We start from the raw sequence: 46,268 nt of genomic DNA on the forward strand, positions 1-46,268 counted from the left end.
CTCGTCGTTATATTAACGACTTAATTATTTTATCATAACGTTTTTTTCTTGTCAAGAACTTTTTAAAAGTTTTTTGAAGAATTTTTTCAGTTATGTGTCACTCTTTAGCGACTTACATATTATATCAAACACATTTTCGAATGTCAATATATTTTTTAAAAAGTTTTTCGAAGCATTTGACCTTATCAATCATCTGCTTCAACGTTTTAAATCATGTATATCTCGTTTGTGACAAATATTATTTTAGACTAATTAACGGACAAATGCAACACACAAATAAACCGAATATCGCTTCTAAATGTTCGATAATCACTATTTCACACAAACGTATAGCGTATTGTACGATAAAAAAAGAAACTACAACGAAAAATCGTGTAGTTTCTTCATTAAAAAAGCACCGAAACGATTGTTTCGGCGCTTTTTATATTAGCGTTGGCGCATTAATGGGAATAATAATACGTCACGAATAGATTGTGCGTTTGTAAGCAGCATGATCATACGGTCGATACCGATACCTAAACCACCTGTTGGCGGCATACCGTATTCTAATGCTTCTAAGAAGTCTTCATCCATTTCGTGTGCTTCATCATTACCTTGTTCTTTTTCAACCATTTGCGCTTCGAAACGTTCGCGTTGGTCGATTGGATCATTAAGTTCTGTGAACGCATTTGCGTGCTCACGACGTACGATGAATAATTCAAAACGGTCTGTGAAACGAGGGTCTTCAGGGTTTTTCTTCGCTAATGGAGAAATTTCCACTGGGTGACCGTATACGAATGTAGGTTGTACTAATGTTTCTTCTACTTTTTGTTCGAAGAATTCATTGATGATGTGACCAACTTCCATTGTATCTTTAATTTCTACGTGGTGTTCTTTTGCTAAAGCTTGTGCTTCTTCTTTTGTCATTTCTTTGAAGAAGTCTACGCCTGTTGCTTCTTTAACAGCGTCAACCATGTGTAGACGTTTCCAACCTTTAGAAAGGTCGATGATGTCTTCACCGTATTGTACTTGTGTTGTACCAAGTACTTCTTGTGCGACGTGTACGAATAAATCTTCTGTAAGATCCATAATGTCTTTGTAGTCTGCATATGCTTCATATAACTCAAGAAGTGTGAACTCAGGGTTGTGACGAGTTGATACACCTTCGTTACGGAATACGCGGCCGATTTCATAAACTTTTTCCATACCGCCAACGATTAAACGTTTTAAGTATAGTTCGATTGCGATACGCATGTACATTTGTGCATCTAATGCATTGTGGTGTGTCACGAATGGACGTGCTGCTGCACCACCAGCTACAGCGTTAAGCATTGGTGTTTCTACTTCTAAGAAACCTTTTTCGTTTAAGAATGAACGGATTGCACTGATGATTTGTGTACGAGTCACAAATGTTTTCATGCTATCGTCGCTCGTAATTAAGTCTAAGTAGCGTTGGCGGTAACGTTGCTCAACATCTTGAAGACCGTGGAATTTCTCTGGTAATGGGCGTAAACCTTTAGATAGGAATGTGAATTCAGTCACTTTAATTGTTAATTCGCCTACATGCGTTTTAAATAAGTTCCCTTTCACACCTATGATATCGCCAAGATCGGCTTTTTTCACAATTTCGTAAGGTTCTTCACCGATTGCGTCTTTACGTACGTAAATTTGGATTTGTCCACCGAAGTCTTTAATGTTCGCGAAAGTAACTTTACCTTTACGACGCTTCGTCATAATACGACCTGCAAGTACTACTTCTACAGGATTTTCTTCAAATTGTTCTTGTGTTGTTTCAGCGTATTGTTCACGTAAGTCACTAGTTAAGTGCGTACGTTCAAAACGATGACCGAAAGGATCGATGCCTTGAGAACGAATTTCGTCCATTTTGTCGCGTCGAACCTGTTGTTGGTCGTTGATTTCTTCTGCCACTGTATTTCACTCCTTAGTAATGTTCAAAAAAACAGTCCATAATGGATTTATTGTACACAAAAAATTGTGCGAATTCACTATTTCTGCTTGAATTATTGGAAAGTCTGACTCTTCTATAATAGCAGAAATGCCAAAAGTCGCCACTACGGATTGGCGACTTTCATAAAATTAACCGATTGCGATTGTTTGCTGCGCTTCTAAAGCATCGGCCTCTTCAATTGCTAACTGCATAATCGCGCGGAACTCATCTGCAGTGTTTGCTGTATTCACAAGCTTACGGATTTTACCGTTACCACGAATATTTTTTAAGTACCATGATGCGTGGCCGCGCATTTCAAGTACAGCGACTCGTTCAGGTTTTAAGGCAACTAAACGTTCAAAATGCAATAAGCATACTTCCATCTTTTTGCGAATTGATGGCTCGCCGACTAATTTACCTGTTTTTAAATATTCTACCGTACGGTAAATCATCCATGGGTTGCCGAGTGCAGCACGTCCAATCATGACACCGTCTGCTCCAGTATGTTCTAAAATACGTTGTGCATCTTCTGGTGTTTCTACATCACCGTTTGCAATAAATGGAATGTTAATGTTTTCTTTAACATCTTTTAAAATGTCCCAGTTGGCGTGACCGTCATATTGTTGTAGGCGTGTACGACCGTGCATCGCAATGGCTGACGCACCGGCACGTTCTGCAGCTTGTGCATTTTCAACCGCAAATACGTGATCTTCGTCCCAACCGATACGCATTTTACAAGATACTGGCTTGCTTACTGCATCTGTAACCGCTGAAACCATTTCATAAATTTTGTTCGGGTCAAGCAGCCATTTTGCACCTGCTTCACATTTAATAATTTTATTAACCGGACAACCCATATTAATGTCGATAATGTCCGCTGTCGTGTATTGATCGACGTATTTCGCCGCTTCGACGAGCGTTTCTTTATCACCACCGAAAATTTGTAATGACAGTGGATTTTCACGTTCATCAATATAAAGCATGCTCATCGTTTTTTTGTTACGTTGTACGATCCCTTTATCTGAAATCATTTCCGCATAAACGAGACCCGCTCCGAATTCTTTTACCGTTAAACGGAAAGCCGAGTTACAAACACCTGCCATTGGGGCAAGTACGACACGGTTATCCATTTCAATATCACCAATTTTGAATGGTGTTGTATTTAAAGCCAAGGTATTTCCTCCTTATAGTACGTTCAATCTATAGCTCAACATTGCTAACCCCTCGTTAACAATCCCTCATTGAATGACACATCTACACTGACCATTGCTTATACACACGTACACCGTCTGAACCGACTGCCGCTAAATGTTGGGCGACTGTTTGATTCGTCGAAGGTAATACGACATCTTTTGCAATTTCGGCTAAAGGTACGAGTACGAACGCGCGCTCATGCATGCGTGGGTGCGGTACGATTAGCGTCTCTGTTTCAATATTGTCGTGACTATAAAGTAAAATGTCAAGGTCAATCGTTCTCGGACCCCAACGAACGATGCGCACGCGCTTCAGTTCTTGCTCAATTTGTTGGCATACATCAAGTAGCGGTTGTGGTTGTAACGTCGTGTCAATTTTAACGACGATGTTTAAAAATACGTCTTGGTCTTCATAGCCAACAGGGTCGGTATCATATATAGAAGAAACTGCTATCACATTGATCGCTTCATGAGCATCTAATAAGGCAACTGCTTGGCGTAACGCTTCTTCTTTGTCGCCCATATTCGAACCGAGTGAAATGAATGCTTCCATTAAAATTCACCTCGTGTAATTTCTACTGCGACTTCACGATAATGTCCTCGAATCGGTGGATCTGGTTTAATAACTTCAACACGAATACCTTTCACTGCTGTCGGATACGCCGCACGTACGTCACGCGCAATCGTTTCTGCAACTGCTTCGATTAATTTAAACGGTTTCCCTTCTACGATGTTTTTACAAATATCAAATACTTCCGCATAGCTTACCGTATCAGTTAAATCGTCTGTTTCTCCTGCATGTTGTAAGTCAACCGCAATTGCTAACGTTACGCGGAAACGTTGGCCAAGCACGGTTTCTTGTTCTAATACGCCATGGTAGCCGTAAAACTCCATGTCTTTAATATGAATATAATCCAAAGTAAATCCTCCTATTTCAATGCGTCCATCATTTTCATCATACGGGCAATCGGCTTCACGTCATGAACGCGCACCATATGGCAACCGTTTGATACGCCGTAACAACACGTCGCACCGGTACCTTCCATGCGCTCTTCTTTCGGTAAATCGAGTACTTCGCCAATCACACGTTTACGAGAAGTCGCGAGTAATACCGGGTAGCCCATATCTGATAGCTTCGATAGTTCACGCATCATTTGTAAATCTTGTGCGCGCGTTTTCGCAAAACCGATGCCTGGATCTAGCCAAATATGTGTATGTGGCACACCTGCTTCACGTGCAATTTGAATGCTTTGTTCTAAATCCGCTTTTGCAGATGCCCAAAAATCATCGCCGTAGTTTTCGTCAAAGCGGTTGTGCATTAAAATGATTGGCACGTTTAAATCTGCCGCAACTTGCGCAATCGCACGGTCTTTTTTTGCACCCCAAATATCGTTAATAATATGCACGCCTGCTTCAACAGCGGCTTTTGCGACATCTGCTTTGAACGTATCAACCGATAATAACACGTCTACTTCTGCGCGAATCGCACGAATGACCGGTAAAATACGATTCATTTCTTCTTCAGCCGTAATCGGTGTATGACCAGGACGCGTTGATTCGCCCCCAATATCAATGATTTTTGCGCCGTCTGCTACCATTTGTTTCGCATGTTCGACAGCTTTTTCTACCGTATTAAATTGACCTCCATCTGAAAATGAATCTGGTGTCACGTTTAAAATGCCCATGACGAACGTTTCATTCGCAAAATCGAGTATATGACCATCAATTGTTAATGGTTGTGGATAATGTGATAATTTCATCGTGCAAGCTCCTTTTGAATCGATGCGACGTACTGTGCGTGCACCTGTTGATAAATTGGGCCTTCATTGCCTAAAAATGTTGTGTCATCGAGTTGGCGAATCGGAATGATTTCTTGAATCGACGTCGTGACGAAACATTCGTCCGCTCGTTCGACCGCTTCTTTCGTAAATTCACCTTCTACGACATCGACGAGTGTACAAATATGTTGGCGCGTAATGCCTGCTAAAATGCCTGTTGATAACGATGGTGTATAAATCGTGCCATCTTTCGCCCAAAAAATGTTCGACGTAATGCCTTCTGCAACGAACCCTTTATCGTTGACGAAAAACCCTTCGATTTCTTTAAGCGACGGCACTTCAAAACGCGCCACAATATTGTTCGCATAATGATGTGATTTGAAGCGCTCTGCCTGCTCCGGCGTATTGCGCACCGTTTGTAGCCACGTCGCATTTTTTTCTGTGCCACGTGGTGGTAGTTCAAGCGGTTTGCGGAATACAATGACGTTCGGTTCCGTATATTGCGTTTTGGCGAGGCCGATTCCTGCTTCTCCAGCAGAAACGTTCAGGCGAAAATAGCCGTCCGTTCCTCCTTCGCGCTCATTTAATTGCATTATAACATCTCGTAATTCAGCGGACGTATACGGTAAAACGATATGATACGCATCTAGCGCACGTTGCAATCTCGCCATATGCGCGTCCCATAAAAACGTTTTACCATTATACGTTCGAAACGTTTCAAATACACCGAGACCGTATAAAAAGCCGTGGTCAAACGGTGAAATTTTCAAATTTTCTGTTTGGACATATTGCCCGTTATAAAAACACCACATTTAACGTACCTCCACGTATTGACTGATAAAGTTGTGCAATAAATCAATGCCACGCTCCGTCATCATCGATTCTGGGTGGAATTGTACGCCTTCAACCGCAAACTCACGATGACGAATGCCCATAATTTCACCTTCTTCTGTTTCTGCTGTAATTTCCAAACAGTCAGGTAGCGTATCGCGGTCAACGATTAATGAATGATAGCGCGTCGCCACATATGGGTTTGGCATGTTGTGATGAACACCTGCGTGCTGATGGAACACTTTTGACGTTTTCCCATGCATAAGTCGTTCGGCGCGTACGACATCTCCACCGAATACTTGCGCGATTGCTTGATGACCGAGACATACGCCAAATATCGGAATGCGGCCAGCAAAATGTTCGATAATTGCTAAGCTCATGCCCGCTTCATTTGGCGTACATGGTCCTGGTGAAATGACGATCATCGATGGCGCTAGTTGTTCGATTGCTGCTAATGTTAACGCATCATTGCGCACAACGTGAATGTGTTGACCAAGTTCACCGAAATATTGCACTAAATTGTACGTAAATGAATCATAATTATCAATCATTAAAATCATATTGTACCTCCGCCATTTGTTTTGCTTGCCACATCGCTTTCGCTTTATTGAGCGACTCAACGTATTCACGTTTCGGTACGGAATCGATGACGATGCCTGCACCTGCTTGAATGTATGCCATTTGGTGTTGAATAAACGCTGTGCGAATGACGATATTCAGCACCGTATCACCGTTAAAGCCGAGCCAACCGATAGAACCAGTATATAACCCGCGACGCACTGGCTCTAATTCTTCGATAATTTCCATCGTGCGAATTTTCGGCGCACCTGTAATCGTGCCACCTGGGAAAACGGCGCGAATCATATCGGCATTCGTTTGGTCTGGACGCATCGTGCCTCGTACGTTCGACACGATATGTTGCACGTGCGAATATTTTTCGATAACCATAAATTCATCGACATGAACGGAACCATATACTGATACACGTCCTAAATCGTTGCGTTCTAAATCGACGAGCATTAAATGTTCGGCCCGTTCTTTTTCATTGTCGATCAAATCTTTCGCGAGCGCTAAATCTGCCGCATCATCTTCACCGCGTGGGCGCGTGCCGGCAATCGGGCGCGTCGATAATGCGTCACCGTACTTTTCAATTAACAATTCCGGCGAACCAGAAACGACCGCAAATTGTGGCGCGCGCATGAATGCCATATACGGCGAAGGGTTGAACGTACGTAACGCTTCATATACATCAATCGGCTGTGCAGTTAATGGTTCTTCTTGACGCACAGATAAATTGACTTGGAACACATCGCCCGCTTCAATATAGCGCTGGATTTTTTCGACCGCTTCATTAAATTGTTGTTGCGACATCGACTTTAAGCGACGATCATCGTTTGCGACGGCGCGCGCTACAGTTTTTTCGTCAAATTGACGTGTTTGCAATGCTTGTTGTGCAACATCTGACCACGTTTTTGCCATCGCTTCAATATCGACATTGCTCGTTGATAACTTCATTACTTGTGCCATCTCTGTTTGAACATCATATACTGTCCAACAATCGACCACATAAAAATAAATGTCCGGTACGTCCACATCTGCTTGAGCGATTGCAGGCAGCGTTTCGATGCGGCGTACATAATCGTATGTAATAAAACCGAGTGCCCCACCGTAAAAACGGTCGTGCGGCGCATCAATATGATAACTGTTTACGAAAGCTTCTGTTAAAGCAAGCGGTTCTCCTTGGCGTACTTCCTCGTTGCCGTCACGCCATTGAATATGAATGCCCTCTGTTGTCGATTGGACGACCGCAAGCGGGTTCCAAGCGGCAATCGATTGCTGACCGAATCGCCCACTCTCTAATAAAATCGGGTATACCTCATCGGCTGTTTGTGCACGGAAACTATAAAAAAACGCATCTTTCGTCATCGGGAAAGATGTAGATTGTTCAACGTTCATGATGTTCACTCCTCGTCGTAAAATGTGATACCTGTTTTATCATACCGACATTTAACAAAAAAAGCATTTTCCATACGACGACAAAAAAAGAGACAAACCGCTAAGCGATTTGCCTCTTCTATTTATCCGATCGCGACTATAATTAGTCGTCGAAGTGGTATAAAGGAGTAGATAGGTAACGTTCACCGTTAGAAGCAAGAATTGCCACAACGTTTTTGCCTTTACCTAATTTTTTAGCTGTTTCAACAGCAGCCCAAATTGCTGCACCTGAAGAAATACCACCTAGGATACCTTCTTCTTTTGCAACTTTACGAGATGTTTCGAAAGCATCTTCGTTTTCTACGCCGATTACAGAATCGTAAATGTCTGTATCTAAAGTAGCTGGTACGAAACCTGCACCGATACCTTGGATTTTGTGAGGGCCTGGTTTACCGCCTTCAAGTACTGGAGAATCTTTTGGTTCAACAGCGATGACTTCAACGCCTTCGAAGTTTTCTTTAAGTGCTTTACCAACACCTGAAACAGTACCACCAGTACCAACGCCTGAGATCAATGCGTCAACTTGTAGGTCAGCTTCTTTAAAAGCTTTAACGATTTCTTGACCAGTTGTGTTGTAGTGCATTACTGCGTTCACTGGGTTTTCGAATTGTTGTGGTAAGAACCAACCGTTTTCTTTAGAAAGTTCTTCTGCTTTAGCGATTGCGCCTTTCATACCTTCAGCACCTGGAGTTAGGATTAATTCCGCACCGTATGCACGTAGTAAGTTACGACGTTCTAAAGACATTGTATCAGGCATTACGATGACTGCTTTATAACCTTTAGCTGCAGCGATCATTGCAAGACCGATACCAGTGTTACCTGATGTAGGTTCGATTAATGTGCTACCTGGTTTTAAGATGCCTTCTTCTTCAGCTTTTTCAACCATTGCTAATGCTAAACGGTCTTTTACAGAAGAACCTGGGTTCATGTATTCTAGTTTCGCGTATACAGTACCGTCGTTTGGACCTGTAGCGTGATTTAATTTTACTAATGGTGTGTTGCCAACTAATTCAGTAACAGAATTTACGATTTTATAAGTCATGTTCTCTCCCACTCCTAATTCCTAGTAATTTTATATGTTTTAACTAATTATTATTCTACTCCCGAGCATTTGTAATGTCAACGAAAAAACATATAAATATTTTTAGAAAATTTAGTGTTTTTAAAATTTCGTATTTTTACATGTTTAATCCTAGCAATTAAGCAATCGGTTCAACATTAGATTGCTTAAAAAAAACAGGTTGAGGGATGCCTCAGCCTGTTTTTCATGTAAATTAGCGATTTGCTTTTTGCTCGCGGATTTCGTCAATCATGCCTGCAAGTTCAGCTTCTGAGTATTGGTATTTTTCCATACAGAAGTGACATTGTGCTTCAGCACCGTGATCTTCGTCGATCATCGCTTGAAGTTCTGCTTCACCAACACCGATTAATGCGTTAGAGAAACGTTCTTTTGAACAGTTACAAGCGAATGTAATTGGTAATGTATCTAAAAACTCAACGTTTTCTTTACCAAGTACTACTTCTAACAGTTCTTCTGGTGTGTAACCTTTTTCGATCATTTTAGAGACTGGTTCGATGTTTGATAATGCTTCTTCGATTTTCGTAATCGTTTCATCGTCAACACCTGGCATTACTTGAACGATAAAGCCCCCTGCTGCAAGAATTGAATTATCAGGGTTTACGAGTACACCTAAACCGACTGCTGATGGTGTTTGTTCTGATTTTGTGAAGTAGTATGCGAAGTCTTCGCCTAGTTCACCTGAAATCAGTTCAACTTGACCTGTGAAGTAATCACGTAATCCTGTATCTTTTACGACTGATAATGAACCTGTTGTACCGACAGCACGACGAACGTCTAATTTACCTTGTGCATTTAAGTCGAAGTGTACGTGTGGGTTGACCGCATAACCACGTACTTCACCTTTTGCGTTTGCATCAACGATAATACCTTTAATGTCGCCATCGCCTTGTACTTTAATTGTTAAAAGGTCATCACCTTTTTGCATTGCGCCCATCATTGCGCCTGCAGTCATTGTGCGGCCTAGTGCAGCTGAAGCTGTTGGCCATGTATCGTGACGTCGTTGAGCTTCACCTACTGTGTCTGTTGTACGTACGGCGAATGCACGAACGCTGCCACCAAAGCCTAAAGCTCGAACTAAATAATCTGACATCAAAATTCCTCTTTTCTATAAATAATTGCGTAAGTTCTGAAAGAATCATATCATAATTTGTTTCGGTTACAAAAGAATGTGTTTTGTTCAACAAGAAAGCGGCTAAAGTCTATGCTTTAGCCGCTTTTTGTATTAATTAATCTCGTTCTTCTTGAATACCGTCATTATTTTTTCCAGTAACATTTTCTTGTGGAAGATCCGATGTTGTTGGATCTTGTCGTTTATTTAACGACACTTTGTCCTCAGTTAAAACTTCACCTTCACCTGCATTTTCTGAAGTCGTTTCTTTTGCAGAAGCGCCTTCACTGTTTACAGTGTGGACTGATGAATAATTACGTTCTGGTAATTTACCGTATTTTTCAAGGTGTTCGATTTGCTCTGCATCTAATGTCTCTTCAACTAATAAAGTTTGAGCGATTAGTTCTAGCAGGTCGCGTCGTTCAGTTAAGATTTGTTTTGTACGTTCATATTGTTCTTTTACCATGCGTTGCATTTCTTCATCGATTTCTTTCGCGATTGCGTCAGAGAATGAAGTGCTGCTATCTCCGCCTAGGAACATGTTACCGCCGCCAGCGCCAGCTTTCGGAGTATATTGTAGTTGACCGATACGATCACTCATACCATACTCTGTAACCATTGAACGGATGATGCTTGTCACACGTTCAAAGTCATTGTGAGCGCCAGTTGATATCTCATTAAATGTGATATCTTCGGCAGCACGACCACCTAGTAAACCAGCTACTTTATCAAGTAACTCGCCTTTCGTTAAGAAGTAACGGTCTTCTTTTGGAAGCATTACTGCATAACCACCAGCTTGGCCACGAGGGACGATCGTTACTTTATGAACTTTTTCTGCTTCATCTAGCGTTAAGCCGATTACAACGTGACCAGCTTCATGATATGCTACGATGTTGCGTTCTTTTTCTGAAATCACGCGGCCTTTTTTCGCAACACCCGCGATAACGCGGTCTGTTGCTTCATCGATATCGCCCATGTCGATTTTTTCTTTATTACTACGCGCCGCAACAAGTGCTGCTTCGTTTAGTAAATTTTCTAAATCGGCACCAGAGAAACCTGGTGTACGTTGAGCGATGGCCTTTAAATCTACAGTTTCATCTAAAGGTTTTTTGCGAGCGTGTACTTTAAGTACGGCTTCACGACCTTTAACGTCTGGGCGACCGACAGTAATTTGACGGTCAAAACGTCCTGGACGAAGAAGTGCAGGGTCAAGGATGTCCGGGCGGTTTGTCGCAGCGACGATAATAATACCTTCGTTTGCGCCGAAACCATCCATTTCAACAAGTAATTGGTTTAATGTTTGCTCACGTTCATCGTGACCACCACCAACACCTGCGCCACGTTGACGACCTACAGCATCAATTTCGTCAATGAAGATGATACATGGTGCGTTTTTCTTCGCGTTTTCGAATAAATCACGAACACGGCTTGCACCGACACCGACGAACATTTCTACGAAGTCAGAACCTGAAATCGAGAAGAAAGGTACGCCAGCCTCACCCGCAACCGCGCGGGCAAGTAATGTTTTACCAGTACCCGGAGGACCTACAAGTAGGATACCTTTCGGGATACGAGCTCCGATTTTCTCGAATTTCGTATGGTCTTTTAAGAAATCAACAACTTCTACTAGCTCTTGCTTTTCTTCATCCGCACCCGCTACGTCTGTAAAACGAACTTTTTTCTTTTGATCGTCGTACAGTTTTGCTTTGCTTTTACCAAAGCTCATCATGCGATTACCACCGCCTTGAGATTGGTTCATTAAGAAGAAGAATAGAATTAAGATAATCACGAAAGGAATAACGCCAGTGAAAAATTGAACGAAACCGCTCGTTTCTGGTGCTGGTTGGAAGTCGATATTTGTGTTGTCTTTTGCAGCATTACGGATGTCATTCATTAGCTCTTGATCATCACGTGGAATGTTTGCTACAAAGCTTTCACCTTTCTCATAACCTTCTAACTTACCTTTCACGACGTACACTAGGTTGTCAGGCTGAATTTCAGCTTGCGTGATCTTATCGGTATCTAGTGCTGTTACAAACTCGTGATACGTTAACTCTTTTGTCGGTTGATTAGCATTGTTAAATGTGCCAAAAATACCAACAATCACAAGGAAAATTAATAAATAAAGTATGGTGTATCGAAATATTCGATTCATCCCTAGCCTCCTCACAAGGTAAACAGAAAAACTATAATAAATCTTATCATATGCCTTTTTCGGCGTACAATGAAAAGCACTAGAAATAACGAACTTTACGCGTATCGTTCGTCATAAGTTTTTCACATTACTTTAGGACTTAAAATGAGTAAACTGATTTTTTTAATACGCCGATGTATGGAAGATTACGGTAGCGCTCTGCATAGTCTAAACCATAACCAACTACGAAAGCATCAGGTACATCGAAGCCAACGTAATCTGCTTTTAGGTCAACTTTACGACCTGTTGGTTTGTCTAATAGTGTTACGATTTTAATTGATTTTGCTTTACGGTGTTTAAATAGTTCTACTAAGTAGCTTAATGTTAAACCGCTATCGATAATATCTTCAATGATCACGATGTCGCGACCTTCAACGCTTGTGTTTAAATCTTTTAAGATTTTTACTTCGCCTGAAGATACTGTTGCGTTACCGTAACTAGATACGTCCATGAAGTCGATTTCAACGTAAGCGTCGATACGTTTCATTAAATCTGTCATGAAAGGCATAGCACCTTTTAATACACCGATTAATAATGGGAATTTATCTTGATATTCCTCTGTTAATTGAGCACCTAGCTCACCAATTTTTTCTTGAAGTGTTTCCTCTGAAATTAGTACTTCTTCGATATCTTTTTGAAGCATTGTAAGTTCCTCCTTGATTGTCTAAAAGACTTATAAACTCGGCGCAATCATAACAGCGACATCATCTGTCGCACGTTTTGTTCTTGAAAAGTGCTGACTCATCCGCAACCCGACGACGGCGAGAATATCGTCGTCATTTACGAGTAATGGCCAAGTTGCTCGCTCTATATCCGGAACTTTCGCATCGATGAAAATACGCGATACTTTTTTCGCGCTCGTCATGCCGAGTACGTGTATGCGATCACCATCTTGACGCGTGCGTATACGAAGTTGTCCGAGTTCAGCTTGATTTGCATAGTAACATTGCGCACCTTCGACGTATGTGTCGAACGCTGTTGTCACGCATAAATACAAATGTTGTCCAAGCTTCACCCATTCGTTAAACGGTACGTTTCCTTCAAAATTCGGCTGCACATTTACCATGCGGTCGATGATCAGTTCATCGTAATGGCGACGTGCAACGAATCCTTCCGGCAACGGCACCTCCGCATTGCCCGAATTTGTCGAAGCAAGCTTGAGTACACGTTCCAAGAGCGTATAACTTTGTATAATCGTCCTATCTTTGTAAAGATATTTTAATAGTAGTTGAATGATTCTTCTTTGTAAAGCAAGTGAGTGAAGTTGCAGTCGGTTTACATCAATTCCTATTAAATGTTTTGTCGACAAACATACGACGTCGTCATATGCTGCTTGCGCCATTTGTTGTAGGAGCTGCTCATCTTGCTGGCGATGTTCTGTGAAAATACGTACCGCATTCGCGACATTCGGATTTTCATTTCGTAATAAAGGTACGACATGATGACGGAGGCGATTGCGGACATAATCGTCTTGCGCATTTGACGCATCTTCGCGATAAGCGACTTGCTGCTGGGCAGCATATTGTTCAATTTGCGCGCGCGTCGTTGATAAAAATGGTCTCGTCAACATACCTGATGCAAACGGTCTACACGTTGGCATACCGAGTGTCCCTTGCTGTAACCCTCTCGTTAATGCCATAATGACATTTTCAATTTGGTCATCTGCATGATGCGCAAGCACGAGCGCATCAAATGCTTGTGCTTGCATCACTTGTTCAAAGAAGCGATAGCGTTCACGTCTTGCAATCGCTTCTACATTGCCACGCTCTGATGCCGCCATTTGCGCGATTGGTATAGCTTTCGTATAAAGCGGTATATTATATCGTTCGCAATAGGCAGCGACAAACGCCGCATCGCCGTCGGATTCATCACCTCGCAACATATGATTGACATGTATTGCAGCAATCGATTGTACCCCGAGTAATGGCTGTTGTGTTCGAAAATAGTCGAGTAATACCATCGAATCGATGCCGCCTGAACAAGCGACGAGTACACGTGCATGTTTCGGATAAAGCTGACATTGTCGTATGTATGCATACGCTGTCTGTTCGAGTTTCACAGTTTTTCACCTCGCCCATATTTTAGCACGATTCGTGAAAAAAACGATGACGACTGACACGTCGCCATTGCACAATGACAGTGGTGACGAAACATTCCATGTCCGCATGTTATACATTTCTGGAATGTTGAAACTCACTACATTATGTGTAAAAGTCGCTCGCTACATTCGTAATACCCTAATATTTGTAAATAGATGCACATGCACAAAAAAATTTATTTTTCTTTTAAAAAAATGTTGACGCGTCGAACGTTGTCTTGTAATATTAATTCTGTTGTTGCAAATGGCGGCCTAGCTCAGCTGGCTAGAGCGTCCGGTTCATACCCGGGAGGTCGGGGGTTCGATCCCCTCGGCCGCCACCAATAACGGCCCCTTGGTCAAGCGGTTAAGACACCGCCCTTTCACGGCGGTAACACGGGTTCGAATCCCGTAGGGGTCATATTAAAGAAGTACTTACATAGATAAGTGCTTCTTTTTTTATGCATTTTTTTCGTTGAAACGACAAAAAAACCTTGAAGTGTAACTTCAAGGTTGATTGTATGTGATAAAGGACTAGCCTCGGCGTGCGCCGCGACCGCCGCGTTTTGATTCGGTTGCACGTTTAAGTGTTGCTAAACGTTCGTCGCTATCTTTTAAAAAGCGTGCCATTTTTTGTTCAAAGTTTTCTTGTGGTTGACGGTGATCATTGTTACGACCGCCTCCGCGATGATTGTTATTACGTGGGCGTTGTGGACGCTCAGGGCGTTGTGGGCGTTCTGCTTCAGGTTTTGCTTTGCGGATAGAAAGACCGATTTTACCGTCAGCTTCCACGTTCATCACTTTTACTTCAACTACGTCACCAACTTTTAAATGATCGTTGATGTCTTTAACATAGTTATCAGCAACTTCACTAATGTGCACAAGACCTGTTGATTTGTCGGGCAGTTCAACGAATGCTCCGAAATTTGTAATACCTGTTACTTTACCTTGTACTTTGCTGCCTACTTCGATTGACATAAAAAAAATGCTCCTCCTTAAAATTTAAGCGACTCGTAAGTCAGTCAATATAATCGATTTGTGCACGTTTCTTCGCGCTACTACCTACTAATTATAACTAACAAAAGTTGCGTGTCAACAACACTAATTTTCCGAGTCCGCTTTTTCTTTGTCGTTTTCACCTTGTTTAGGAAGGGAGAAAATGACCTCTCCTTTTTTTGAAAAAAATAGTTTTTCCCTTGCAAGTTGCGCAATATATTCATCATCGTTCAAACGTTTGATTTGCGTTTGAAGGTCTTGATTCTCTTCTTTTTTCGCTTCTAGCTTTTCATTCATCTCAATGCGTTCTTGTTCTTTTTCCGCAAGCTTCTGTTGCTGTTCATGATACGTAAACGCTAAGAACCCAATGATGAGGAAGAAACCTCCGAACAATACAAATAGGCGATTTCGTAAAATTTTACGTTGGCGCTTTTGAAAGTTCTGCTTTTTCTTTTGCTGCTGATTGAATTCCGGGTGCAGCTGGGTTGTGTTATTTCGAGGATTACTTCTCGCCATATGTATTCCCTCTCTTTCGCACTCATTATATCGGAATTTTATACAGTTTTTAAGTGACATCCATGATTTTTCGAAATTTAGGAAATCAATCATAGAGCATTTTAATATTTTCCCGGAATATAAAAAAATAAACCTGCCCCAAGTGAGTTGGAACAGGTTCTACAATTAATCTTCGTCGTCGATAAATTGTGGTTCTACTTTTTCAAGTTTTTCTTCACTTAAAATCGTATACATTAAATGTGCTTCATCTTTACGAACGACATCTTTTAATAATTCAACGCGTGCCGTTACGATTTTTTGACCGAAACGAATCGCGATCACATCGCCGACTTTTACTTTCACACTCGGTTTTGCGACTTTATCGTTGATCGTAATACGACCTTGCTCCGCAACCTCTTTTGCAAGCGTACGGCGTTTAATTAAACGAGAAATTTTTAAAAATTTATCTAAGCGCATATGTTCTACTCCTTTACTCTAGCCCAAATGTCTAATAACTCTTCAACGGCGAAATCGCTCCAATCGCGACCTGATGCTTTCACTTCAGCTTCCATTTTACCGAAGCGTTTTGCGTATTTCGCATTGGCATGTAGCATCGCTTCTTCTGCTGACACTTTATAGTGACGACCTAAGTTGACGAGTGCAATTAGTGCATTGCTATATTGATCAAATTTGTTGTCTGCATTGTTTAAGGCAGCATCTTTAAAGTCTGAGAACTCTTCTTCAAAGTTCCACCAGTATTGTTCTGCTTCAGGCCATTCAAAGCCTAATTTTGCAGCACGACGTTGATAGTTGTACGCTGTTTGTAGTGATGACATCGCACGGTACTCGCCGTCCATAATTGGTGCATCTGGTTTATTTTCTGCTTCGTGCTCAGCTTTTTTAATTTTTTCCCAGTTGGCGTTAATATCTTCAACGCTATTGACGACTGTATCGCCGAACACATGTGGGTGACGGCGCATCATTTTCGCCGCCGCGCCTGCAAGTAAATCTTCTAAGTTGAAGAAACCGTTGTCTTCGCCGATTTGCGCTTGCATGAATACAAGCATTAATAAATCACCGAACTCTTCGATCATATGTTCATCGTCTTGCTCGTCGATCGCTTGTAGTGCTTCATGCATCTCTTCTAACATGTAACGTTTCATGCTCTCATGCGTTTGTGCTTTATCCCATTCACAACCTTCAGGACCACGCATCGTCGCCATAATGTCACGGAACGTTGACCATTCGCGCATCGCTTGTTCACGTTTCGTTGCAGGTGGCACGTATACTGTCGTTAAGTTACTAATTTCTGCAACGTGGTCTAGTTCATACAGTGGTACGGTTACAACGACTTCATCTTTTGAACCAGCAGCCGTTACGATTGTTACTGGATATTCAGCATCGTATTTTTCCATTAACGTAAGTTTCACTTCTGATGCGCTAAATTGGTCGTACACTTGCGCGATTAATAAGTGATTGTACATGTTCACGTGATGGATTGAAAATGTTGCACCGTCCACGAGTTGGAAACCGTCGATTGGGTCGATTTTTAACGTCGCAAATACGGCATCTAAAAAGCTTTGACCGCCTTCAATTTTCAACTTCACGTTTCCTTTTCTTTCTTCTTCAATTAATAACTCTACGGTCATTTCAGCGACGAGTGGATGACCAGGGACTGCATAAATCACGTCATCATGTTCTGCGTATTGTTTTAATGTCGCGACGATTTCTTGATAGACAGGTAAAAATTCGCCGTGTTTTTCGTAAATAAGGTCGAAGCTTTCGAATTCGACACCTTCTGATTTTAATTCTTCTAGTACAGGGTGTTCTTTCGTACGAACATAAATTTTTGGTGCGTTTTTTAATGTTTTGTATACGCCCATTGGCAGTTGCTCGAAATCCCCTGCGCCTAGCCCGATTACTGTAATTTGATGCATAATAGTTCACCTGTTTCCTTATTTTTTAACTCGACTTACATAAAGCTGAAATGCTGCCACACGACGGCCAAGTGGTAACACGTACCAATCATTCACCGATAGTACTTCCTTTTTCGTCGCAACGACTAAAAATACGGCTGCACCAACGATGACGGCGCTCAACGCGGTAAACGTCGCTGAAAGTCTCGGAGGCATGCTTATAGCAGCATCTAATAATTTGATGCCAGTAATCCACAATTCAACCACAATGCCCATCGCGATTGTTGCGACGATGAGCCCACTCGTAAACGTATACGTCGTTAATGTGACCGGATACACTTTTTTCAAAAAGCGAACGAGTAACAACGCAGTCAATGCGAGTGCGAGATTACTTGCAAGTGCGGCACCTGCAATTCCAAACGTCTGGATAAAAACATCATTACATAAAAGTTTAACGATTAAACTGCCAATGAGCAATAGAGATGGATGCTTTGTATAGCCTAAACCTTGCAATACCGCCATCATCGGCATAATAATCGATAGCCATAAAATTTGTAACACGTACAAACTAAGCACCGTAGAGAGCGCTGTCGTTTTAAACATCATGACATTCATATACGGCATGACGAGCATAAGGCCGACAGAAGCGGCGACACCGATGAGCACCGACACACGATACGTCAGCCCCATGTAACGAGCCGCTTCTGCACGATCCGCACGTTTCATCGATGTCGTAATCATCGGCACGATCGCCATCGCGAGTGTCGATGCTAACACGAGTCCGACTTGCACGAGTGGTTGACCTCGGTCATACGCCCCTTTTTCCGCCATCGCTGCACCGACAGACATTTGTCGTTTTAGCGCTTCAAAAATCGTGAACGAATCGACGAGTTGAAATAAAATGAGCAATAAACTACTTAAACTAATGCCGACACTATAGACGGCTAAACGTTTCATCAAATGATGTTGTTGCGCGCGTGGAATCGCCGAGCGTCTAATCGATACGCGTACCCCTTTTCGTCTCATGAGTACGTATAACAATAACACCCCAGCGACTTCACCGATTACGGTACCGACTGTTGCGACTTCTCCTGCAACATATAACGATGCACCGATGCGCATGACGAGCCACGTACCGACTAAAATAATAGCGACGCGTACAATTTGTTCAACGACTTGTGATTTTGCGACGACATCTAATGCACTTGTCGCTTGCGCATAGCCTTTGTAAAGCGCGAGCATCGGAATCGTCAGCGTAATATAGCTTCCGGCCTTTAACAGCGGTACGAGGCCTTTATCGCCCATCATCGACGCGAAAAATCCTGCCAAACTATATAACAACGCAAACAATACGACCGCAAGCCCGATTAAATAGCGCATTATTACTTTCATCAGCTCTGCCCAAGATTCATTCGTCTCGGTCAGCACGCGGGAAATCGCAACCGCGAGCCCGCTTGCCGTCCACGTCATAAACACCGCGACGAACGGATACACTTGTTGATAAATATAAAATCCTTCATCACCGACTAAGTTTTGAAACGGAATGCGATACACCATACTGAGTACTTTGACGAACAACATGGCAATCGTTAACGTCATGACGCCTTTTGCATATTGTTTCACGTTACTTTCAGACATGCTGCTCCCCCTCTTAAAAAAATTCTAAGTCAGTATAGCATACAATCAACATCGACAGCGTGCGGTCGATATTGTAGAAAAAAGAGGTGATGATATGCGTTTAGACAAAGTACGTTCTTTTCAAAATGTTTCTAGTTATAGTCAATCTGCTTCGAACCGACAGTCATCGAATATTTTTGCGGGCACGTTACAAGCAGCCGTACAATCTCGCATCGTAACGGAAAAGAAAGACGGCTACATTCGTAAATATCGCGTATACGGTGATGGCTCGCGCGAACTGTTATCCGAAGAAATAGATATGTCTTACGATTCGGCTCATGCCAAACCGAATGAGGCACTCAATTTACTGCAGCAACTAAACTTTAAACGATAACGAAAAACGAGGACGACTCGTTCCAAGTCGCCCTCGTTTTTTTATGCTTGTTCTTTTAAGGCAGATGGAAGTCCCGCCATTAACTTTTCTAACACGTTAAACGGTAAATCACCGGATACTTTACGTTCATCTAATGTGAGCGCTAATTTATTGTTTTCGAACGTAAAGCCAACCGCGCGACCGAATTGCATCGAGTCCGAAACGATTTTCGCACCGTCAACCATATTCGAGCCGATATCTGAGAATTGGATACGAACGATTTTATTTTTTTCTTTAATCGATTCGACGCCGACTTTCATCGCCGTTGCACGCATTAACGCAATGCGCATTAAACGCTCTGTTTCTTGTGGCATATCGCCGAAACGGTCGTGCATTTCTTCGATAATTTCATCGTACATTTCTTGGCTGTCGATTGCTTTAATGCGTTTGTACATTTGAATTTTTTGATAGCCGTCTGGAATGTATTGATCAGGGATGTACGCGTCATATGGCAGCATAATTTCTGGGTCTGGCATAATCGGTGCAACTTCTTCCCCTTTAGCGATTTGACGCTCTTTCACCGCTTCTTCTAACATTTGTGAATACAAGTCGAAACCGACAGAATCGATAAAGCCATGTTGTTGTGAACCGAGTAAATTACCGGCACCACGAATCGATAAATCGCGCATCGCAATTTTAAAGCCTGAACCGAGCTCAGTAAACTCTTTAATCGCTTGCAAACGTTGTTCAGACACTTCTGTCAGCACTTTATCGCGTTGGTACATGAAATACGCATACGCGACGCGATTTGAACGTCCGACACGTCCACGTAGTTGATACAGCTGTGATAAGCCCATATGATCGGCATTGTTAACGATTAACGTATTCGCATTCGGCATATCGACACCCGTTTCAATAATCGTCGTCGTTACTAATACGTCGTACTCGCCTTCTAAGAAACCGTATACCATCGATTCCAGTTCGCTTTCGGTCATTTTACCGTGCGCATGACCGATGCGTGCTTCTGGTACGAGCATTTGAATTTTTTCCACTTCGCGCGCCATATCTTCGACGCGGTTGTGTAAGTAGAACACTTGCCCACCGCGTGACATTTCACGTTCAATTGCTTCGCGTACGAGCGCACCGTTATGCTCCATCACGTACGTTTGCACTGGGAAACGGTTCGCTGGTGGCGTTTCAATAACCGATAAATCACGCACGCCGACCATCGACATATGGAGCGTACGTGGAATTGGTGTCGCTGTTAATGTTAGTACGTCGACGTTCGCACGAAGCGTTTTAATTTTTTCTTTATGTGTTACACCGAAACGTTGTTCTTCATCGACGATTAATAAACCGAGGTCGTTGTAGATCACGTCTTTTGATAATAAACGGTGCGTGCCGACAACGATATCGACCGTACCATCTTTTAAGCCTTTTAACGTTTCTGTTTGTTGCTTACGCGTACGGAAACGACTTAACATACCGACGTTCACGCCTTCTTCTTGGAAACGTTCTTGTAACGTCTCAAAATGTTGCTGCGCTAAAATCGTCGTCGGCACTAAAAATGCGACTTGTTTACCATCTAAAATCGCTTTGTATGCCGCACGAATCGCTACTTCCGTTTTACCGTAACCGACATCCCCACATACGAGGCGGTCCATCGGGCGCTCACGTTCCATATCCGCTTTTACTTCGCGGATCGTACGCAATTGGTCCTCTGTTTCTTCGTATGGGAAGTTCATTTCAAAGTTGCGCATTTCATCGCCATCTGGAGAAAATGCGTAGCCTTTTTCCGCTTCACGTTTCGCATACAATTTAATTAAATCGTCAGCAATGTCTTGTACAGCAGACGATACTTTACGTTTCGTTTTTTGCCATTCTGTGCCACCGAGCTTATGCAATTTTGGCGATGATTTGTCTTCTGATGCGACGTATTTTTGGATTAAATCAATTTGATCAACCGGCACGAACAGTTTGTCGTTGCCGCGATAAACAATATTTAAATAATCTTTATGCTGACCGCCGACTTCAAGCGTTTCGATACCGACGTATTTACCGATCCCGTGATGCACGTGCACGACGTAATCACCCGGTTTAATTTCGGTATAGCTTTTAATACGCTCGGCATTCGTCATTTTTTGTGGGCGTGTTTTTTTCTTCGGCTTTTGTTTGAATAGTTCTTCTTCCGTTACGACCGCAATGCGTTGAAGCGGTAGTTCAAAACCGGCTGAAAGATTCCCTGCAATCGCAAAAATGCCCGTGCCTTTCGGTTCACCTAGTTGCACATGAATATTATATTCATCAAACATCGACTGAATGACTGTTAAACGTTCAGCATCTTCCGTCATAAACAACACCGTAAAGGCGCTATTTAACCAACGCTCCATCTCGTTTTGCAACATCGCCATTTGTCCATGGAAATGTTGCATCGGCTTGCATGAAAAGGCTTCAGTTGCTTTAAAACGAATGCCGCTAAACGTGCGTGAAAAGAGCGCAAAATAAAGTGTCTGCTGCTTCAAGTTTGCCATCATTTCTTTTAACGTAAACGACGGTTTAACTGCATGCACCATTTTGCCGGCTTCAATTAATGATAAAAACCATTCTTGCTCTTCATTTTCCCACGCTTCCATCACTTCTTGGACGCGACCGAGTTCATCGTAAATGACAAGGCCATCGTGCGCGAAATAATCACCTAAGCTCGCTGGGTTGTCATACAATAATGAACCGTAACGATTCGTATACTCTGGCAGTTCTCCTGCGCGTAGCAATTCGATATCAGCTGTAACATTTTCATACAATAACGTTTTAACGTCTTCTGATTGTACTTGCGCCAAGCTATCTGCAAGTGCTTTTTCAAGACGTTCGGCTAAACGTTGGCATTGTGCTTTCGTTAAGACGAATTCTGTTGCCGGTAAAATCATTAACGCATCAAGCTTATCAATCGAACGTTGGTCATCTGCTGAAAATGTACGTAGTGAATCGACTTCTGTATCGAATAGTTCAATACGTACAGGCGTTTCCATATACGGTGGATAAACGTCTAAAATACCACCACGTAGCGCAAACTCACCAGGTGACGTCACCATTTCTCCGCGCGTATAGCCCATTTCAACGAGACGTTCTAACGTATCTTCTACGTTTAAGTCTGCTCCTACTTTCACTTCAAAACGCATTGCAGCCCATGCTGATTTTGGTTGCATCATTTTGCGCATACCAGCGACTGGAATAATGTAAATGCCTTTTTCATCGTGCAACAAATGGTCGAGTGTTTCGATACGTGCTGCGCGTAATTCTGGACTCGTCACCGCCATATCGGCTGCGATAAATTCATCAGCAGGATAGTAGTGTACGTAATCGTCTCCGATCAGTTTTGATAAATCATCGTACATTTTCTGACCTTGTAATAAGTTTGGCGCAATAATATAAATCGACTTTCCGAGTGTGGCAAACATCGTTTCAATAAACGCTGGTCGCGCGCTACCCGAGAGCCCGGTAACGAGTGTGTCCGTTAAGCCTTGCTCTAGCTTTTTCATAAAATTGCTGACGTGTTGATCTTCTATTAATAGCTTCCGTAAAGCTTCCATCGGCAAATTCCTCCTGTTAAAAATACAGAAAAAGGCTTTGACCATGCTCGGCCAAAGCTTCTCCCTATTTGTTTATCATTTATTTTGATTGAATTTATTCATCACTTCAGCATACGGTTTTTGTGTGAAATATTCACATGCGTCTGCTGCTTTTTCATAGGCTGCCTGCATATCAGCCCAATCTTCTTTTGAGAAATGTGATAACACATAGTCTGGTACTTTCATGCCTTGTGGTGGACGACCGATGCCGACGCGTAGGCGATTAAAGTTTTGCGTACCTAAGTGTTGAATCAATGATTTAATACCGTTATGTCCGCCGGCGCTACCTTTTTGACGTAGGCGAAGTGACGCTTGATCGATATCCATATCATCATAAATGACAACGATATCTTCAATGTCGATGTCGTAGTAATCCATTAATGGACGTACCGCTTCTCCTGATAAGTTCATGTACGTTAAAGGTTTCATCAAAATGACTTTACCCTCTGGACGATGACTCATACCATAAACGGCGTTAAATTTCGTTTGATTTAAGTCGATGCTCCATTTATTTGCGAGTGCATCAATTGTATCGAAACCAACATTGTGGCGTGTATGTTCATATTGTTTCCCCGGATTTCCAAGGCCAATAAATAATTTCATGACGTGTAAACCTCTTCCTTTTCAGTTACTAATCAATCACTATTTTACCATATAACGTTTCAAATAAGTGAAATGTGTCTCTCGCATATCGTCCAAACAAAAAAGGTAGGTCACGCGAGGCGCGACCTACCCTATTTATCAATCAGTTCATTATGCTTCTTCGTCTGCATCAACTGTGCCATTGTCTGCTACTGGCTCAGCTGCTTCTAAGTCGGCTTCTAGTTCAGCTTCCGAAACTGGTGCTGATACAGTTACAAGCACGTCTTCATCATCGTTTAAGATCGTGTAGTCACCTTTATCGCGGACTTCGCCGACTGATAATGTATCACCGATACCAAGCGCTGTAATATCAACCTCGATTGTTTCAGGAATGCTGTTTGGTTTCGCACTTACTTTTAACTCGCGAATTGGTTGTTGCAACACGCCGCCTTCTTTAACGCCGACCGACGTACCAACAACAGTAATTGGCACCTCTACTTCTAGCTCTTGACGCATGCTTACTGCTAAAAAGTCTAAGTGAATCAGTTTTCCTTTAACAGGATCTTTTTGCACCTCTTTTAACACAGCATTCACGTTTTTGCCATCTACATCGAGCGTTAAAATCGCGTTACGACCTTCTGTGCGGATCGTTTTTTCTAATTCTTTTGCGTTGACTGCGATTGGGGTAGATTCCGTTTTAAATCCGTAGACAACTGCTGGTACGAACCCCGTATTGCGCAGTTCCGTTTTGATTGAGCGCTTATGCGCCTCTCGTGATTTTGCGGTTACTGATGTACTCATAAAATAAATTTCCCCTTTCTCTCAAGCTCTAAATTATCTTTCGTGTCACACACTATATATTCCCTCCTCGCCGCGCTATGAAACATTTCGGCATGAAAAAAGAGGCTGAGACAAAACATTTCATTTCCCTTTTTTAGCGTTCGCAACAAAAAACCGGAACCGCGCAACAGCGCGATTCCGGTTTTTTTTATGCTCATTTGAGGTGGTGTTTTTATACTTATGTCCCAGCCTCTCTTCAAACTCGTTTAATATTAATCAAATAATTTACTTACTGATTTATTTTCGTAAATACGTACGATTGCATCAGCTAATAATTTTGCAACAGAAAGTTGTTGAATTTTTGGAGATTTTTTCTCTTCTGATAATTGAATTGAATCTGTAACGACTAATTCTTTAATCACAGAGTTTTCGATACGTTCGATTGCTGGGCCAGAAAGTACTGGGTGTGTACAGCAAGCGTATACTTCTTTCGCACCTGATTCTTTAAGGGCTGCAGCACCGATTGTAATTGTACCTGCAGTATCGATGATATCATCGATTAAGATACAAGTTTTGCCTTCAACGTTACCAACGATGTTCATTACTTCTGCAACGTTTGGTTTTGGACGGCGTTTATCGATGATTGCGATTGGTGCTTTTAAGCGTTCAGCCATTTTACGTGCGCGTGTTACGCCACCGTGGTCTGGTGAAACGATTACTAAGTCATTGCCTTCGAAACCTTTTGATTTGAAGTGGTCAGATAATAATGGAACACCTACTAAGTGATCGATTAAAATGTCGAAGAAACCTTGGATTTGTGGAGCATGTAAATCTAGTAATACTACGCGAGTTGCGCCAGCTGTTTCTAGAAGGTTTGCTACAAGTTTTGCCGTAATTGGTTCGCGTGAACGTGCTTTGCGGTCTTGACGAGCATAACCGTAGTAAGGCATTACTACGTTTACTGTGCGTGCTGATGCACGTTTCACAGCGTCAATCATAATTAATAACTCCATTAAGTTTTCGTTAACTGGAGCTGAAGTAGACTGCACGATAAATACGTCACAACCACGAATACTTTCCTCAATACTGATTTGAATTTCTCCATCACTGAAGTGTTTTACAGAACTTTTACCTAGTTCAACGCCCATTTCCTCGGCGATTGCAGAAGCAAGGGGTTCGTTAGAGCTTAGTGAAAAGATTTTTAAATTTGAGTTAGCATATTGATACGGCATGATGGCCTCCTGTTTGATTATAAATTATTTTAATTTAAATATTACTTCACGTAGTTTTCTTTGTTCTCTTGACGAGAGCGGCCGATTGCAAGCGCGTTGTCAGGTACGTCTTTCGTAACCGTCGTGCCCGCTGCAATTAGCGAATTTTCACCTAAAGTGACCGGTGCCATTAAGTTTGCATTGCAACCAACGAAAGATTTGTCTTTGATGATCGTTTTAAACTTGTTGACGCCATCGTAGTTCACAGTAATTGTACCACATCCGATGTTCACGTCTGCACCGATTTCAGCATCTCCTAAATAAGTTAAGTGTGATGCTTTACTGCCTTCACCTAAAGTCGTTTTCTTCAATTCAACGAAGTTTCCAACTTTGGCGTGGTTTCCAACGTTAGACGCTGGACGAAGATGTGCGAATGGACCGACAGCAACGTCAGAGCCAATTGCACTTTCTTCTACGACCGATTGTTTCACCGTTGTGCGATCGCCAATTTGGCTATCAATCACTTGTGTGTTCGGTCCGATGATGCAATCTTCACCGATGACAACGTGTCCTTCAAGAGAAGTTCCTGGTAGTAACACTGTATCGCGGCCGATTGTAACGTCCGTGCCGATATACGTATTGTCTGGGTTAATGATTGTTACACCGTTGCGCATATGCGCTTCGTTAATGCGAGCGCGCATAATTGTTTCAGCTTGAGATAAAGCGAAACGATCATTGACGCCAAGCGTTTCAGAGAAATCATCGCAAACTGACGCTGCAACGATTTCACCTTGCTCTTTTAAAATGCTAATCACGTCTGGTAAGTAGTACTCACCTTGTGCGTTATCATTATTAACAGATTTCAACGCAGTGAATAGAGCTTTGTTATCAAAGCAATATGTACCTGTATTGATTTCTGTGACTAAACGTTGTTCTTCTGTTGCATCTTTATGTTCGACAATCGCTTCAACTTGACCGTCTGCAGCGCGTAAAATACGACCGTAACCAGTCGGATCTTCAGCGATAGCAGTTAAAATTGTCGCTTTTGCGTTTTGTGTTTCGTGATGTTCGATAAGCGCTTTCATTGTTTCTGGACGAATCAATGGTGTATCACCACAAATAACAATTGTTGTACCTTCAAGGTCGCCTAGTAAAGATTCTGCTTGTTGAACGGCGTGACCTGTACCAAGCTGTTCTGCTTGAAGTACGTATTCACTTTTGTCACCAAGTTGCTCTTTTACTTTTTCAGCACCGTGACCAACGATTGATACTGTACGTGCTACATCAAGCGTTTGGATATGGTCTACCACATGTTCTACCATTGGCTTTCCACATACAGAATGAAGAACTTTATATAATTTCGACTTCATACGTGTGCCTTGTCCGGCAGCCAAAATGACAGCATAAATATTTTTCATGTCACCAAGTCCTCCAATTAGCTGATTTTCTCTTATGACTATATAGCAATTTTCGTTAATTTTCAAGGCTTTAAGACTTGACAAAAAGATGTCATACAACTTAAAATTAAATCCTTTTGTTTTTTTACAATATCAATTTTTACGTAAGAAACTGATAGTGTCGCCATTTTAGAACGAATGATTTAACATTTGATCGAGACGATTTAAGTCTTACAGTGCATTTAAAATTTGACAAACATCTCGAATATTTGTCATCGTCGTCGATGGACCGAATGATATTCGGAAAAATTGGCGTCCTTCATCGACCGTTGCCCCCATCGCTAAAATTGTTTTCGTACCACTTTCCGCCTTTGCATCACATGCACTTCCCGTTGAAATCATGACCCCTGCCTCACTTAACTTCAACATAACGTATTGTCCTTCGTAACCGTGAACGTACATGCCACATATACCCGCATATTGCTGTTTACTGTCAATGATCGTATATTTTTTTCGATTTAACTGTTTACAAAGGATCTCACGCAATTGTTCATAATGCGTATGATGCATCGCTTGTGCGCTTCGTTGTGCAGCGACGGCAAACGCACCAATGCCTGCCACATCGACTGTCCCACCTCTTAAGCCACCTTCATGCGTTAACCCTGGAAACAGTGGCGCAATCGACGCTTCTGGGTGAATATAAACAGCGCCACAACTTTTCGGGCCGCCAATTTTATGGGCGGAAAACGCCATTGATGTGACATGTTGTGCAAACGGTAGTTTCATTTTCGCAAATGATTGCACACAGTCTACATGCAACATGACGCCGCGTGCACGTGCAAGTTTCGCTAGTTGCTCAATCGGCTGAATCGCACCAATTTCAGGATTAATATGTTGAATCGCGCATAAACATGTATCGTCTGTCATCGCACGTGCAACACTCTCACAATCGATTAAACCATGTCGCTCAAGCGGTAGGCGTGTAATCGTATAACCCATTCGCTCAAGCGCATTCATCGCCGCATGAACCGACGTATGTTCGGCAAGTGATGTGACGATATGCTTTTTCGGAGAGGCGAGCGCGAGCGACATAATACCGATGATATTCGCTTCCGTTCCACTACCCGTAAAATACAATCCTCGTGATGACACTCCTGCGATATCAGCAATCATTTGGCGCGCACGCGTGAGTAATTGCTGCGCCAGCCACCCGTCTTCGTGCAAGCTCGACGCATTGCCATAATATTTTTTTGCAATTTCTTCATAGCACGCAATCGCTTCTGCTGTCATCGGTGCCGTTGCTGCATAATCTAAATACATGTTCAAAAACTCCTTTTACAGTACTTGTGTTATGAAACATTTTATGTAAATATATGTGACAAGACAACTGTAAACTACATGCTATGTAAATGTAGTTTCATAAACATTTATAGGAGGTAACGATGAACATTTTGAAATTGCGACAACTACTCCAGCAATTTTTCATTGAAGATATTGGGGATGGTGATATTTCTAGCACGTCTATTTTTCCACCATCTGAAAAAGGACACTTCTCTTTTTATGCAAAATCAGACGGTCTTTTTTGTGGTGCAGACATTATTCAGCAAGCATTTCACTTGTTAGACCCGTCTATTCACGTGACGTTGCACGTAGCAGACGGTGATTTGATTACATACAATCAACAACTTGCAACGATTGAAGGGCCGATTCAAACATTGTTAAGCGGTGAGCGTGTCGTGTTGAATTTAGTTCAACGAATGAGCGCGATTGCGACGATGACCGAACGCGCAGTCGCGCAAACGGCCAATACGAACACGCGTATTTGTGATACGCGTAAGACGACACCCGGCCTACGCATGCTTGAAAAATATGCCGTACGCGTCGGTGGTGGCTACAATCATCGTTTCGGATTGTACGACTGCGTCATGTTAAAAGACAATCACATCGCTTTTTGTGGGTCGATCTCAGCAGCTATTGAACGCACGCGTCAAACGATTGGCCACACTGTCAACATCGAAGTTGAAATCGAATCTGAAGCACAATTGCACGAAGCAGTTGAGGCGGGTGCAGACATCATTATGTTTGATAATTGTACGCCGCAACAAATTACAGCGTGGCGTCCATACGTCCCTGCGCATATCGTGACGGAAGCTTCAGGTGGTATCACACTTGAGACGATTGCTACCTATGCGGCAAGTGGCGTCGATTACATTTCGCTCGGTTTTTTAACACATTCTGTGCAAGCATTCGATATGTCTGCACGTGTCACATGGAAAGGAGCAACAATTTAATGAACCCAACGTTATTCGACCAATTATCGGCATTACCTACACGCTACAAACAACTGACAGAAGCGGAGATGGTAACACGTATCCGTGACATCAAACATGAACTCGGCGATGAACTACTCATTCCTGGGCATCATTATCAACGAGATGAAGTGATTCAATTTGCAGACGTAACAGGAGATTCATTGCAACTCGCACAAATTTGCGCGCAAAATCGTCAAGCGAAGCATATCGTCTTTTGCGGCGTGCATTTCATGGCTGAAACAGCGGACATGTTAACGACTAATGCGCAAACCGTTTATTTGCCTGATATGCGTGCTGGTTGCTCGATGGCGGACATGGCGAACATGACGCAAACGACACGCGCATGGGAGGCGCTTACGCAACTGTTTGGCAACACAATCGTGCCACTAACGTATGTTAACTCAACTGCAAGCATTAAAGCTTTCGTCGGCCAACATGGCGGCGCTTGCGTCACATCGTCAAATGCGAAAAAAATGGTCGAGTGGGCGTTTACGCAGCGTACACGTCTGCTCTTTTTACCGGATCAACATCTCGGCCGTAATACCGCTTTTGACCTCGGTATCCGACTCGACCAGATGGCGGTTTGGGACCCGATTCATGAGAAATTACGCTACGAAGGAAACATTGCCGACGTGCGCGTCATTTTATGGCAAGGGCATTGTTCGGTTCATGAAGGGTTTCAACCATGGCATATCGAGCACATTCGTACACATGAGCCCGATATGAACATTATCGTTCACCCAGAATGTAGTCACGAAGTCGTTCAAGCAGCCGACGACAACGGCTCAACAAAATATATTATCGATACGATTGCCGCCGCTCCGAGTGGCTCACGTTGGGCGATTGGCACCGAGATGAATCTCGTTAAACGTTTAATCGCTGCTCACCCTGATAAGCACATTATTTCATTGAATACGAATATGTGTCCGTGTTTAACGATGAATCGTATCGACCTTCCTCACTTACTATGGGCGCTTGAGATGATCGTTGCAGGCGAACGTGGCAATGTTATTTCAGTAGATGCTGAAACGACGGCACAATCGCTTTTAGCGCTAGAACGCATGCTACAATTTGCAACGTAAGAAAAAGGACTATGCGCGGATGCATAGTCCTTTTTGTATCGGCTGCACGCAGCTTATACTTTTTCAGCCACGACTTCTTCAGTCATCTCTTCAGCGTTTTCATAAGCTGTCAGTACAGCCTGTTGAATTTTTGTACGCATATCTGAGTTAATCGGGTGCGCGATATCACGGAACTCGCCATCCGGTGTACGCTTGCTTGGCATAGCGACAAATAGTCCTGTATTACCGTCAATCACGCGAATATCGTGAACGACGAACTCGTTGTCTAGTGTGATGGAAGCGATTGCACGCATGCGACCCTCAGTTTGAACACGACGTAATCTAACATCAGTTACTTCCATTCTTTTCACCACCTCTCTTCTTAGATGCAAAAATTAACTCTTTCCTACTAATATATTCGATAAAAATACATTTTTTTCCTTCTTTTCCTGAAAAATATTTTTTAGAAATTTCCAAAAATTTTCTAAAAAAATAAACCACTTCGTAAAAAAGTGGTTTATTTACACAAAATATGAAATTATACGAGTGCGATAACTTCGATTTCAACTTTAACATCTTTAGGTAAACGCGCTACTTCTACACAGCTACGCGCTGGTTTATGATCGCCAAAATGACGTGCATATTCTTCGTTTAACTCTGCAAATTCATTCATATCTGAAATGAATACAGTTGTTTTCACAACTTTGTCTAACGAAGAACCAGCTTCTGCTAGTACCGCTTTTAAATTTTCGAAAACTTGGTTTGTTTGTTCAGTAATAGAACCTTCTACAAGCTCGCCATCCGCAGTTAGTGGAATTTGGCCTGAGCTATAAAAAATGTTGTTCACAATAACCCCTTGCACGTACGGTCCGATTGCCGCTGGTGCGTTCTTTGTTGCTACTTCTTTCATTACTTAGTTGCCACCCTTCGAAAAATAATTACCCTCCGTTAACTCAATCGTACGATCTTTTTCATTGACGTCTTTTAATTTTACTAATGAATAGTAATCATCGACTAAGCGCTCATCAGGATGTTCTGCCTCTACAAGTACGGCGACGCCCGCAAGTGTACAGTCAAACTCTTCTAATAAATTTTTCATCCCGTTCATCGTACCACCGACTTTCATAAAGTCATCGGTAATGAGGACGCGCTGACCACTTTTCATGCTACGTTTTGATAGCACCATCGTTTGAATACGACGCGAAGAGCCTGATACGTAGTTAATACTTACTGTTGAACCTTCTGTTACTTTGTTATCGCGACGGACAACAACGACTGGTACGTTCAAGTGGCGTGCAATTGCATGCGCAATTGAAATCCCTTTCGTTGCAACGGTCATAATAATATCTATTTCTTGATCACAAAATGCTGAGGCAAATACTTTACCGACTTTATTCATCAACTCTGGGTTGCCTAAAAGATCGGTCATAAATAAATAACCACCTGGCAGTAGGCGATCGGAATGACTAAGTTCTAAAATTAATTCTGCAATTACTTTTTTAGCGGATGCTTCAGGAACGTTCGGGATGTATTTTACACCACCTGCTGCGCCTGGGACTGTAATTAAATGTCCAATCCCTCTTTCTTCAAATGTATCTTTCACAATCGATAAGTCTTCACTAATAGAAGATTTAGCCGACTGATATGATTCAGCGAAAAATGTAAGGGGGATTAATTGTTGTGGATGCTCCAATAAATAATGCGTCATGTCAACAAGACGCTCACTACGCTTCCATTTCATGAAATCCTCTCCTAGATACGAATGTTTTATACAAAAAATACCATAAATATACGTGTTTACGCAAGTGTTATCGGTCGCCTAAAAGTCGAACCGCATACACTTCATCACAAAAACCTTTGAGACCATTAACGATGCGTGTTGTACGAGCCTCAGTTTGCACGAGTGCAAACACTGTCGGGCCGCTACCACTCATCAATACACCATCTGCTCCGAAGCGTTTCATTTGTTCTTTAATGCTTGAAACTTCCGGGTGCATATCTAATGTGACACTTTCTAATACATTGCCTAGTGTATCACACATTTTAACGTAATCGTTCGTATGAATCGCCTCAACCATGTCGGCTGTATTCGGGTGCTCAACGTTATCTAACTTTAAGCCACCGTACACTGCAGCTGTTGAAACGCTAATTGTCGGTTTCGCTAAAATGACCCAGCTACTTGGCGGTGCTGGAATGTGTTCAATCTTTTCGCCACGTCCGCGTGCGATTGCAGTACCACCATATACACAGAATGATACGTCTGAGCCAATTTCCTCACCTAGCACCGCTAATTCATCAATTGATAAGTTTAAGTGCCATAATTCATTTAAGCCTTTTAGCGTCGCTGCTGCATCGCTGCTGCCGCCCGCTAATCCTGCAGCTACAGGAATTTGTTTATCGATTGAGATTGCAACACCTTCCGCTACGTTGAAGCGATCTTGTAATAGTTTCGCCGCTTGATAAGCTAAGTTGCGTTGATCGTCCGGAACAAAATTATTGCTTGAATGGATTAAGATGGCGCCATCATGTCGTAGTTCTAATCCGACGCGGTCAGCTAAATCAACCGTCGTCATAATCATTTCTACTTCGTGATATCCATCTGGACGTTTGTGGAGTACGTCTAATGTTAAATTAATTTTCGCAGGTGCTTTTACGTAAAGCATATGCTTACCTCACTTTCATCATGGCTTTCATCGCCCTTTGTCACTGTGTCTTATTCTACCACATGACGATTTCATTGACGATTTGAAGCATGAAAAAAGCCACGCGAAGCTGCGTGGCAGTCAAAACAAAACACTTATAAAACACCCCTTTAAAGAAGGACGGTTTTATAAGTGCCCGAAAAAGATTAAATATAAATACAATTATTCGGCAACGGCTAATTTAGAGTCGTCTTCGAATGTAATTTCTACTGCTTCTGTCAAAATATCTGTGTAGCTGTAAGAAACGCGTTCAAATGCGTTCTCATCTTGGTCAAGATCAACGACGAATACTGCGCGATACGTTTCGCGTAATACGCCTACTCTCTCGATTGTTTTTTTACGACCACCATTTGCTTTTAATTGCATGCGTTGGCCTAAATGACTGTCTAACGACTTTTTAATGTCGGCTAATGTTTTTGGCATTATGCTTACACCTCACTATAAGATAGTATAACAAGGTACTAGTAAAAAGTCAACTGTAAATTTATATTTTATCAATTACATATTTTTATGTCAATTATTTTATCGTGTTTTTCCTATGCTTTTTTTGCATGACGCATATTAGTTAAAATATGGATGCAATTCGTCCGCTAAATGACCAAACTCTTCAATTGATAGCGTTTCGCCACGACGTGTTGGATCGACGTTCGCTGCTGCAAGGGCTGCTAAAATATTTTCTTTTTTCGCTTTACCGTTTGGCAATTGTGATTGCAAGTTGTTTAAAATCGTTTTACGACGTTGCGCAAATGCGGCACGTGTCACTTCAAAGAAGAAGTCTTCATCTTTTACCGTTACTGGTGGATTGTCGTGACGGATTAATTTTAAAACAGCTGAGTCTACGTTCGGTTGTGGCATGAATACCGTTTTCGGTACGATCATCGCTACTTCCGCGGTGCAGTAATATTGAACGGCGATTGATAAAGAACCGTATGCTTTCGTACCAGGTTTTGCTGAAATACGATCTGCCACTTCTTTTTGCATCATAACGACGAAGCCACGTAATGGTAGACCATCTGTTAATAACTTCATTAAAATTGGTGTCGTCACGTAGTATGGTAAGTTGGCAACGACCATAATGTCTTCATAGCCTTTTAACTCTGTGTCGATTAATTGTTTCACGTCTGCTTTTAATACGTCAGAGTGAACGATTTTCACGTTGTCGTAAGGGCTTAACGTATCTTCAAGTACAGGTAATAAACGTTGGTCAATTTCAAATGACATCACTTTACCAGCTTGACGTGCTAAATGCTCTGTTAATGCACCGATACCAGGGCCGACTTCAATCGCGGCACTCTCTTTCGTTAAATCTGCGTGACCGACGATATTACGTAAAATGTTTGGGTCGATTAAGAAGTTTTGACCTAAGCTTTTCTTAAATGAAAAACCGTATTTCTTTAAAATCTCCTGCGTACGGACAGGTGTTGCGATATCTTTATGCATGCTGTTCCTCCTGATTTAATTGCGCGATTGCCGCGCCAAATTGTTCCTCTGTAATTTGAAACATTTCTAAACGTTTCATAAGCTGCTTACCGTTTGTGGCTCCGATATTTAAAATTTCACCTAAACGATCTCGACGCTGTTTCGCAGATGCATGGCCAATTAAACGCGCCATCAGTAAATCTTCACGCGTAATCGTACAAACCGCATGTTCTGCTTGTGCTGTATAGACGTTTTCAAGGGCATAACGAATATCTTCAGGTTTCGCATGTTCGATGCCTAAGCTTTTGCCATTTTTCGCAATCGCTTTTTTCTTCGGTAAGAAGGCGTGCTTAATGCCTTTCACATGCTCTTCAATAATGGCACGAATACGACGACCCGGATAGTCAGGGTCTGTAAACACGATGACACCGCGTACGTCTTGCGCGTGCTGAATACGTGCTAAACACTCTGCTGAAATCGCTGAGCCATTTGTTTCGATTGTATCTGCGTTAACAGCGCGTTTAATCGCTGTCGTATCATCTTTACCTTCGACGACGATAATTTCTTGTATGTCCACTTGTGGGAATCCTCTTTTCGTTAATAACTACGTTCTAAAAATAAACAATATGCTTATTATAATATGTCCTCGCTAAAATAGAAAGTCGACCGAATCGCATAAAAAAACGGCCTCACACAATGTGAAACCGTTTCGTCTGATTAATAAACTGTGACTTTAACTGTACGACGTCCCCAGTTTAATGCTTGTGATTTGCTCGACATAAATACATCGATTTTGTTACCTTTGATCGCGCCGCCTGTATCGCCTGCTACAGCTAAGCCGTAACCTTCAACGTATACTTTTGAACCTAATTTGATGACACGTGGGTCGACTGCGATGACTTTTTTATTTGGGTTAGCACGTAAGTTAATACCTGTCGCTGTACGTCCCGAACATCCTGCACAGTATGCTGTGTATGCTGTTGATGAGACGTAAAATGTACGACCTGCGCTACCTGTACGTGTAATGCCTGTTAAGTATTTAGAGTTTACGTAACCTTTTTTTCCTTTGTAAGAAACTTTTACCCAGTTACCTTTACGGCCGCCAACGTAAGTTACTTTCTTACCTTTTGGAATTTTATATTTGATTTTATATTTCACACTTGCGCCGCTACGTGCGTTTAAATGTGCTTTCGTTTTCACCGTTTTGTTACTCACAGTTGTAATCTTTTCGCCTGCGAAACGATTCGCGTAAGCGTCAGATGTTTTATGTTGTACGTTATTTGTTGTTTTTGCCTGTTCATTAGTTGCAGTACTAAATACTGTAGCTACTACAAACGCAATCATAAGTGATAATGCTGCGAAGATCACTTTCGAATTTTTAAATGATTCCGGGAACAGTTTTTTCATGGAATGATTTGACATGAAAAATACCTCCTTATTCACTCGTTGGATTATATAGAGTGTCGTTTAGTGCTGTCAACAGCGACGCATATTTACATAAAATGCAAAACCCCGCTATATCAACGTTTCACGAATTTCGGAGGTTATAGTCCTAAAGACTTATTTTATGCGATAGAAACGTTGTGCATTTTCCGTCGTGATGCGCTCGACCTCAGAGACGTCAATCCCGCGTAGTTGCGCGATTTCTGCGGCAATTAATGGGATGTAAGACGGCTCATTTCTTTTGCCCCTATTTGGGTGCGGTGCAAGGAAAGGTGCGTCCGTTTCTAAAATAATTCGTTCTAGTGGAATTTCTGCGGCTACTTTCTTCGGTGTTTTTGCGTTTTTAAACGTCACTGGTCCACCTAGGCCGACGTAAAAATTAAGCTTTTGAATAATCGTTTCTGCGACTTCGACACTCGCGCTAAATGAGTGCATCACACCACCAACTTGTTCTGCATGTTCTTCCATCAAAATGCGAACACAATCACCCGTTGCTTCACGGTTATGAATAATAATTGGTAAGTTGACACGTTTTGCAAGCTGAATTTGCTTACGGAAAATATCATGTTGCACATCTTTCGGTGATTTATCCCAGTGATAATCCAACCCTGTTTCTCCAATGGCTACGACTTTGTTATGAGTTGTGGCAAGTTGCTCGATCCATTTTAAATCCTCGTCTGTGCAATCGATCGCATCTACAGGGTGCCAACCAATGGCTGCGTAGATAAAATCATATGTGTCAGCGAGTTCTAACGCACGCTCGATCGTCGGGCGGTCAAAACCGATTACGACCATCTGTTTGACGTTGTTTTCAAACGCGCGTGCAATCACTTGCTCCAGATCTTCATTATATTGTTCGTTGTTTAAGTGTACATGTGTGTCAATAAACATAAACATGCTCCTATCTGCAATTTATTTTACGCATTAAAACGATTTCATACATATCTTCTATATTACATTTTCATTACAAATATTATAAATAGCTAATATTTTTCTTTGATGTCCGCCGTATAAAAAGGTATTTTTTACACAAAAAGGTATGAATATAGCTATTTGGCACCTATTATCCACGCAATAAATAGAAAGAGCCTACTTCAAAAAAGCAGGCTCTTTCTTCTATTATGTGTGTCGATATTAACGGACGCGTGCGCCGTTTTCTAATGATGGATCGACTTGTGCAAGTTTTAACGTGTCACCAACGCTACCTGCTAAAATCATACCTTGTGATAATTCACCACGAAGTTTGACCGGTTTTAAGTTCGCAACAACGATTACTTTTTGACCGACAAGTTCTTCTGGTGTGTAGTAAGCAGCAATACCTGAAACAACTTGACGTTTTTCATAGCCAAGGTCTACTTGAATTTTAAGTAGCTTGTCTGCTTTTTTCATTTTTTCAGCTGCTAAAACTGTACCGACGCGAAGTTCTACTTTCATGAAATCATCGATTGTAATTTCCGCTTCGTGTTCCGCATCTTCATCTTTCGCCGCTTCTTTTTTCGGTGCTTCTTGCGGTGTTTTGACAGAAGCTTGCATTTGTTCGCGAATGTACGCAACTTCAACTTCGTTATCTAAACGAGGGAAGATTGGTTCACCTTTTGCGATGACTGTTGTGCCTGCTGGAATAACGTTTTCAGCCGTTAATGTTTCCCATGCAAGTAAGTCTTCTGATAAGCCTAATTGACGAACGATTTCTTTTGGAGATTTCGTCATGAATGGTTGTACCATGACTGCAACGCGAAGTAAGTTTTCAGCAAGATTGTACATTACTGTACCTAGTTTGCCTTTTAACGCTTCATCTTTCGCAAGTACCCATGGCTCTGTTTCATCGATATATTTGTTCGTGCGAGATACTAATGTCCAAATGTCAGAAAGCGCCACGCTAAATTGCATTTTTTCCATATCCACTTCGAATTTTGCAAGTGATTCTTTCGCAACTGTTTCAAGTGTTGCGTCGAAATCTGTTGGTACTAAACCTTCTGTCGGAATCACGCCGCCGAAGTATTTGTTCATCATTGATACAGTACGGTTTAATAAGTTACCAAGGTCATTGGCAAGGTCAAAGTTCGTACGTTCAACGAATGATTCTGGTGAGAATACACCGTCAGAACCGAATGGTAATTCACGTAATAGGAAGTAACGTGTCGCATCTAAGCCGTAACGTTCGATTAACATTTCAGGGTATACAACGTTACCTTTTGATTTCGACATTTTACCGTCTTTCATCATAATAAAGCCGTGTGCGAATACTTTTTTCGGTAATGGTAAATCAAGAGCCATTAAGAAAATTGGCCAGTAAATTGTGTGGAAACGTACGATATCTTTACCGACAACATGTACGTTTGCAGGCCAGTATTTGCGGAATTCTTCATCGTGATCTGTACCGTAACCTAATGTTGTTAAGTAGTTTGTTAATGCATCTACCCATACGTACGTTACGTGTTTTTCGTCACCTGGTACTGGAATACCCCAGTCGAATGATGTACGAGAAACAGATAAGTCTTCAAGACCTGGTTTAATGAAGTTGTTAATCATTTCATTTTTACGTGACTCAGGCTCGATGAAACCTGGATTTTCTTCATAATACGCAAGTAAGCGATCTGCGTATTTCTTCATATTAAAGAAGTAAGACTCTTCTTTTACTTTATGAACCGGACGACCACAGTCAGGACAGTTGCCATCTTCTAGTTGTGTTTCAGTGAAGAAAGATTCGCAAGGTGTGCAATACCAACCTTCGTATTCACCTTTGTAAATATCGCCGTTGTCTAAGAATTTTTTAAAGATCTTTTGAACAGCTTTCGTATGACGTTCTTCTGTCGTTTGGATGAAATCATCATATGAGATATCCATTTGTGCCCAAAGCTTTTTCGCTGCAGCTGCAATTTCATCTACATAAACTTTTGGTGCTTTGCCAGCTTCTTCTGATTTCTCTTGAATTTTTTGTCCATGTTCATCCATACCTGTTTGGAAACGAACGTCGAATCCTTTTAGGCGTTTGTAGCGAGCCATCGTATCAGCAGCTACAGTTGTGTAGGCCGTACCGATATGAAATTTGCCACTTGGATAGTAAATCGGTGTTGTGATATAAAATGTTTCTTTTTCATTTGTCACGAAAACTTCCTCCAGTGCTATACAGTATACCTACTATTTTAGCTAAGTAGACAAACCGAAGCAATGAAAGTTTATTTTGTCGAAACAAATGTCTTTTTTTGTCGAAAATTAGTCAATAATATTAAACGCTCTAAAATGCATAAAAACCATCGAAAAACATAATATTTTTCTAATTAAATCAAAAAATTACGCAATACAGCCCGCTTAAAAACCAATTATTTGAAAAAAATTTTTAATTTAGGAGAAAAAATAATTGACGATAATGTCATTAGTTGGTATGATTAGTTCCAGACAAAGAAATGATGTCGAAATTTGACGAACTACAATATAAATGAACCAAACAATTAGGAGGAATTTTACAATGAAATCTACAGGTATCGTACGTAAAGTTGACGAATTAGGACGTGTCGTTATTCCAATCGAATTACGCCGTACATTAGGAATTGCAGAAAAAGACGCTTTAGAAATCTACGTTGATGATGACAAAATCATCTTAAAAAAATATTTACCAAACATGACTTGTGCTGTAACTGGTGAAGTATCAGACGATAACTTCCGTTTAGCTGGCGGTAACTTAATCCTTAGCCCAGAAGGTGCACAAATCTTAGTTAAAGAAATCCAATCTAAATTAAACAAATAATTTAGTTGTCGTAACATCCCATTTCCAATCCCTTAAAATAGATTTAAAATAATTAACGAATTACCATTTAACAAATAACCCTTGTTTTGTATGTGAGAATTATATATAGAGGCCCCGATGAATTTTCGCCGATTCATCGGGGCTACGTTTTTTTTGGAGTTTCTTCTATTATAAATAGAATGATATATATAGCATTAGATTCATAACCGTTTCAATATAAATAAGAGACTGGAACATAAGCAAAAATTCCAGCCGTTAATAGAGAAAGTGATGTCGAATTCGATATTACTTTCTTTATTTTTATGCACAACAGTAAAATGAGCTGTAAAGAATAATAGATAGTCATATATGAAGTTGTTCGAAGTGGAGCCCGCGACTTCTGTGGGAACAGCACGAGCGGAATATCCATTTTTTTCGCGAGGTCGCGAAAAAAATTAGATGGAGCCGTGCCCGCGAAAAGCGTCGGCCGAAACGGAGAACAACGGCTTCCTGACAAATAAAAAAAGACATTCACGATTTTTTTCAAATCATGAATGTCTTTTTTATTGACTAGCATTTTGTTCTAGCCTCTATTTATATTTACTCAACGTGATACGCTTGATATACGTCTCGTTTCGGTAATTTGCGTACTTTAGACACTTCTTTAATGGCATCTTTAGAGCTTTGTCCATCTTCGATTAACTTCTCTATGTGCTCGACAACAGTAAGCGTAGACCACCATTCGACTGTTTCTTCAACGACACTTTCATCTGCACCTTCGACGATGACAACGAATTCACCGCGAATTTCGCTTTCATTTGCCCATTCAAGTGCTTCGTCGATCGTACCGCGTAAAAACTCTTCAAATTTTTTCGTCAGCTCACGTGCTAAAACGATACGACGATTGCCAAGGTTTGCTTGCATATCTTTGAGCGTATCTTTTAAACGGTGTGGCGCTTCGTAAAAAATGATTGTCTCATGACGTTTCGCTAGTCCTTCTAGCGCTTCGCGACGTTCTTTCTTTTGACGGCTTAAGAAACCGAAAAATAAAAACGGTTGCGCAGGAAGTCCAGAACCGATAAGTGCTGTCAGTGCGGCATTCGCACCAGGAAGTGGCACAACAGCAATACCTTCTGCGATTGCTTTCATCGCGATATCTTTCCCCGGATCAGAAATACAAGGCATCCCTGCATCGCTCACAAGGGCTACTGTTTTTCCTTCACGTAGCATGTGTAGTAATTTCTCGCCACCTTGCTCTTGGTTAAAATCGTGGTAGCTCGTTAGTGGTGTTTCAATTTCAAAATAGTTACATAAACGTTTCGTATTGCGTGTATCTTCCGCAGCGATCACGTCTGCTTCTTTTAAAATACGCAATGCGCGCATCGTCATATCTTCTAAGTTACCAATTGGTGTAGGGACTAAATAGAGTGCGCCTGTTTCGTGCTGAGCGCTCATTTGTGATTGCATCATTGTCCTCCTCTTTCTTCTATATAATTTAACTTTTGTGCACGCGTTAAACGTTTAAAATGATATTCTGCGCTCATCGCATCATGTTTCGTTTCAAACGTTTCGGCGTAAATGCACGTTACTGGCAAGCGTGCACGCGTATATTTCGCGCCTTTGCCCGCATTGTGCGTCGCCAGTCGTTTTTCTAAATTGTTCGTATAACCTGTATAAAGTGTCCCGTCTGCACAACGCAAGACGTACATCGTTTCTTTATTCGGCGTCGCCATATAGCATCACGCGCACTTCATCAGTATATTCATTGTTATCATCATATACGTAAAGTGGTGGCAATACTTTTAAGCCTGGCTTGCCATCTTTAATACCTTCAATTAATAGCGTATTCGCCTCTTTTCCCATTTTTGGGTACACGAGTTGCATACGCTTCGGCTCAATACGGTTTGCGCGCATCGCTGTGACGATATCAAGTAAACGTTCTGGGCGATGAACGTATGCCGCTTTACCACCTTGTTTTAATAGACGGCCTGACGTATGAATCATTTCATCCAGTTTTAAATAAATTTCGTGACGTGCGATTTTTACATGTTCTTTTAAGTTTTTATCGCTCGCTTCATGTGCTAAAAAGTACGGCGGATTGCATGTTACGACGTCATACTTTTCAATGCCAAGGTTGTTCGCTACTGTACGTACGTCGCCTTGCATAACTGTAATTTGTGATTCAAGCGCATTGTATTGCACGCTACGTGTCGCCATATCGACTAAACGATCTTGTAGTTCAACCGCTGTAATATGTGCTTTCGTACGCGCGCTTAAAAATAGTGGAATCGCGCCGTTCCCTGCACAAAGATCAACGATGTGTCCTTTATGGTGTGGGACGTTGACGAAGCGCGATAACAACACGGCATCTAAAGAAAATGAAAATACCGATGGACTTTGAATAATACGCAATTCCTCCGCTAATAAATAGTCCAGTCGTTCATCATCTTTTAACCATTGTTCCATATTAACCCTCCAACAAACTAAAAGACTGAGCCACAGAGTGGTACAGTCTTTTAGTCATTTTGTTTATTTAAAAATGCTAGACAGAATAAGCAATCTTCACCTTTACGAGAAGTACCGAAATGTACGTTACATACATGGTACCCTTCGTGATAAAGGCGCGCAAGATTATCATATCCTTCTCCGACATCAAGTACTTCGCGTTTTTGCTCTTCAAGCGGCATCGGCATTTTTTCTTGATGCGACAATACCTCTTCTAAACGCGTACGTAAATGATGATTTTCCATTTGTAGTGTTTGATGTTCCTCCATCATTAACGCGACAAACTTTTTTAATGCCTCAAACTGAGTTTGCATCGACTCAAGCTGTTGTTCGAATTCCATAACAGTATCTAAGAAATTATGGTCCTTCACGCAAGCCACCTCATATTCCCCTATTGGACTGAACTTTTTTCAAATTCTACTATTTCATCTAATGTATATTCTAACACACGATTTTCTTCAAATAATTCTACTTGTAGCAAACGTTCTAAAATATTCAAACCAACAACCTTACCTTTACCGTCCGGTGTATTAATCGTATGACCGACATCTGGCATTTTTGAACGTACTTCTTCGTATTCATCGTTTTCATATTTTAAGCAGCACATTAAGCGTCCGCATAAACCTGAAATTTTCGATGGATTTAATGATAAATTTTGATCCTTCGCCATTTTAATCGACACTGGTTCAAAATCACCTAAAAATGTTGAACAGCAAAGCATACGACCACAAGGACCGATACCACCTAACATTTTCGCTTCATCACGTACCCCTATTTGGCGTAATTCTATACGCGTACGGAATACAGATGCTAAATCTTTTACGAGCTCACGGAAATCTACGCGGCCTTCCGCTGTGAAGTAAAAAATAATTTTATTGCGGTCGAATGTATATTCTACATCGACGAGCTTCATTTCTAGCTGATGTAGCGCGATTTTTTCTGTTGCTAATTCAAAAGCTCGTTTTGAGTCGTCGATATTTTGTGCAACTTGAATGCGATCACGCTCGTCAGCAGAACGAACGACTTGCTTTAGCGGTAAAACGACATCTTCTTCATCGACTTCGCGTGGTGGAACGACGACTTTACCGTATTCAATCCCACGTGCTGTCTCGACAATGATATACTGCCCATTTTCGAGTGCAATGTCACCAGGATCGAAATAATATATTTTACCCGCCTTCTTAAAGCGGACACCTATTACTTTATACAAAGGATTTTCCCTCCTGCAGATTCAGCATTAGTTGCTCCATCAGCAGTGTACGATTCATATTACGTTGCAACGTTTGACGCGCACGTAGCACCGCTTGTAACATGTTTGAAAGTTGCTCGTACGTAAAACGCAATCCATTTTTCACGAAGAATTCATGCATATCTGGATACGTCAGTGCTGCTTGTTGGTTTGCTTTCACCGCTACGAGATCGCGATACGCGAACAGTAGCAGATCCAATGCTAACTCCATTTGGTCTCTTTCTTTAAAAGCTGGCAACCAATCTTCGTGTACGATCAATAATGCTTCATGCACATTTTTCGATAGCGTCGCTTCTACTAATTTTAACACTGTTTTTCTAGCTTGCGCAAACGCCTCATCTTCAGAAAGCGTCATCGCTTCGTCGATATCACTCGTCATTACGCTAAGCGTCGCCGCAATCGATGGACTCATGCCATTCGCTTGCAGTTGTGCCATTAAATATTGACGAGGAATCGGTTGAAAGGCGATATGTTGGCAACGAGAGCGAATCGTCGGTAAGATAGCGTTCATATTTTGCGTAATGAAAATAGCCGTTACCATACCGTCTGGCTCTTCTAAAAACTTCAGTAATTTATTCGCAGATTGTGGGTTGAGACGCTCTGCTTCGTGCACGATGTACACTTTGCGTCCAGCTTCCATCCCGGTCTTACTCATTTCGTCTAATAGTGCTTCAATCGCAGCGACTTTAATGAATTGACCTTCTGGATAAACTTGATGGAAATTCACATGATTGCCGCTATCGATACGCTGACAGCTTCGACACTGTTCGCATGGTTCACCGTTTACTGGTGCTTCACATAATAATTGTTTTACAAAAAAGTAAGCAACATCTTCTGTTGCCGTCCCTTTTTTCCCTTCAAATATGTAAGCCTGTCCGATGCGATTTTTGCGCTGTATAATCTCAAGTTGTTGCATGACGACGGGCTGCAATTGCTTCAGCTGTTCAGTTGTTTTGTTCATGTCCATCACCTTTTAAAAAATCCCGCGCTTCGCACATGGCGAATCCACGCGGGGTTATGTGTAAAGATTAATGAGTAACCCTTTAATCTCACCAATTTTCGCTAAAATTTCAACAGAATCACGCTCTTCATTTAAGATGTCTTCTGTTAGTTCAATTAACTTTTCGTCGATCGTATCGACAATTTTCAAACGACGGCCTTCCCCAAAACGGTTCCACGTATGTGACTGCTTTAACTCCATACCGAACGATACAGATTCCTTTAAAAAGCGCTTAATGAGCATTTTAAACTTCGCAAGTTCACGCAAATTACGCGATTTCACAATGCGGTCACCAGCGGCAGAAATGTCCCCTAAAAGACGTGTCAGTTGCTCCGTCTGCATTTTTTGCCCTTGTTTGACAACAAGGCTTCCGAAGTTACTCGTAGGTTGCTGCGGTACTTGACGGGATTGCGTCTGACTTCTACCGATGTGTATATCTTGGTTAATTTTCACCTATTTGGTCGCCTCCATTCTAGAAATGATGGAATTGTTCGATCGGTAAAACGAATACCGTCGCGCCGCCAACTTCGACCTCTACTGGATACGGAATGTACGAATCTGCATTGCCGCCCATCGGTGAAATTGGTGCTACCATCTGTTCACGAGAGCGACAGTTGTCACGAATGACATCGAGCGCTTTCGGAACGAGTGAATCCTCCGTACCAATTAAAAAAGTCGTATTCCCGGCTTTAAGGAACCCGCCCGTACTGGCTAATTTCGTTGCTCGAAAATGATTATTCGTTAGCGCATTTGAAAGACGGTTACTATCCTGATCTTGAACTACTGCAACTACTAATTTCATCGGCATTCACTCCTGATTCTTTTCAACTATTATATCATAAAGTCCATTTTCATATGTGCGCTAAACAAGTGGCGCGATGTGCTGCCACGCAAGTTCAACAACTTCTTCAATAGACTTACTTGCATCAATGACACGAATGCGTTCTGGGAAACGCTCTGCTAACGTTAAATAAGCAGCGTGTACAGATTCATGGAACGCTAAGCCTTCTTTATCTAAACGATTCACTTCACGGCCAGCATTCGCTTGAATACGCGCTAAGCCGATTGCTGGTGCTAAACTAAATAAAATCGTTACGTCAGGCATACGATCCCCAATCGCAAACTCATTAATTTTTTTCACTTTATCGACGCCAAGTCCACGACCGACGCCTTGGTAAGCTAATGATGAGTCAATAAAACGGTCACATAATACTACTTTACCCTCTTTTAGTGCAGGTTCTACCGTTTCCGCAAAATGTTGACTACGCGCAGCCGCATATAATAATGCTTCTGTACGGCCATCCATTTCTGTATGTGTTTTATCTAAAATAACGTTGCGAATTTTTTCAGCAATAATACTACCACCTGGTTCACGTGTCGACACAACATCGACACCTTGTGCGCGCAAACGCTCTACAATTAAGCGTAAAACGGTCGTTTTCCCTGCCCCTTCTGGGCCTTCAAATGTAATAAACAGTGTTGTTTTCATTAAATCTTACCTCTCTATTTCGCTTTCTTTGGCTTTATCGTTAGCGTCACCGCAGCGACAGCAATTGTTGCAACTAGTTTTACCACGTTTTTGTTCATCTTTTCACGTCCCTTATAGCTCTATTATAGAGATTTCTATAAATAAATGAAAAACATTTGGACGAACAAAAAAAGCACTGACCTGC

47 protein-coding genes and 2 tRNA genes are annotated in these 46,268 nt (G+C 41.8%); 6 read left to right on the top strand and 43 right to left on the bottom strand.

Annotated features, from left to right (window positions below; genetic code table 11):
• Positions 1-426: 426 nt before the first annotated feature.
• The 13 genes from lysS to tilS form a co-directional block, all read right to left on the bottom strand.
• Positions 427-1,908 carry a lysine--tRNA ligase gene (lysS, locus tag KMHG_RS16125; protein ID WP_010291109.1) on the bottom strand — a complete coding sequence of 494 codons (1,482 nt, stop codon included), beginning with the start codon at positions 1,906-1,908 and terminating at the stop codon, positions 427-429.
• 168 nt (positions 1,909-2,076) lie between these two features.
• Complete coding sequence (gene dusB / locus KMHG_RS16130; protein ID WP_044505024.1) at positions 2,077-3,057, bottom strand: tRNA dihydrouridine synthase DusB; 981 nt, start codon at positions 3,055-3,057, stop codon at positions 2,077-2,079.
• Between the two features lie 124 nt (positions 3,058-3,181).
• Positions 3,182-3,673, bottom strand: coding sequence for a 2-amino-4-hydroxy-6-hydroxymethyldihydropteridine diphosphokinase (folK, locus tag KMHG_RS16135; RefSeq protein WP_010291113.1), 492 nt, complete (start codon positions 3,671-3,673; stop codon positions 3,182-3,184).
• Positions 3,673-4,038 (bottom strand): dihydroneopterin aldolase, encoded by a 366-nt coding sequence (gene folB, locus KMHG_RS16140; RefSeq protein ID WP_010291114.1) that lies wholly within the window; start codon positions 4,036-4,038, stop codon positions 3,673-3,675. The genes folK and folB overlap by 1 nt, the downstream gene beginning before the upstream one ends.
• 11 nt (positions 4,039-4,049) lie before the next feature.
• Positions 4,050-4,880, bottom strand: coding sequence for a dihydropteroate synthase (gene folP / locus KMHG_RS16145; protein ID WP_010291115.1), 831 nt, complete (start codon positions 4,878-4,880; stop codon positions 4,050-4,052).
• Complete coding sequence (pabC, locus tag KMHG_RS16150; RefSeq protein ID WP_010291118.1) at positions 4,877-5,710, bottom strand: aminodeoxychorismate lyase; 834 nt, start codon at positions 5,708-5,710, stop codon at positions 4,877-4,879. Before pabC ends, folP begins: the two co-directional genes overlap by 4 nt.
• Complete coding sequence (gene pabA, locus KMHG_RS16155) at positions 5,711-6,289, bottom strand: aminodeoxychorismate/anthranilate synthase component II (RefSeq protein WP_010291121.1); 579 nt, start codon at positions 6,287-6,289, stop codon at positions 5,711-5,713.
• Entirely contained in the window at positions 6,273-7,685 is a 1,413-nt protein-coding gene (locus KMHG_RS16160) for an anthranilate synthase component I family protein (protein ID WP_010291123.1), read from the bottom strand. Before KMHG_RS16160 ends, pabA begins: the two co-directional genes overlap by 17 nt.
• A 142-nt stretch (positions 7,686-7,827) precedes the next feature.
• Positions 7,828-8,766, bottom strand: coding sequence for a cysteine synthase A (gene cysK, locus KMHG_RS16165; protein WP_010291126.1), 939 nt, complete (start codon positions 8,764-8,766; stop codon positions 7,828-7,830).
• A gap of 232 nt (positions 8,767-8,998) precedes the next feature.
• A complete protein-coding gene (gene hslO, locus KMHG_RS16170; RefSeq protein ID WP_010291129.1) occupies positions 8,999-9,895 on the bottom strand; it encodes an Hsp33 family molecular chaperone HslO in 897 nt (298 codons plus the stop codon).
• 136 nt (positions 9,896-10,031) lie between these two features.
• Positions 10,032-12,068 (bottom strand): ATP-dependent zinc metalloprotease FtsH, encoded by a 2,037-nt coding sequence (gene ftsH / locus KMHG_RS16175; RefSeq protein ID WP_010291131.1) that lies wholly within the window; start codon positions 12,066-12,068, stop codon positions 10,032-10,034.
• Between the two features lie 139 nt (positions 12,069-12,207).
• Complete coding sequence (gene hpt / locus KMHG_RS16180; protein ID WP_010291132.1) at positions 12,208-12,750, bottom strand: hypoxanthine phosphoribosyltransferase; 543 nt, start codon at positions 12,748-12,750, stop codon at positions 12,208-12,210.
• A gap of 30 nt (positions 12,751-12,780) precedes the next feature.
• Positions 12,781-14,166 carry a tRNA lysidine(34) synthetase TilS gene (tilS, locus tag KMHG_RS16185; RefSeq protein WP_010291135.1) on the bottom strand — a complete coding sequence of 462 codons (1,386 nt, stop codon included), beginning with the start codon at positions 14,164-14,166 and terminating at the stop codon, positions 12,781-12,783.
• Positions 14,167-14,451: 285 nt separating this feature from the next.
• Between tilS and KMHG_RS16190 the strand changes: the two genes are divergently transcribed.
• Together KMHG_RS16190 and KMHG_RS16195 are read left to right on the top strand one after the other, a co-directional pair.
• Positions 14,452-14,528, top strand: a tRNA-Met gene (locus tag KMHG_RS16190).
• Positions 14,529-14,533: 5 nt separating this feature from the next.
• Positions 14,534-14,605 (top strand) — tRNA-Glu (locus KMHG_RS16195).
• 113 nt (positions 14,606-14,718) lie between these two features.
• Here KMHG_RS16195 and KMHG_RS16200 read toward each other — a convergent pair.
• The 5 genes from KMHG_RS16200 to KMHG_RS16220 all read right to left on the bottom strand — a co-directional run bounded on the left by KMHG_RS16200 (position 14,719) and on the right by KMHG_RS16220 (position 19,229).
• Entirely contained in the window at positions 14,719-15,162 is a 444-nt protein-coding gene (locus KMHG_RS16200) for a S1 domain-containing RNA-binding protein (RefSeq protein ID WP_010291136.1), read from the bottom strand.
• A 123-nt stretch (positions 15,163-15,285) separates the two neighbouring features.
• Positions 15,286-15,756: an FtsB family cell division protein gene (locus KMHG_RS16205; RefSeq protein ID WP_238984702.1), complete on the bottom strand. Its 471-nt coding sequence runs from the start codon at positions 15,754-15,756 to the stop codon at positions 15,286-15,288.
• A gap of 105 nt (positions 15,757-15,861) precedes the next feature.
• Positions 15,862-16,152 carry an RNA-binding S4 domain-containing protein gene (locus KMHG_RS16210; RefSeq protein ID WP_010291139.1) on the bottom strand — a complete coding sequence of 97 codons (291 nt, stop codon included), beginning with the start codon at positions 16,150-16,152 and terminating at the stop codon, positions 15,862-15,864.
• 5 nt (positions 16,153-16,157) lie between these two features.
• Positions 16,158-17,612: a bifunctional methyltransferase/pyrophosphohydrolase YabN gene (gene yabN, locus KMHG_RS16215; protein ID WP_010291140.1), complete on the bottom strand. Its 1,455-nt coding sequence runs from the start codon at positions 17,610-17,612 to the stop codon at positions 16,158-16,160.
• A gap of 18 nt (positions 17,613-17,630) precedes the next feature.
• Entirely contained in the window at positions 17,631-19,229 is a 1,599-nt protein-coding gene (locus KMHG_RS16220; RefSeq protein WP_010291142.1) for a putative polysaccharide biosynthesis protein, read from the bottom strand.
• Between the two features lie 94 nt (positions 19,230-19,323).
• Between KMHG_RS16220 and KMHG_RS16225 the strand changes: the two genes are divergently transcribed.
• Positions 19,324-19,602 carry a hypothetical protein gene (locus tag KMHG_RS16225; protein WP_010291143.1) on the top strand — a complete coding sequence of 93 codons (279 nt, stop codon included), beginning with the start codon at positions 19,324-19,326 and terminating at the stop codon, positions 19,600-19,602.
• A 41-nt stretch (positions 19,603-19,643) separates the two neighbouring features.
• On the opposite strand, the gene mfd is transcribed toward KMHG_RS16225, so the two are convergent.
• From mfd to KMHG_RS16260, 6 genes are all read right to left on the bottom strand, one after another.
• Positions 19,644-23,168, bottom strand: a complete 3,525-nt coding sequence (mfd, locus tag KMHG_RS16230) for a transcription-repair coupling factor (protein ID WP_010291145.1) — start codon at positions 23,166-23,168, stop codon at positions 19,644-19,646.
• Between the two features lie 75 nt (positions 23,169-23,243).
• Entirely contained in the window at positions 23,244-23,810 is a 567-nt protein-coding gene (gene pth / locus KMHG_RS16235) for an aminoacyl-tRNA hydrolase (protein ID WP_010291147.1), read from the bottom strand.
• A 150-nt stretch (positions 23,811-23,960) separates the two neighbouring features.
• On the bottom strand, positions 23,961-24,590 hold the full coding sequence (locus tag KMHG_RS16240) for a 50S ribosomal protein L25/general stress protein Ctc (protein WP_010291149.1): 630 nt from the start codon (positions 24,588-24,590) through the stop codon (positions 23,961-23,963).
• A 251-nt stretch (positions 24,591-24,841) separates the two neighbouring features.
• Entirely contained in the window at positions 24,842-25,801 is a 960-nt protein-coding gene (locus tag KMHG_RS16250; RefSeq protein ID WP_010291150.1) for a ribose-phosphate diphosphokinase, read from the bottom strand.
• A 41-nt stretch (positions 25,802-25,842) separates the two neighbouring features.
• Entirely contained in the window at positions 25,843-27,198 is a 1,356-nt protein-coding gene (glmU, locus tag KMHG_RS16255) for a bifunctional UDP-N-acetylglucosamine diphosphorylase/glucosamine-1-phosphate N-acetyltransferase GlmU (protein WP_010291151.1), read from the bottom strand.
• 210 nt (positions 27,199-27,408) lie between these two features.
• Entirely contained in the window at positions 27,409-28,497 is a 1,089-nt protein-coding gene (locus KMHG_RS16260) for an IscS subfamily cysteine desulfurase (RefSeq protein ID WP_010291153.1), read from the bottom strand.
• A gap of 122 nt (positions 28,498-28,619) precedes the next feature.
• On the opposite strand from KMHG_RS16260, the gene nadC reads away from it, so the two are divergent.
• Together nadC and nadA are read left to right on the top strand one after the other, a co-directional pair.
• Positions 28,620-29,468, top strand: a complete 849-nt coding sequence (nadC, locus tag KMHG_RS16265) for a carboxylating nicotinate-nucleotide diphosphorylase (RefSeq protein ID WP_010291154.1) — start codon at positions 28,620-28,622, stop codon at positions 29,466-29,468.
• Entirely contained in the window at positions 29,468-30,571 is a 1,104-nt protein-coding gene (nadA, locus tag KMHG_RS16270; RefSeq protein ID WP_010291155.1) for a quinolinate synthase NadA, read from the top strand. The genes nadC and nadA overlap by 1 nt, the downstream gene beginning before the upstream one ends.
• Positions 30,572-30,624: 53 nt before the next feature.
• Here nadA and spoVG read toward each other — a convergent pair whose 3' ends face one another.
• From spoVG to metG, 10 genes are all read right to left on the bottom strand, one after another.
• A complete protein-coding gene (gene spoVG / locus KMHG_RS16275) occupies positions 30,625-30,912 on the bottom strand; it encodes a septation regulator SpoVG (protein WP_010291156.1) in 288 nt (95 codons plus the stop codon).
• A 176-nt stretch (positions 30,913-31,088) separates the two neighbouring features.
• Positions 31,089-31,460, bottom strand: a complete 372-nt coding sequence (locus KMHG_RS16280) for a RidA family protein (protein WP_010291157.1) — start codon at positions 31,458-31,460, stop codon at positions 31,089-31,091.
• Positions 31,461-31,463: 3 nt separating this feature from the next.
• Positions 31,464-32,291, bottom strand: a complete 828-nt coding sequence (gene purR / locus KMHG_RS16285) for a pur operon repressor (RefSeq protein WP_010291160.1) — start codon at positions 32,289-32,291, stop codon at positions 31,464-31,466.
• Between the two features lie 67 nt (positions 32,292-32,358).
• Positions 32,359-33,213 carry a 4-(cytidine 5'-diphospho)-2-C-methyl-D-erythritol kinase gene (gene ispE / locus KMHG_RS16290; RefSeq protein WP_010291161.1) on the bottom strand — a complete coding sequence of 285 codons (855 nt, stop codon included), beginning with the start codon at positions 33,211-33,213 and terminating at the stop codon, positions 32,359-32,361.
• A 201-nt stretch (positions 33,214-33,414) separates the two neighbouring features.
• On the bottom strand, positions 33,415-33,675 hold the full coding sequence (gene veg / locus KMHG_RS16295; protein ID WP_010291162.1) for a biofilm formation stimulator Veg: 261 nt from the start codon (positions 33,673-33,675) through the stop codon (positions 33,415-33,417).
• Between the two features lie 138 nt (positions 33,676-33,813).
• Positions 33,814-34,692, bottom strand: coding sequence for a 16S rRNA (adenine(1518)-N(6)/adenine(1519)-N(6))-dimethyltransferase RsmA (gene rsmA, locus KMHG_RS16300; RefSeq protein ID WP_010291164.1), 879 nt, complete (start codon positions 34,690-34,692; stop codon positions 33,814-33,816).
• Positions 34,685-35,248, bottom strand: a complete 564-nt coding sequence (rnmV, locus tag KMHG_RS16305; protein WP_010291165.1) for a ribonuclease M5 — start codon at positions 35,246-35,248, stop codon at positions 34,685-34,687. Before rnmV ends, rsmA begins: the two co-directional genes overlap by 8 nt.
• Positions 35,249-35,388: 140 nt before the next feature.
• Positions 35,389-36,093: a 3D domain-containing protein gene (locus tag KMHG_RS16310; protein WP_010291166.1), complete on the bottom strand. Its 705-nt coding sequence runs from the start codon at positions 36,091-36,093 to the stop codon at positions 35,389-35,391.
• Between the two features lie 138 nt (positions 36,094-36,231).
• A complete protein-coding gene (locus KMHG_RS16315) occupies positions 36,232-37,005 on the bottom strand; it encodes a TatD family hydrolase (RefSeq protein WP_010291167.1) in 774 nt (257 codons plus the stop codon).
• 243 nt (positions 37,006-37,248) lie between these two features.
• Positions 37,249-39,222, bottom strand: coding sequence for a methionine--tRNA ligase (gene metG, locus KMHG_RS16320; protein WP_010291168.1), 1,974 nt, complete (start codon positions 39,220-39,222; stop codon positions 37,249-37,251).
• A gap of 361 nt (positions 39,223-39,583) precedes the next feature.
• On the opposite strand from metG, the gene abrB reads away from it, so the two are divergent.
• Positions 39,584-39,862: a transition state genes transcriptional regulator AbrB gene (gene abrB, locus KMHG_RS16325; protein ID WP_010291169.1), complete on the top strand. Its 279-nt coding sequence runs from the start codon at positions 39,584-39,586 to the stop codon at positions 39,860-39,862.
• Positions 39,863-40,441: 579 nt separating this feature from the next.
• On the opposite strand, the gene rsmI is transcribed toward abrB, so the two are convergent.
• The 9 genes from rsmI to tmk are packed head-to-tail and all read right to left on the bottom strand — an operon-like array spanning position 40,442 to position 46,084.
• Positions 40,442-41,308, bottom strand: a complete 867-nt coding sequence (gene rsmI, locus KMHG_RS16330; RefSeq protein WP_010291172.1) for a 16S rRNA (cytidine(1402)-2'-O)-methyltransferase — start codon at positions 41,306-41,308, stop codon at positions 40,442-40,444.
• Positions 41,308-41,574 (bottom strand): GIY-YIG nuclease family protein, encoded by a 267-nt coding sequence (locus KMHG_RS16335; protein ID WP_010291174.1) that lies wholly within the window; start codon positions 41,572-41,574, stop codon positions 41,308-41,310. Before KMHG_RS16335 ends, rsmI begins: the two co-directional genes overlap by 1 nt.
• Complete coding sequence (locus KMHG_RS16340; protein WP_010291176.1) at positions 41,558-42,307, bottom strand: tRNA1(Val) (adenine(37)-N6)-methyltransferase; 750 nt, start codon at positions 42,305-42,307, stop codon at positions 41,558-41,560. The genes KMHG_RS16335 and KMHG_RS16340 overlap by 17 nt, the downstream gene beginning before the upstream one ends.
• 50 nt (positions 42,308-42,357) lie before the next feature.
• Positions 42,358-42,717 carry a DNA replication initiation control protein YabA gene (yabA, locus tag KMHG_RS16345; protein ID WP_026022152.1) on the bottom strand — a complete coding sequence of 120 codons (360 nt, stop codon included), beginning with the start codon at positions 42,715-42,717 and terminating at the stop codon, positions 42,358-42,360.
• Positions 42,718-42,737: 20 nt separating this feature from the next.
• Complete coding sequence (locus tag KMHG_RS16350; protein ID WP_010291180.1) at positions 42,738-43,556, bottom strand: PSP1 domain-containing protein; 819 nt, start codon at positions 43,554-43,556, stop codon at positions 42,738-42,740.
• Positions 43,549-44,556, bottom strand: a complete 1,008-nt coding sequence (gene holB, locus KMHG_RS16355) for a DNA polymerase III subunit delta' (RefSeq protein WP_010291181.1) — start codon at positions 44,554-44,556, stop codon at positions 43,549-43,551. Before holB ends, KMHG_RS16350 begins: the two co-directional genes overlap by 8 nt.
• A 54-nt stretch (positions 44,557-44,610) precedes the next feature.
• Complete coding sequence (locus KMHG_RS16360; RefSeq protein ID WP_010291182.1) at positions 44,611-45,048, bottom strand: YaaR family protein; 438 nt, start codon at positions 45,046-45,048, stop codon at positions 44,611-44,613.
• A 19-nt stretch (positions 45,049-45,067) separates the two neighbouring features.
• Positions 45,068-45,397 (bottom strand): cyclic di-AMP receptor DarA, encoded by a 330-nt coding sequence (gene darA / locus KMHG_RS16365; RefSeq protein ID WP_010291183.1) that lies wholly within the window; start codon positions 45,395-45,397, stop codon positions 45,068-45,070.
• Positions 45,398-45,457: 60 nt separating this feature from the next.
• Entirely contained in the window at positions 45,458-46,084 is a 627-nt protein-coding gene (gene tmk, locus KMHG_RS16370) for a dTMP kinase (RefSeq protein ID WP_010291184.1), read from the bottom strand.
• Positions 46,085-46,268 lie beyond the last annotated feature (184 nt).

Origin of the sequence: Kurthia massiliensis (assembly GCF_000285555.1) — a bacterium.
Taxonomy (GTDB): domain Bacteria; phylum Bacillota; class Bacilli; order Bacillales_A; family Planococcaceae; genus Kurthia; species Kurthia massiliensis.

Coding starts and splice junctions, on each gene's coding strand:
- dusB (WP_044505024.1), bottom strand. CDS start 3,057: ATGGATAACCGTGTCGTACTTGCCCCAATGGCAGGTGTTTGTAACTCG.
- folK (WP_010291113.1), bottom strand. CDS start 3,673: ATGGAAGCATTCATTTCACTCGGTTCGAATATGGGCGACAAAGAAGAA.
- folP (WP_010291115.1), bottom strand. CDS start 4,880: ATGAAATTATCACATTATCCACAACCATTAACAATTGATGGTCATATA.
- pabC (WP_010291118.1), bottom strand. CDS start 5,710: ATGTGGTGTTTTTATAACGGGCAATATGTCCAAACAGAAAATTTGAAA.
- pabA (WP_010291121.1), bottom strand. CDS start 6,289: ATGATTTTAATGATTGATAATTATGATTCATTTACGTACAATTTAGTG.
- KMHG_RS16160 (WP_010291123.1), bottom strand. CDS start 7,685: ATGAACGTTGAACAATCTACATCTTTCCCGATGACGAAAGATGCGTTT.
- cysK (WP_010291126.1), bottom strand. CDS start 8,766: ATGACTTATAAAATCGTAAATTCTGTTACTGAATTAGTTGGCAACACA.
- hslO (WP_010291129.1), bottom strand. CDS start 9,895: ATGTCAGATTATTTAGTTCGAGCTTTAGGCTTTGGTGGCAGCGTTCGT.
- ftsH (WP_010291131.1), bottom strand. CDS start 12,068: ATGAATCGAATATTTCGATACACCATACTTTATTTATTAATTTTCCTT.
- hpt (WP_010291132.1), bottom strand. CDS start 12,750: ATGCTTCAAAAAGATATCGAAGAAGTACTAATTTCAGAGGAAACACTT.
- KMHG_RS16200 (WP_010291136.1), bottom strand. CDS start 15,162: ATGTCAATCGAAGTAGGCAGCAAAGTACAAGGTAAAGTAACAGGTATT.
- KMHG_RS16205 (WP_238984702.1), bottom strand. CDS start 15,756: ATGTCACTTAAAAACTGTATAAAATTCCGATATAATGAGTGCGAAAGA.
- KMHG_RS16210 (WP_010291139.1), bottom strand. CDS start 16,152: ATGCGCTTAGATAAATTTTTAAAAATTTCTCGTTTAATTAAACGCCGT.
- yabN (WP_010291140.1), bottom strand. CDS start 17,612: ATGCATCAAATTACAGTAATCGGGCTAGGCGCAGGGGATTTCGAGCAA.
- KMHG_RS16220 (WP_010291142.1), bottom strand. CDS start 19,229: ATGTCTGAAAGTAACGTGAAACAATATGCAAAAGGCGTCATGACGTTA.
- KMHG_RS16225 (WP_010291143.1), top strand. CDS start 19,324: ATGCGTTTAGACAAAGTACGTTCTTTTCAAAATGTTTCTAGTTATAGT.
- mfd (WP_010291145.1), bottom strand. CDS start 23,168: ATGGAAGCTTTACGGAAGCTATTAATAGAAGATCAACACGTCAGCAAT.
- pth (WP_010291147.1), bottom strand. CDS start 23,810: ATGAAATTATTTATTGGCCTTGGAAATCCGGGGAAACAATATGAACAT.
- KMHG_RS16240 (WP_010291149.1), bottom strand. CDS start 24,590: ATGAGTACATCAGTAACCGCAAAATCACGAGAGGCGCATAAGCGCTCA.
- KMHG_RS16250 (WP_010291150.1), bottom strand. CDS start 25,801: ATGCCGTATCAATATGCTAACTCAAATTTAAAAATCTTTTCACTAAGC.
- glmU (WP_010291151.1), bottom strand. CDS start 27,198: ATGAAAAATATTTATGCTGTCATTTTGGCTGCCGGACAAGGCACACGT.
- KMHG_RS16260 (WP_010291153.1), bottom strand. CDS start 28,497: ATGTATTTAGATTATGCAGCAACGGCACCGATGACAGCAGAAGCGATT.
- nadC (WP_010291154.1), top strand. CDS start 28,620: ATGAACATTTTGAAATTGCGACAACTACTCCAGCAATTTTTCATTGAA.
- nadA (WP_010291155.1), top strand. CDS start 29,468: ATGAACCCAACGTTATTCGACCAATTATCGGCATTACCTACACGCTAC.
- spoVG (WP_010291156.1), bottom strand. CDS start 30,912: ATGGAAGTAACTGATGTTAGATTACGTCGTGTTCAAACTGAGGGTCGC.
- KMHG_RS16280 (WP_010291157.1), bottom strand. CDS start 31,460: ATGAAAGAAGTAGCAACAAAGAACGCACCAGCGGCAATCGGACCGTAC.
- purR (WP_010291160.1), bottom strand. CDS start 32,291: ATGAAATGGAAGCGTAGTGAGCGTCTTGTTGACATGACGCATTATTTA.
- ispE (WP_010291161.1), bottom strand. CDS start 33,213: ATGCTTTACGTAAAAGCACCTGCGAAAATTAATTTAACATTAGACGTA.
- veg (WP_010291162.1), bottom strand. CDS start 33,675: ATGCCAAAAACATTAGCCGACATTAAAAAGTCGTTAGACAGTCATTTA.
- rsmA (WP_010291164.1), bottom strand. CDS start 34,692: ATGCATAAAGATATCGCAACACCTGTCCGTACGCAGGAGATTTTAAAG.
- KMHG_RS16310 (WP_010291166.1), bottom strand. CDS start 36,093: ATGTCAAATCATTCCATGAAAAAACTGTTCCCGGAATCATTTAAAAAT.
- KMHG_RS16315 (WP_010291167.1), bottom strand. CDS start 37,005: ATGTTTATTGACACACATGTACACTTAAACAACGAACAATATAATGAA.
- abrB (WP_010291169.1), top strand. CDS start 39,584: ATGAAATCTACAGGTATCGTACGTAAAGTTGACGAATTAGGACGTGTC.
- rsmI (WP_010291172.1), bottom strand. CDS start 41,308: ATGCAATCACAAATGAGCGCTCAGCACGAAACAGGCGCACTCTATTTA.
- KMHG_RS16335 (WP_010291174.1), bottom strand. CDS start 41,574: ATGGCGACGCCGAATAAAGAAACGATGTACGTCTTGCGTTGTGCAGAC.
- KMHG_RS16340 (WP_010291176.1), bottom strand. CDS start 42,307: ATGGAACAATGGTTAAAAGATGATGAACGACTGGACTATTTATTAGCG.
- holB (WP_010291181.1), bottom strand. CDS start 44,556: ATGAACAAAACAACTGAACAGCTGAAGCAATTGCAGCCCGTCGTCATG.
- darA (WP_010291183.1), bottom strand. CDS start 45,397: ATGAAATTAGTAGTTGCAGTAGTTCAAGATCAGGATAGTAACCGTCTT.
- tmk (WP_010291184.1), bottom strand. CDS start 46,084: ATGAAAACAACACTGTTTATTACATTTGAAGGCCCAGAAGGGGCAGGG.